Annotated in this window: 50 protein-coding genes, 1 pseudogene and 1 riboswitch (1 of these 52 running past the window's edge); of the genes and pseudogenes, 31 read left to right on the plus strand and 20 right to left on the minus strand. The window is 35.8% G+C overall.

Going from position 1 to position 57,671, the window contains the following annotated elements:
- Window positions 1-81: 81 nt before the first annotated feature.
- From MNO09_RS03400 to MNO09_RS03475, 16 genes and pseudogenes are all read left to right on the plus strand, one after another.
- Window positions 82-1,341, plus strand: coding sequence for a glycosyltransferase family 4 protein (locus tag MNO09_RS03400; RefSeq protein ID WP_064476133.1), 1,260 nt, complete (start codon window positions 82-84; stop codon window positions 1,339-1,341).
- Window positions 1,342-1,356: 15 nt separating this feature from the next.
- Window positions 1,357-2,700, plus strand: a complete 1,344-nt coding sequence (locus tag MNO09_RS03405) for a flippase (protein ID WP_088107494.1) — start codon at window positions 1,357-1,359, stop codon at window positions 2,698-2,700.
- A 28-nt stretch (window positions 2,701-2,728) separates the two neighbouring features.
- Window positions 2,729-3,640 carry a glycosyltransferase gene (locus tag MNO09_RS03410; RefSeq protein ID WP_088107493.1) on the plus strand — a complete coding sequence of 304 codons (912 nt, stop codon included), beginning with the start codon at window positions 2,729-2,731 and terminating at the stop codon, window positions 3,638-3,640.
- A 5-nt stretch (window positions 3,641-3,645) separates the two neighbouring features.
- Window positions 3,646-4,812 carry a nucleotide sugar dehydrogenase gene (locus MNO09_RS03415; protein ID WP_088107492.1) on the plus strand — a complete coding sequence of 389 codons (1,167 nt, stop codon included), beginning with the start codon at window positions 3,646-3,648 and terminating at the stop codon, window positions 4,810-4,812.
- Window positions 4,813-5,117: 305 nt separating this feature from the next.
- Window positions 5,118-6,389 carry an O-antigen ligase family protein gene (locus MNO09_RS03420; RefSeq protein WP_088107491.1) on the plus strand — a complete coding sequence of 424 codons (1,272 nt, stop codon included), beginning with the start codon at window positions 5,118-5,120 and terminating at the stop codon, window positions 6,387-6,389.
- 449 nt (window positions 6,390-6,838) lie between these two features.
- The gene (tagU, locus tag MNO09_RS03425; RefSeq protein ID WP_064476327.1) at window positions 6,839-7,747 is read left to right on the plus strand and encodes a polyisoprenyl-teichoic acid--peptidoglycan teichoic acid transferase TagU; all 909 of its coding nucleotides are present in this window, start codon (window positions 6,839-6,841) and stop codon (window positions 7,745-7,747) included.
- Window positions 7,748-7,845: 98 nt separating this feature from the next.
- Window positions 7,846-8,664 carry an SGNH/GDSL hydrolase family protein gene (locus MNO09_RS03430; RefSeq protein WP_088107490.1) on the plus strand — a complete coding sequence of 273 codons (819 nt, stop codon included), beginning with the start codon at window positions 7,846-7,848 and terminating at the stop codon, window positions 8,662-8,664.
- Window positions 8,665-8,753: 89 nt separating this feature from the next.
- Entirely contained in the window at window positions 8,754-9,746 is a 993-nt protein-coding gene (gene galE / locus MNO09_RS03435) for a UDP-glucose 4-epimerase GalE (protein ID WP_088107489.1), read from the plus strand.
- A gap of 121 nt (window positions 9,747-9,867) precedes the next feature.
- Window positions 9,868-10,539, plus strand: coding sequence for a response regulator transcription factor (locus MNO09_RS03440; protein ID WP_088047769.1), 672 nt, complete (start codon window positions 9,868-9,870; stop codon window positions 10,537-10,539).
- Window positions 10,540-10,550: 11 nt separating this feature from the next.
- Window positions 10,551-11,981, plus strand: coding sequence for a HAMP domain-containing sensor histidine kinase (locus MNO09_RS03445; RefSeq protein ID WP_088107488.1), 1,431 nt, complete (start codon window positions 10,551-10,553; stop codon window positions 11,979-11,981).
- A 66-nt stretch (window positions 11,982-12,047) separates the two neighbouring features.
- A complete protein-coding gene (locus tag MNO09_RS03450) occupies window positions 12,048-12,830 on the plus strand; it encodes a DUF3919 family protein (RefSeq protein ID WP_088107487.1) in 783 nt (260 codons plus the stop codon).
- Entirely contained in the window at window positions 12,827-13,861 is a 1,035-nt protein-coding gene (locus tag MNO09_RS03455; RefSeq protein WP_088107486.1) for an ABC transporter substrate-binding protein, read from the plus strand. The genes MNO09_RS03450 and MNO09_RS03455 overlap by 4 nt, the downstream gene beginning before the upstream one ends.
- 19 nt (window positions 13,862-13,880) lie before the next feature.
- Complete coding sequence (locus tag MNO09_RS03460; protein WP_088107485.1) at window positions 13,881-15,215, plus strand: MFS transporter; 1,335 nt, start codon at window positions 13,881-13,883, stop codon at window positions 15,213-15,215.
- A gap of 136 nt (window positions 15,216-15,351) precedes the next feature.
- Window positions 15,352-15,639 (plus strand): hypothetical protein, encoded by a 288-nt coding sequence (locus MNO09_RS03465; protein WP_088107484.1) that lies wholly within the window; start codon window positions 15,352-15,354, stop codon window positions 15,637-15,639.
- A gap of 1,353 nt (window positions 15,640-16,992) precedes the next feature.
- The gene (locus tag MNO09_RS03470; RefSeq protein ID WP_064476146.1) at window positions 16,993-18,078 is read left to right on the plus strand and encodes an acyltransferase family protein; all 1,086 of its coding nucleotides are present in this window, start codon (window positions 16,993-16,995) and stop codon (window positions 18,076-18,078) included.
- A 159-nt stretch (window positions 18,079-18,237) separates the two neighbouring features.
- A pseudogene (locus MNO09_RS03475) lies at window positions 18,238-18,916 on the plus strand (transposase); the annotation flags it as partial.
- Window positions 18,917-19,043: 127 nt separating this feature from the next.
- On the opposite strand, the gene MNO09_RS03480 reads toward MNO09_RS03475, so the two are convergent.
- Entirely contained in the window at window positions 19,044-19,556 is a 513-nt protein-coding gene (locus tag MNO09_RS03480) for a DUF3278 domain-containing protein (RefSeq protein ID WP_048560327.1), read from the minus strand.
- Window positions 19,557-19,748, minus strand: coding sequence for a helix-turn-helix transcriptional regulator (locus tag MNO09_RS03485; RefSeq protein ID WP_001067016.1), 192 nt, complete (start codon window positions 19,746-19,748; stop codon window positions 19,557-19,559).
- A gap of 375 nt (window positions 19,749-20,123) precedes the next feature.
- On the opposite strand from MNO09_RS03485, the gene MNO09_RS03490 reads away from it, so the two are divergent.
- The 6 genes from MNO09_RS03490 (at window position 20,124) to MNO09_RS03515 (ending at window position 25,406) form a co-directional block, all read left to right on the plus strand.
- Window positions 20,124-21,317: an efflux RND transporter periplasmic adaptor subunit gene (locus tag MNO09_RS03490; RefSeq protein ID WP_000249029.1), complete on the plus strand. Its 1,194-nt coding sequence runs from the start codon at window positions 20,124-20,126 to the stop codon at window positions 21,315-21,317.
- Complete coding sequence (locus MNO09_RS03495; RefSeq protein WP_000631612.1) at window positions 21,314-21,994, plus strand: ABC transporter ATP-binding protein; 681 nt, start codon at window positions 21,314-21,316, stop codon at window positions 21,992-21,994. The genes MNO09_RS03490 and MNO09_RS03495 overlap by 4 nt, the downstream gene beginning before the upstream one ends.
- Complete coding sequence (locus tag MNO09_RS03500) at window positions 21,991-23,193, plus strand: ABC transporter permease (RefSeq protein ID WP_000054368.1); 1,203 nt, start codon at window positions 21,991-21,993, stop codon at window positions 23,191-23,193. Before MNO09_RS03495 ends, MNO09_RS03500 begins: the two co-directional genes overlap by 4 nt.
- Window positions 23,194-23,321: 128 nt before the next feature.
- A complete protein-coding gene (gene yknW, locus MNO09_RS03505) occupies window positions 23,322-24,020 on the plus strand; it encodes a YknW family membrane protein (protein ID WP_000387950.1) in 699 nt (232 codons plus the stop codon).
- Between the two features lie 16 nt (window positions 24,021-24,036).
- On the plus strand, window positions 24,037-24,717 hold the full coding sequence (gene yknW, locus MNO09_RS03510) for a YknW family membrane protein (RefSeq protein ID WP_241950088.1): 681 nt from the start codon (window positions 24,037-24,039) through the stop codon (window positions 24,715-24,717).
- A gap of 218 nt (window positions 24,718-24,935) precedes the next feature.
- Window positions 24,936-25,406, plus strand: a complete 471-nt coding sequence (locus tag MNO09_RS03515; protein WP_070169217.1) for a sigma-70 family RNA polymerase sigma factor — start codon at window positions 24,936-24,938, stop codon at window positions 25,404-25,406.
- A gap of 55 nt (window positions 25,407-25,461) precedes the next feature.
- Here MNO09_RS03515 and MNO09_RS03520 read toward each other — a convergent pair whose 3' ends face one another.
- Window positions 25,462-25,968: a competence protein ComK gene (locus MNO09_RS03520; RefSeq protein WP_001001399.1), complete on the minus strand. Its 507-nt coding sequence runs from the start codon at window positions 25,966-25,968 to the stop codon at window positions 25,462-25,464.
- A gap of 194 nt (window positions 25,969-26,162) precedes the next feature.
- Between MNO09_RS03520 and MNO09_RS03525 the strand changes: the two genes are divergently transcribed.
- A complete protein-coding gene (locus MNO09_RS03525) occupies window positions 26,163-26,561 on the plus strand; it encodes a DUF4359 domain-containing protein (protein ID WP_000731403.1) in 399 nt (132 codons plus the stop codon).
- Window positions 26,562-26,580: 19 nt separating this feature from the next.
- On the opposite strand, the gene MNO09_RS03530 is transcribed toward MNO09_RS03525, so the two are convergent.
- Window positions 26,581-26,796 (minus strand): DUF2922 domain-containing protein, encoded by a 216-nt coding sequence (locus tag MNO09_RS03530; protein ID WP_001197601.1) that lies wholly within the window; start codon window positions 26,794-26,796, stop codon window positions 26,581-26,583.
- A 94-nt stretch (window positions 26,797-26,890) separates the two neighbouring features.
- On the minus strand, window positions 26,891-27,115 hold the full coding sequence (locus MNO09_RS03535) for a DUF1659 domain-containing protein (protein WP_000257711.1): 225 nt from the start codon (window positions 27,113-27,115) through the stop codon (window positions 26,891-26,893).
- 110 nt (window positions 27,116-27,225) lie between these two features.
- Here MNO09_RS03535 and MNO09_RS03540 point away from each other — a divergent pair, with 110 nt between their 5' ends.
- Window positions 27,226-27,711 carry a VanZ family protein gene (locus tag MNO09_RS03540; protein WP_088107482.1) on the plus strand — a complete coding sequence of 162 codons (486 nt, stop codon included), beginning with the start codon at window positions 27,226-27,228 and terminating at the stop codon, window positions 27,709-27,711.
- 24 nt (window positions 27,712-27,735) lie between these two features.
- On the opposite strand, the gene MNO09_RS03545 is transcribed toward MNO09_RS03540, so the two are convergent.
- The 4 genes from MNO09_RS03545 to MNO09_RS03560 form a co-directional block, all read right to left on the minus strand.
- On the minus strand, window positions 27,736-30,492 hold the full coding sequence (locus MNO09_RS03545; protein WP_088107481.1) for a DEAD/DEAH box helicase: 2,757 nt from the start codon (window positions 30,490-30,492) through the stop codon (window positions 27,736-27,738).
- A complete protein-coding gene (locus tag MNO09_RS03550) occupies window positions 30,476-32,095 on the minus strand; it encodes a hypothetical protein (protein ID WP_000939123.1) in 1,620 nt (539 codons plus the stop codon). Before MNO09_RS03550 ends, MNO09_RS03545 begins: the two co-directional genes overlap by 17 nt.
- A gap of 299 nt (window positions 32,096-32,394) precedes the next feature.
- Window positions 32,395-32,697, minus strand: a complete 303-nt coding sequence (locus MNO09_RS03555) for a DUF3910 family protein (RefSeq protein WP_001025274.1) — start codon at window positions 32,695-32,697, stop codon at window positions 32,395-32,397.
- Window positions 32,698-32,777: 80 nt separating this feature from the next.
- The gene (locus MNO09_RS03560; protein WP_000733335.1) at window positions 32,778-33,656 is read right to left on the minus strand and encodes a cell wall-binding protein EntA; all 879 of its coding nucleotides are present in this window, start codon (window positions 33,654-33,656) and stop codon (window positions 32,778-32,780) included.
- Between the two features lie 664 nt (window positions 33,657-34,320).
- Between MNO09_RS03560 and opuD the strand changes: the two genes are divergently transcribed.
- The gene (gene opuD / locus MNO09_RS03565; RefSeq protein ID WP_001229111.1) at window positions 34,321-35,838 is read left to right on the plus strand and encodes a glycine betaine transporter OpuD; all 1,518 of its coding nucleotides are present in this window, start codon (window positions 34,321-34,323) and stop codon (window positions 35,836-35,838) included.
- Window positions 35,839-36,447: 609 nt separating this feature from the next.
- Here the strand turns inward: opuD and MNO09_RS03570 are convergent.
- From MNO09_RS03570 to MNO09_RS03595, 6 genes are all read right to left on the minus strand, one after another.
- Window positions 36,448-37,749 (minus strand): glycosyltransferase family 2 protein, encoded by a 1,302-nt coding sequence (locus MNO09_RS03570; RefSeq protein WP_000988743.1) that lies wholly within the window; start codon window positions 37,747-37,749, stop codon window positions 36,448-36,450.
- A complete protein-coding gene (locus tag MNO09_RS03575) occupies window positions 37,746-38,501 on the minus strand; it encodes a GGDEF domain-containing protein (protein ID WP_088107480.1) in 756 nt (251 codons plus the stop codon). The genes MNO09_RS03570 and MNO09_RS03575 overlap by 4 nt, the downstream gene beginning before the upstream one ends.
- Window positions 38,502-38,761: 260 nt before the next feature.
- Window positions 38,762-39,973 carry a NupC/NupG family nucleoside CNT transporter gene (locus MNO09_RS03580; protein ID WP_001051032.1) on the minus strand — a complete coding sequence of 404 codons (1,212 nt, stop codon included), beginning with the start codon at window positions 39,971-39,973 and terminating at the stop codon, window positions 38,762-38,764.
- A 345-nt stretch (window positions 39,974-40,318) separates the two neighbouring features.
- The gene (locus tag MNO09_RS03585; protein ID WP_000760305.1) at window positions 40,319-42,067 is read right to left on the minus strand and encodes a C40 family peptidase; all 1,749 of its coding nucleotides are present in this window, start codon (window positions 42,065-42,067) and stop codon (window positions 40,319-40,321) included.
- A gap of 210 nt (window positions 42,068-42,277) precedes the next feature.
- Window positions 42,278-43,162, minus strand: a complete 885-nt coding sequence (locus tag MNO09_RS03590) for a D-amino-acid transaminase (protein WP_078183253.1) — start codon at window positions 43,160-43,162, stop codon at window positions 42,278-42,280.
- A 662-nt stretch (window positions 43,163-43,824) separates the two neighbouring features.
- A complete protein-coding gene (locus MNO09_RS03595; protein WP_000665355.1) occupies window positions 43,825-45,753 on the minus strand; it encodes an LTA synthase family protein in 1,929 nt (642 codons plus the stop codon).
- 546 nt (window positions 45,754-46,299) lie between these two features.
- Here MNO09_RS03595 and MNO09_RS03600 point away from each other — a divergent pair.
- Complete coding sequence (locus MNO09_RS03600; protein WP_088107479.1) at window positions 46,300-46,665, plus strand: YkvA family protein; 366 nt, start codon at window positions 46,300-46,302, stop codon at window positions 46,663-46,665.
- A 50-nt stretch (window positions 46,666-46,715) separates the two neighbouring features.
- Window positions 46,716-47,207, plus strand: coding sequence for a metal-binding protein (locus tag MNO09_RS03605; protein ID WP_241950089.1), 492 nt, complete (start codon window positions 46,716-46,718; stop codon window positions 47,205-47,207).
- A 117-nt stretch (window positions 47,208-47,324) separates the two neighbouring features.
- Here MNO09_RS03605 and MNO09_RS03610 read toward each other — a convergent pair whose 3' ends face one another.
- The gene (locus MNO09_RS03610; protein ID WP_001014112.1) at window positions 47,325-47,642 is read right to left on the minus strand and encodes a magnetosome magnetite crystal formation protein family; all 318 of its coding nucleotides are present in this window, start codon (window positions 47,640-47,642) and stop codon (window positions 47,325-47,327) included.
- A gap of 297 nt (window positions 47,643-47,939) precedes the next feature.
- On the opposite strand from MNO09_RS03610, the gene lldP reads away from it, so the two are divergent.
- On the plus strand, window positions 47,940-49,595 hold the full coding sequence (gene lldP, locus MNO09_RS03615) for an L-lactate permease (RefSeq protein WP_001099330.1): 1,656 nt from the start codon (window positions 47,940-47,942) through the stop codon (window positions 49,593-49,595).
- A 71-nt stretch (window positions 49,596-49,666) separates the two neighbouring features.
- Window positions 49,667-49,782: riboswitch (TPP riboswitch) on the plus strand.
- 112 nt (window positions 49,783-49,894) lie between these two features.
- Window positions 49,895-51,655 carry a phosphomethylpyrimidine synthase ThiC gene (gene thiC, locus MNO09_RS03620; protein ID WP_000814489.1) on the plus strand — a complete coding sequence of 587 codons (1,761 nt, stop codon included), beginning with the start codon at window positions 49,895-49,897 and terminating at the stop codon, window positions 51,653-51,655.
- Between the two features lie 101 nt (window positions 51,656-51,756).
- Here the strand turns inward: thiC and MNO09_RS03625 are convergent, their stop codons facing one another.
- From MNO09_RS03625 to cydA, 3 genes are all read right to left on the minus strand, one after another.
- Window positions 51,757-53,115, minus strand: a complete 1,359-nt coding sequence (locus MNO09_RS03625) for an arsenic transporter (protein ID WP_000021148.1) — start codon at window positions 53,113-53,115, stop codon at window positions 51,757-51,759.
- A gap of 352 nt (window positions 53,116-53,467) precedes the next feature.
- Window positions 53,468-54,493 carry a cytochrome d ubiquinol oxidase subunit II gene (locus MNO09_RS03630; RefSeq protein WP_000544166.1) on the minus strand — a complete coding sequence of 342 codons (1,026 nt, stop codon included), beginning with the start codon at window positions 54,491-54,493 and terminating at the stop codon, window positions 53,468-53,470.
- Window positions 54,486-55,841, minus strand: coding sequence for a cytochrome ubiquinol oxidase subunit I (gene cydA, locus MNO09_RS03635; protein ID WP_000381969.1), 1,356 nt, complete (start codon window positions 55,839-55,841; stop codon window positions 54,486-54,488). Before cydA ends, MNO09_RS03630 begins: the two co-directional genes overlap by 8 nt.
- 254 nt (window positions 55,842-56,095) lie before the next feature.
- On the opposite strand from cydA, the gene MNO09_RS03640 reads away from it, so the two are divergent.
- Window positions 56,096-56,245 (plus strand): hypothetical protein, encoded by a 150-nt coding sequence (locus tag MNO09_RS03640; protein WP_000283173.1) that lies wholly within the window; start codon window positions 56,096-56,098, stop codon window positions 56,243-56,245.
- Window positions 56,246-56,336: 91 nt separating this feature from the next.
- The gene (locus MNO09_RS03645; protein WP_001231679.1) at window positions 56,337-57,422 is read left to right on the plus strand and encodes a hypothetical protein; all 1,086 of its coding nucleotides are present in this window, start codon (window positions 56,337-56,339) and stop codon (window positions 57,420-57,422) included.
- 55 nt (window positions 57,423-57,477) lie between these two features.
- Here MNO09_RS03645 and MNO09_RS03650 read toward each other — a convergent pair whose 3' ends face one another.
- A protein-coding gene (locus tag MNO09_RS03650) for a LysR family transcriptional regulator (RefSeq protein WP_000421920.1) crosses the window boundary here: on the minus strand, window positions 57,478-57,671 show its end. Its footprint extends 691 nt past the window's final position; 194 of the gene's 885 nt are visible here — the last part of the coding sequence; its start codon lies off the right edge, out of view; its stop codon occupies window positions 57,478-57,480.

Consider the following 57,671-nt stretch of genomic DNA (forward strand, 5'->3'; position numbering starts at 1 on the left):
GTAATATTTTAATTTTTAGATTCAAACTGTTTAATTTAATCTGTAGTTAATTAGAGTGAAGGGGCAAGGAGAGTTTTATATATGAAAATACTGTGGCTTACAAACATCCCTCTTCCAGAAGTTAGTTTACTTCTGAATGAGGAAGTGCTTCCTTTTGGGGGATGGCTCATTAATGCATCTACAACACTTTCGTCGACTGATGGTGTGTTACTTTCTGTTGCATCTCCAAATAACAGAATTAATGATGTGAAGTTATTACGCGGGGATAAAATTGAATACTATATATTCCCCGCCGTTAATAGTAGTGATGTAAACGAAATCAGGAATAACCAATATCTAGAGAAAGTTATAGAAGAATGTAAGCCTGACATCGTTCATATTTTTGGTACTGAATTTACTCATACGCTTTCGATGATAAATGTTTGTCAAAAGAAAGATATTAAGACGGTGATATCTATCCAAGGTCTAGTATCTATTTATGCCAAACACTATACATTATCTCTACCTGTAAAGGTACAAAATAGGTATACTTTTAGGGATTTATTAAAACGAGATAATATTAAAAAGCAGCAACGAGGATTTATTAAACGTGGGAAATTTGAAATTGAGGCATTGAGGAAAGTAAGACATGTTATGGGTAGAACTACTTGGGATAAAGCATGTTCTACTCAGGTAAACCCCGATGTAATTTATCATCATTGTGATGAGACATTAAGAGAAGAGTTTTATAAACATCGGTGGAACATAGAAAAAATAGAAAGGAATTCTATTTTTTTAAGTCAAGGGTCTTATCCTATAAAGGGTCTTCATTTTATGATTGAAGCAATGCATTTGATATTAAAGAGATTTCCTAATACAAAGTTATATATTGGCGGTATGGATATAACAAAATCCGAAACTTTGAAAGAAAAGATGAAAATTTCATCTTATGGGAAATATATTAAAGAGTTAATTAGAAAATATAATCTGCAAGATAAAATTATTTTTACTGGATTATTAAATGAAAAACAAATGTGCGCAAGATATCTACGGTCAAATGTATTTGTTTGTCCATCATCTATTGAAAATAGTCCGAATTCTTTGGGTGAAGCAATGATATTAGGGGTTCCCTGTGTTGCTTCAGATGTCGGTGGTGTGTCAGATATGTTAAAGCATAAAGAAGAAGGATTTGTATATCAAACCGATGCCCCTTATATGCTAGCGCATTATGTATGTGAAATATTTGAAAATGAAAAATTGGCTTTGGATTTTTCTTACAATTCAAGAGCGCATGCTTTAAAAACACATGATCCTGTAAAAAACGTGAAACGTCTAATAGATATATATGAAGATATTTTATAAAAGAAGGTATAGGCATTGAAAGTTAAAAATATTATTGCACTATCGTATAAACGTATAAAGGGAAACGAAGTTGCTGCAAAGATTATTGGTAATGCAAGCTGGCTAGTTGGCGACAAAGTGTTTAATATGGTTATTGGTGTATTTGTAATGGCATTGGTAGCTAGGTATCTAGGACCTGAAAATTATGGGTTATACAATTATGCTTTGGCCTTTGTTACGTTGTTTACCGCATTATCCACATTAGGTTTAGAAACATTATCCGTAAAATCGATTTTGCACCAAGAAGAAGAAGAGGGAACGATACTTTATACGTCGTTAATTTTGAGAGTACTAGGTGGTATTGTTGTAGTATTTTTGGCTAGTATAAGTGTTCGGATGTTAGCACCAAATGAGCCGCTGATACATTTACTTGTAATGATTATGTCATTTACCATGATAATTAAATCATTAGAGGTTATTGAGTATTGGATACAAGCGTATCAAAAGTCGAAAATATCTTCATTGATTCGTATGGGAGCGTATGTGTTTTCTGCATTACTTAAAATTGCTTTTGTGTTTTTTAATGGGAATTTAATGCACCTAGCTCTCATTTATACATCTGATGCATTGATTGTAGGCATAGCACTAGTTATTGCATATTTTAAAAATCGAACATCTCATACGAAATGGAAATTTAAATTTCAATATGCAAAAAAAGTATTATCAAAAAGTTGGTATTTGATTCTTTCAGGATTGATGGTCACTCTTTATATGCAAATCGACAAGGTTATGTTGGGTTCTATGCTGACGAACAAGAAGGAATTAGGTATGTACTCGGCTGCAACACAAATTGCAAGCATGTGGTATTTTGTACCTTTAGCTGTTATTACATCATTTCAACCTATTATTATGAAGAAAAAGTTGCAGTCTCACAATAGTTATATTAATTCTATGCAAACCTTGTATTCAATTGTGGCATGGATTGGAATAGCATTTGGAATATGTATGATTTTATTTTCGGATCTTATTGTGGCTATTTTATATGGTCACGAATATAAACATGCAGCAAATATAGTTACAATAAGCGTATGGGCAGGTACTTTTGCAACATTAGGATCTGCACGTTCAATTTGGCTATTAGTTGAAAACTTACAGAAGTATACATTACTTTATACTTCTGCAGGGTTGATAATAAATGTAGGACTAAATTATCTATTAATACCTAATTATGGTGGTTTTGGGGCGGCTTTTGCAACCCTTATAGCCCAAGCTTTTGCAAATATCTTTGTGTTAGCATTTTTTAAAAAAACACGAATATCTAGTATCATGATTATAAAGGCATTTTCCCCTAAATATTTATTTAATGTAAGAAAACTATAAATTATATTTAAATAATGGAGGTCACTGAATGTTAGCTCCGGTGATAATTTTTGTTTACAATAGACCTGAACACACAATACAAACAATTGAAGCTTTATCAAAGAATGAATTAGCAAGAGAATCTAATATCTTTATTTTTTCTGATGCAGCTAAAAATGAAGAATCAGTAGAAAAAGTGAAAGTAGTACGAGATTATATAGATAGTATTGAAGAAAAAAAATATTTCAAGTCGTTTACGATTACGAAATCCGAGGCAAATAAGGGATTAGCCAAATCGGTAATTAATGGAGTTAGTGAAATTATTAGTAAGTATGGAAAAATAATTGTTTTAGAAGATGATTTAATAACAGCACCTGATTTTTTAACTTATATGAATGATGCGTTGGATTACTATTGTAATTTAGAAAAGGTATGGTCAATTAGTGGATATAATATACCAATTGCATTTCCAAAGGATTATAAGAGTGAGATTTATTACTCTTATAGAGGATGTAGTTGGGGGTGGGCAACATGGAAGAATAGATGGGATCAAGTGGATTGGGATGTAAAAGATTACGTAGAATTTAAATCGAGCAGACGTTTGAAAAATCGATTTAATCGCGGTGGAAGAGATATGGCGAATATGTTGGATTCCCAAATGGAAGGAATTATAGATTCATGGGCAATCCGTTGGTGCTATACTCAATCAAAAAGGAATCTACTCACTGTATATCCAGTCAAGTCCCGAGTGAAAAATATTGGATTAGATGGTTCTGGAACACATAGTGGAATTACAGCTCATTATAATGTAGAAATCGATAAAAATATTACAAAATGTAGCTTTGATGATCCAGATTTAAACCAGGAAATACTGAAGAATTTTCAAAATCATTATGGTTCCAGTTTACAATATTATTTAATTAAACCAAAACGTTTTATAAAAAAGTTATTGAGGATGTGATTAGGATGAAAATCACAATAGCAGGAACAGGTTATGTAGGCTTATCTAATGCAATCTTATTAGCTCAATATAATGAGGTAATAGCACTTGATATTATTCAAGAAAAAGTAGATATGATTAATAATAGAAAATCTCCAATTATGGATAATGAGATTGAAGAATTTTTAGCAAACAAAGATTTAAATTTAGTTGCCACCACAGATAATTATAAAGCATTTAAGGATGCAGAGTATGTCATCATTGCAACGCCAACAAATTATGATTCGGATAAGAACTATTTTAATACAAGAACCGTCGAAGCTGTGATTGCTAATGTTTTATCTATAAATCCGGAAGCAATAATGATAATTAAATCAACAGTTCCAGTAGGGTATACAGAGAAGGTAAGAGAGAAATTTGAAACGGAGAATATTATTTTTTCACCAGAGTTTTTAAGAGAGGGAAAAGCTTTATACGATAATTTATATCCTTCGCGTATAATTGTTGGTGAACAATCGGAGAGGGCAATGGTATTTGCTGATTTATTAGTTCAAGGAGCTACTAAAGATGATATTCATGTATTATTTACAAATCCAACTGAAGCAGAAGCCATTAAATTATTTGCTAATACGTATTTAGCGATGAGGGTAGCTTTCTTTAATGAACTAGATTCATATGCAGAAGTAAGAGGATTAGATACACAACAAATAATCGATGGGGTTGGACTAGATTCACGAATAGGTAGTCATTATAATAATCCATCTTTTGGTTATGGTGGATATTGCTTACCTAAAGATACAAAACAACTATTGGCAAATTATGCCGATGTTCCTAATAATATAATGACAGCAATTGTTGATGCGAATAGAACAAGAAAAGATCATATTGCAGAAATGATTATACAGAAGAATCCTAAGATTGTAGGTATATATAGACTTACTATGAAAATGGATTCAGATAATTTTAGACAATCAGCTGTTCAAGGGATTATGAAGCGTATTAAAGCAAAAGGGATTGAAGTAGTTGTATATGAACCAACTCTTCATGAAGAGAAATTTTATAATTCTAGAGTAATAAATGACTTCGATGTTTTTAAGAGGGTAAGTGATGTAATTGTAGCTAATAGACTATCTGATGGCTTACGTGAAGTAGTAGATAAAGTGTATACAAGAGATTTATTTAGTAGAGATTAAAAGGTTAAGAAGTTATATAAATGAATTATAATTTTGAAATGTGAATTAAGTAATAAAAAACATATTCACATAAGGTTTACAAATCAAATGTTTAGCTTCTATAGAATAAGAAAGTGACAAGGCAACTCATTTATATAGATTTTTAGCCCTTTTATAATAGATCTTCAATAAAAGCACTGTTATATTCATAAAGTTTTTGGGGGATATCACAGGATAAAGATAATATAAAGGTTTAAAAAATACTCTAGAATTAAATGAATTGTTATGAAATAGTAAAGTTTTTTTTACTTTAGGAGTTGTTATTTTTGGGAATTAATGATGTTTATAAAGGCAGAAAAATACAAATTTTATATTTTTTTGCTCTTGTTCTATATTGTCTAAATTTTAGGGGAGAAGGAATTTTTATACCTTTTTTGCTACTACCATTTTTATTAATTCATCTAATATTTTATCGATTTAATATTAGATATTTTATTATTTTAGGTATAATCATTGCTTTCTCTACCATATTTACCCTCACAATGAATAGTTATGGGTATATATCTTCTAGCTTTAATTTTTATTCTTATTTATTATATCCTGTTTGCTTATTTATGTTAGGTGAACTTGTGGCAAGAAAAGATGGGTTAGATAAAAAAATAGCTTATAATATTATTTTTGGTATTATCTTCTCTTTTGTGTTGTTTTCATTTTTAAGCCTAATGAAAACAATTAATATGTACGGTGATATGGATGTAGCAGTGAAAGCATTAAATGGTCGTTATGTTTTAAACATTTGGAATGACAGTCTTATTAGTGCTACAGGATTTAATACATATTTGTCATTTGGTTTAATAATGCTACCAATTTGTTTTATGAGCTTTAAGGAATTAAGATATGGGAAAATCATGAAAGTTTTGTGTATCTTCGCATTTATGGTTAGTTTGTATGGGGTTATAACTTTAGCAAATAGAACAGGTTTTGTATTGATTTTAGTCTCACTAATATCTGTAAGTTTATTGGTTGGAAAAGTCACATATTTTAAAATTATAAAATGGTTTTTTGGAATATTATTTGTAGGTTTGCTGAATTTTTTATACGAAAATAATATGTCTATTAAATACTTTTTATTACAATATCCCTTATTTTCTCGATTCAATGAAATGAATATGGGAAGCGATCCTCGTTTTGAAACATGGAAGGAAGCATTACGAGGATTATTTATAAATCCAACAGGAGGGAGAAAAACATCATTAAGTTTGAATTATGCACATAATATGTGGTTAGATGTGGGATATGATGTTGGTATATTGTCCTTTTGTTTATTATGTCTAGTAACGTTTTTGGCATTGTTGACTTTGCGAAATTTTGTCAAATCTAGTCAACCAGTATTATTAAAAGCACTAATTGTAGGATTATATACAGCTATGTTTTTAACGTTTATGGTTGAGCCTATATTTCAAGGATGGTTCACATATTTTACTATTTTTTGCTTTGTTTTTGGATTAACTCATGGATTGAATTTTAATTCTAGAGTTAGTAGAGGAAATAATATACATAAAAATAGTGATTCAAATTATAAAATGACAGCCTCTTAGTATTTTTAAATATAGTTCTTTATGATTAGCTTAATGAGTTTTGTGTTATATATTTTTTTCTAATCTCTATAGAGAGAAGCAGGTTATAGATATTCCCTAAGTTTTTTTATATAGGTGTGTTATAAAGTGACATTTGTTTTTCAAGGGTATATAGGAAATAATTAAAGTAGGGGGAGTACTTCAAAGGAACTAACTCTACTTTTATATTTTATCATAGGCCAAAACGGGATATTTTTAATATAGAGCACCCTTTTTATATTATTTTATCTAAGTCGATGTATTCAGTTGGTATATCTCAAATCACTAAAATATACCAAGAAAATAACTAAAGAGTATCATGAGAAATTAGAGATTGAAAAGATAGTGCATAAGTTGTATGAATGAAAATTAAGACGGTTGAAAATAAACCAAATGACAGTAGGTTATTGAAGAAAGAAGGTTATAATGAAATGAAAAAGAAAATCCTAATTTGGATACTAGGTGTCATAGGAATAGTAATTATAGGTGGAGGAATCTATGCTTATAATATATATTCCTCTGTTTCAAAAACATTAGATGAAGTTCATAAGCCTTTAAAACGCGATGAGAATAATAAACAAGAAGAAAAAATTAATAAGTCTGAACCAGTTTCAATTTTACTTTTAGGGGCGGACGAACGCGGTGAAGATAAAGGACGTTCAGATTCTCTAATGGTTATCACGTTAAATCCTAAAAATAATTCAATGAAGACTGTAAGTATTCCTCGTGATACATATACAGAGATTGTTGGAAAAGGAAAAAGTGATAAAATCAATCATGCCTATGCATTTGGTGGTGTAGACATGTCTGTTGCGACAGTAGAAAAGTTTTTAAATGTACCTATTAACTACTATATTGAAGTGAATATGGAAGGTTTTCAAGACATTGTTGATGCAGTTGGTGGTGTAGACGTTAATAATGATCTAGAATTTAAGCAAGACAATCACCATTTTTCTAAAGGTAATATCCACTTAACAGGTGACCAAGCTCTAGCATACACACGTATGCGTAAAGAAGATCCTCGTGGCGACTTCGGACGTCAAATGCGTCAACGTCAAGTAATGCAGGCTGTTATTAAGAAGGGCGCAAGCTTCTCTTCTTTATCGAGCTATGGTGATGTGTTAACAGCGATTCAAAAGAATGTGAAGACAAACTTAACACAAGATCAAATGTTTGATATGCAAAAGAATTATAAAAATTGTTTGCAAAATAGTGAAGATATCCAAATCTCAGGTGACGGCCACAAAGCTGCTGATGGTATTTGGTACTACTATGTTCCAGATGCAGCGAAACAAGATATTACGAATAAGCTAAGAGCGCATCTTGAAGTGACTAAGTAATATGTAATAACCCAACTCCTTTGGTAGGAGTTGGGTTTATTTTTGCATAGATTTATATTAATATTATATATTGTGAGATTAATAGATGAGGTGAATCGATGAATAAGAAAGCAGTACTTGTCCTAGTTATTTTTGTATTGTTTGTCGCTTCGGTTGTGAGCGGTAAATTGTACTGGAATAAGAAGATTGCGAATGCGACAGGACAGACGAGTGAAGTAACGAAAACGAAATCTGAAGTGAAAGATAGCGGAGCGAAGAAAGCAGAGAAAAACCAAGATGCGAAGTCATCTTTTAATGAAGCATATGCGAAGAATTTACCAGATGAAGTGAAAGAGAAGTTAAAGAAAGCTGCTGAGGATAAAAAGGCAGTAAACCTTGTAATTGTTGGTGATGAAGCTTCTTCATCTGAAAAAGATGCTTGGGCAGCTAAGTTAACGGCTAATTTAGAAACTGCTTACGGTAAAGGGTTATGGAATGTGACAGTAAAGGAATATAAGGGTGAAAGTACAGACGAGTTAATCACAAATAAACGTGATAAAGAGATTGCGAAAGAAAATCCAGATGTGATTTTATTCGAGCCACCGTTTATTACTGACAATGGTAAAACTGGTAATGGAAACTCTGTTGCGAGTACACAGAAGTTTGTGCAAGCACTTTCTACTAGTGCAAAGGGTGCTACGATTATGATTCAACCACCAAACCCAGTGTATGGTGCGAAGAATTATCCGAAGGCAATTGAAGCGTTAAAGCAATTTGCGACGCAAAATGGTTATACATATGTGGATCATTGGGGGGTATGGCCTGATGCATCAACGAAGGTTATTCTACCATACTTAACAGAAGAATTCGGTTTCCCAAGTGCTAAAGGGCATGAAGTTTGGGCACAATATGTAACGGATTATTTCGTTGCTAAGTAATAAAGGTACACAAAAGGTATACGAGCAATCGTATACCTTTTATAATAAGTAAGTGAATAAGAAATCCTAATATATGTAGGAGGAAGACAATGAATTCAATCTTAATCTGCGGCGGAGCTGGTTATATCGGTTCTCACGCTGTGAAAAAATTAGTAGACGAAGGTTTATCTGTAGTAGTAGTAGATAACTTACAAACGGGTCATGAGGATGCAATTACGGAAGGTGCGAAGTTTTATAATGGCGACCTTCGTGATAAAGCATTTTTAAGAGATGTTTTTACACAAGAAAATATTGAGGCTGTTATGCATTTCGCAGCTGATTCTTTAGTTGGAGTTAGTATGGAGAAGCCTCTTCAATATTATAATAACAATGTGTACGGTGCACTTTGCTTATTAGAGGTAATGGATGAGTTTAAGGTAGATAAGTTTATTTTCTCTTCTACTGCGGCGACGTATGGCGAGGTAGATGTAGACCTTATTACTGAGGAAACGATGACAAATCCAACGAATACGTATGGAGAAACGAAGTTAGCAATCGAGAAGATGCTTCATTGGTATAGCCAAGCTTCTAATTTACGTTATAAGATTTTCAGATACTTTAACGTGGCTGGTGCAACTCCAAATGGTATTATTGGAGAAGATCACCGTCCAGAGACGCATTTAATTCCTCTTGTATTGCAAGTGGCGTTAGGTCAACGTGAGAAGATTATGATGTTTGGTGATGATTATAATACACCAGATGGTACTTGTATCCGTGATTATATTCATGTTGAAGATTTAGTAGCAGCTCACTTCTTAGGACTTAAAGACCTACAGAACGGCGGAGAGAGTGATTTCTATAACTTAGGAAATGGTAATGGTTTCAGTGTAAAAGAAATCGTTGATGCAGTTCGTGAAGTTACAAATCATGAAATTCCAGCTGAAGTAGCGCCACGTCGTGCGGGAGATCCAGCACGTTTAGTTGCTTCTTCTCAGAAAGCGAAAGAGAAGTTAGGTTGGGATCCTAAGTATGTAAATGTGAAGACAATCATTGAGCATGCTTGGAATTGGCATCAGAAGCAACCTAATGGGTATGCTAAATAAATATAATAAGTGATAGAGAGGGTATTGTCGTTCAACATATGTTCGACAATACCCTCTCTTTTTTTATAAGATTTTTGCTATACTAAACTGTACTATAATACGGGATGAAAGGAGGAGAATAATGAAAATACTTGTAGTTGATGATGAATCGAGTATTCGTAATTTGATTCGGATGCAGTTGGAGATGGAAGGGTATGAAGTGCTCACGGCGGCTGATGGAAGAGAAGCTTTAGAGAAATGGAATGAAGGGCCGGATGTATTGATTTTGGATGTTATGCTACCAGATACAGATGGGTATGAGTTGCTTCGCTTGTTCCGTGAGAAGAATAGGGATATTCCAGTGCTCATGTTAACTGCAAAGAGTCAGATGAATGATAAATTGCTTGGTCTGCAGCTTGGTGCGGATGATTATGTGACGAAGCCATTTAATTATGCTGAGCTTATTCTTCGGGTCAAGAATATGACGCGGCGTGTGAAGAAGGCAGAGGTAACGGTAAGTCATGAAGTAATTGGGGCAGGAGAGATAACGATTTGTCCTAAGGAAAGAAAAGTGCATGTTAGTGGACAAGAAATTCAGTTAACGTACCGAGAGTTTAATTTATGTCAGTTGTTTGCTTCAAATCCGCAGCGTGTATTTATGAGAGATGAGTTACTTGAGAAAGTATGGGGGTTTGAGTATATCGGAAATACGAGAGCGGTTGATATTATGGTGCAAAGACTGCGGAAGAAGCTAGGGAATAGCGGGGAATATATTAAGACAATTTATGGCGTTGGCTATAAACTGGATTGTTAAGTGGTGATGGTATGTCTTTAAAAAGAAATATGGTGTTTGGAATAGTGGGACTGTTAATCCCGATTTTTGTTCTTTTGTACGCAGTTGTTTATATTACGTTAGAAAAGAATATGTATCATAACGCGGCAAATTCTTTAGAGAAATTAAGTGTAGAAGCACAAATTTATACAATGAATTATTTAGAGAAGGAAGCAGAGGTAGAGACGCTCGGTCCGAATTCACTTTTAATTGCTTCGTATTTAGCGAAGCGTATGGATGTCCGTGTACAGATGATTGGAAAGAATGGAGATGTTGTTGCGGATACGCAAAAAGGAGCACTTCTTCATCGGAACATTGATATTGGGAGCTCTTTGAAGGGGAAGAAGTCTTATGTTTTTGAAGAGGGAGACCCAGCTCCAATTCTTTTGTTTTCAAGCCCAGTTTATTATGGAAACGATGTCATCGGAAGTGTTCGTTTTATAAATGAGTTAACGGGTGAGAAGGAAGTTTTAACAAATGTTGGCTGGACGTTTTTAATGACGTCTCTTTGTCTAGTAGCTGCGGGTATTTTCTTTGCAATTCGTTTGGCAAAGTCTCTTCATAAGCCAATCGATCAGTTAAGACAAATGGCAAAGCGGCTTGCGAATGGGGATTATAAAAGCAAGATTGAGCTAAATGAATATGTGGAAATTGCTCAGCTTTCAGCATCTTTTAATGCGATGGCGGATGGAATTGAACTACATATTAAGCAATTGAAAGAGGAGAAAGAGAAGCAGAAAGATTTCTTAGACCGTATTACACATGAGTTGAAAACACCGCTAACGGCGATTATTGGCTATGTGGATTTAATTCCAAAGTTGAAGGCAAAGGAAGATGTACAGGAGAGCCTGCGTTATGTGGCTGTAGAAAGTGAGCGTTTATTATCACTTGTAGAGGAATTACTTAAGTCTTCAAAGTACGGGACGAGTACGTTTGAAGTGTCACCTACAGTTGTGAATATAAAGGAATTAGCAGAAGAAGCAGTTTCAATTGTGAAACCTCGCCTGCAGAAATTTGAGATTGAAGTGATAAATGAGTTAACAGATGTACATGTTGTTGCGGATTTCGATAAGACGAAACAGATTTTCTTAAACGTGCTTGATAATGCGATAAAATATAGCGATGCTACGCAAATTCGTATGAATGTAATTGTAAATGAACGTGAGGCAAAGGTTTTTGTTCATGATGATGGCATTGGTATAGATGAAGGTGTGCTTGCAGAGTGGAATGAATCGCCAGAAGGGAAGGTACTGCCTTCTAGTTACGGGAATGGTTACGGTTTGTATATTTGTCAGGAGATTATGAATAAGCAGGGCGGAAGTATGCGAATTGAGAGTAGTGAAGAAATAGGCACTACAATATTTATTACATTCTTGCTTCCGAGACGAATGGAAGACATAAAAAACTTGAAAGCGGTTAAATGATACATTTATGAAACAATTATGCGGTATTTTCGAAACAACGTTTTTTTATCTTGGAGGTAGGCAGAAATGAAAAGGCTATCATTTCAAATTCTTATGTTTGTCCTTTGTATAATTGTTTCTCTTATTTTGTTTTATGTGATGGAGAAGCAAATATACAATCGAATCACAATAGTGAATGACAAACAAACTGTTTTACAAAGGGTGAATGAATCCCTGCCTACTGAAATGAAGGTTAGGCATGAAAAGTGGGGAGAAATTGTTATTACGGATGAAGTTCGTTTGCATACGATTGTTTCATTCTTTGACCGAATTCAAATAGAACCGAGAGAAGCTAAGAATCAAGAACAAGTATTTACTGGAGAAGTAACGTACTTGAATGGACATAAACGTACTTTTGCAGTAGGTGACTTGTTCCAGTACGGGGCTGATATGTACGGAAAGAAAGGTACGGACCCAATGATTTCAGCATTTCAAACGTATTTGTTAAGCCTGTATTACACACCAGAACGTATTAGTGATTTTTTTGCGTCAGCACAGGATGTCATAGTACGCCAAGGTGATGTAGAACGTGCGATGAATCTTACGCACATACTTGATTCGATTCGGTACGCAAAGCAAATTACAGATTACGGAGAAATACAGAAATTATTACAATCACAGAATGAACCGATTGCTTATATTACCGCTTATAAAACAGGGAAGCGTATAAAGAATGAGCGAGAAGACATTCTTACTATTTCTGTGTATCCATCGTACTTTGTTGTGCAATATCTCGGCGATAATAACGGGAATGTTATGTATATGAAAAGCTCCCTTGCAAATTTATTTGTAAAGGAGAATGTGTCATGAGAAAGATAGCCTTTTTCTTCTTTTTGCTAGTAATTGGAGGAGCGATGTCTAGTTGTTCTCGAGATACAACCTCTATTAAATATAATAAAAGTGGTCTCCCTATTTTGGATGATCGTCATCTTGTTGCGTATGTAGCAGCTCGTGAGGAAGTTGGTGAAGCTTTGCTGTCATCATTTTGTAAACCACGCGGCTGTACGTATGAATTTATTCGTCTTTCGACAGAAGAGCTTCTTCGGAGGGTAGAAGAGGAAGCTGGAAATCCGAAAGCAGATATTATTATTGGCGGTACGGTAGACGCGCATCAAATGATGAAGCAAAAAAATCTATCTATTCCTGTTACGAGTCAGCATGCGAAACGTATTTCAAAAACTGTTAAAGATAAAGACGGTTATTGGTACGGTTATGAAGTGGAGAAGCTGGCAATTGCGATCAATAAAGAGCGGTGGAATAAAGAAATAGCACCGCTCGGACTTCCTTATCCATCAAGGTGGCAAGATTTATTAAATCCAGTATATAAGGGAAAGATTGTTATGCCAGATCCAAATGTCTCAGGAACAGCATATACGTTTTTTCAATCACTTATTGATACTTTAGGTAAAGGAAAAGCGAAGGAATATGTTAAGAACTTGGCAGGACAAGTTGGAGAAGTAACAGTGAATGGTTACATACCGGCAGAACTTGTTGCAAGCGGTGAATATATGATAGGCATCAATTTCATGGGAGATCAGAGAATGCTTCAAAAACGAGGCTTTCCTATTTTAAGTAACGAACCTGAGCAAACAGGATTATCTGTTAATGCGATTTCGAAACTAAAACGTGCACCGAATGGTATTATTTCGGATTTATTTATTGATTATTGTTTATCAGAAGAAGCGGGTCACATTTTAGAAAAGGTTTCGTTTGGCGTACCAACAATGTTTGCGAAGAATGAGCAAGAAATAGAAGGACAGCCGGTTAGAAGAACAAACAAAAATATATCAAATAGCGGAATAATCGAGATATGGAATAGACAGCGTCTCTCTCAGAAGTGAGAAAAGGAGACGAAAATATATGTTTAAATGGCTTAAGCCAGCACCTGCAATTGAGAGATTGCCAGCGGATATGATTAATCGAGTATACAAATTATTACGTATTCGTGTATTGATGGGAATTTCAGTTGGGTATGCTGCTTATTATTTAGTTCGTAGTAACTTTACGTTATCAAGTACGTATTTAGTACAAGAATATGGATTTAGTACAGCTGAAATTGGACTACTAGGTTCAATCATGGCAATTGTTTATGGATTTAGTAAGTTCTTTATGGGGAATTTGTCAGATAAAGCTTTCGCCCAGCGCTTTATCGCAGTCGGTTTATTTTTATCAGGGCTTGTAAATATTTGTTTCGGTTTTGCATCGTCATTTGGAATGATTGTTACACTACTTGTTCTAAACGGTATTGTACAAGGTATGGGAGCACCCCCTTGTAGTATCGTTATGACGAAATGGTTCTCGAAGAAAGAACGCGGTACGAAAACAGGTATTTGGAATATTTCACATAACGTTGGTGGAATGCTCGTACCACCACTTGTCGGAATTGGTGTAGCTATTTTTGGTGAAAATCATTGGCAAGGCGGTGTGTTTATTTTCCCTGCGATTATCGCAATGGTAATTTCAGTTCTTGTTTGGATTAATGCGAAGGATACACCAGAATCAGAAGGTCTTCCTCCAATTGATGAGTATCGTAATGACTATGAAAATCTTGAAAAAGCAGATAATGCTAACAAGATGTCACCAAAAGAAATTTTAATGAAGTATGTAGTGAAAAATAAATTTGTATGGTTCTTATGTATTGCAAATGCATTTGTGTATTTAATTCGTTTCGGCGTTATTAACTGGGTTCCACTTTATTTAACGACAGTTAAAGGCTTCTCAAAAAATGAAGCACACGCGGCGTACGCAATCTTTGAAGGTATGGCAATTCCAAGTTCATTAATCGTTGGTCTTTTAAGTGATAAATTATTTAAAGGAAAACGTATGCCATTATGTATCATTAGTATGGTCGGAGTTGTTATTGGTACGTTTGTATATTGGCAAGCAACTAGCATACTTGTTGTAAGTATTGCAGTTTCTATCATCGGTTGTTTAATTTATGTACCACAGTTCTTAATCGGTTTAAGTGCGATGGAATTAGTACCGAAATTTGCAGTAGGTACGACAGTTGGTATGTGTGGTCTGTTCGGTTATGTGGGCGGAAGTCTTGTAGCTAATGCAGCGATTGGTATTATTGTTGATCGTTCTGGCTGGGACGGTTGCTTCATCTTACTATTAACAGGTGCAATTTTATCAACAATCTTCTTGTTCATCGTTCAACGTGGACATGAGAGAAATGCTCCTAAAGCGGCATAATATTTTGTTCGAAAAGCTATCCAATTATTATTTTGGATAGCTTTTCAGGTTGTTTGGAAATACCAAATGGTACAACGTTTGAAAAAGCAGATGGAGTAGTGCTGAAAATGAAAGATGGACCAATAGAGAATTGATAGTGACTAGAAGACATATAACAGATATTCGCGATAAGAATGTTAGATTAATTGGCGGAGTATTCGATTTAAATAAAACAGGTAATCCACAAGCGAATAGTAATTACGATGTTAATCCTCAATTATGGCCAGGTATTGGTATAGTGTTTAAAGGTGTTGAAAATCTTACTATAGAGAAAATTAAAGACATCGGAAATGAGTGGAAATATTGTTTTTTAATTACTGATGTAAATAATTTTAAAGGTAACAATATTAATATGAATAACGGAAGTAATGCTCTACACTTCTAACCACCACTTAAAAATGTAAATTTAGAAAATATATCCAGTAACGTAGATGATGATTTATTATCATTTATCATGGGTGATTACACAAATTATATAGTAGGAACTACAGGTGATATTGAGAATGTTTACATTAGAAATGTACATGTAAATGATACTGACTAAGTTCTTAAATTAGTGGGTAGTGGGATTGTGGGTAAGTCTAAATTTAAAAATATTAATTTGGAAAACGTCACAATAATAACGAAATTCGGACTGTTATCGATAGTAAAAGAATATTTAGCGGACGGAAATAATTACTTAAAAGATATAAAATTAAAGAATATTAATTTTAGTAATATAAAAGTCGAATTCACACAGGTTAATATTTTGATCTTGGTACTATAGAAGGAGATATAACAATATCCAAAGTGAATGTGAATTCTCAAAATACGCTTTGAGTACTAAATATTTTAAAGGGAAGGTTGACTATACATTTGGAGATAATATATTAATCGATTTTGACGGAACAAGCATATATGGGGTTTACGCTAATGATAACTCATTTAAAAACATGTATTTAATTAATATTCAATATAGAGTAAATAACTCTAATAACACCATTTTCGAATTCGATGGTGTATCCAGTGTGAAATCGAATATAAATATTTCTAATTCTAAGTTAAAAGGTGGAATACTAATGTATTCCATAACTTTTCTGGAGATGAACTTATGAACTACTAATGTCGATATACTTATTAATAAGCTAGTAAGTATGATAACTACAGTGGACATGAAAATTAATGCCAAAAATACATTTTCAGTTAACCTAGTAACAGCCAATTGGACGGCGAACGGAAGAAAGTTACGTATAAACTCTAAGATATTGGATTATAACGGGATATTACAAGATACCAATCCCAAATGATATAAGTCTTCTAGTGTAATTGGGAGAGATTACACTAGAAGACTTATACTGTGCCAGTAGATGGTTTCGAAGGATATACTCAAGATCTTGGGTTTTGTAAAAATTCAGTGAATAATATATACAGCATATCTTTAAATGCAGATGAAATTAAAGCAGTAACAGTTTTCAATTTAAAGAAAATATTTTGAATGAGGAGATTATAAATGCTAAGGTTTGTACTGATAAAAAAGTAGCGGTTTTAAATGCTTAGCCTAATACTTCGGACCGAACAAAAGTATTTCTTGTTTTAGAAAATAAGGAATCCAGTTTGACAACAATAGGTACAACCAAGGTAATAGTATTGCGATTTAGATTTACACATTCGTAAAAATATTACATTTTATGATTATATAGAAAATTAATTGTAATGAATGTATAATTTTCTTTGTCTAAGAAAATGGAGGGGATACTTATTGAAAGAAAGCATTAGGAGACAAAGGGGAATTTTATCGACAATTCATTACTTTAGAGGAATAGCTGCAGTATTAGTAATACTTCACCATATAACGGGAATTATGTATTTGCAATTCAACTACGAGTATTTAAATGGTTATTTTAATCCAGGGTGGTCTGGAGTTGATTTCTTTTTTGTTTTAAGTGGATTTATTATAGCTTACATCCACTATGGAGAACTTGGTCAAAATAACAGATTAAAGCCATTTATAACTAAAAGATTAGTTCGAGTGTACCCTATTTATTGGGTTGTGACATTACTATATTTACCGATATTTCTCAAATACGGAAACGGTGATGTTTCAATAATAAAATCATTTCTATTACTTCCACAAGATAATCACCCTATCTTAGAAGTAGGATGGACCCTATGTTTTGAAATATTTTTCTATTTGTTATTTAGCCTTACATTTGTATTGAAACCTAGAGTTTCAGTTATGTTAGCAAGTGTCTGGTTTGTGATTGTTTTGTTTAATTTACCAAACATTTCAAACGAAGAAAGTGTTTCGTATTTTAATTTTATTTTTAGTCACTACAATTTTGAATTTTTATTAGGGTGTGTAGTCGCTTATAGTGTTAAAAAATTTAATATAAAGTTTGCTGAACCAATATTAATGTTAGGAGTAATTTCTTTCTTAGGTTCTTGGATATTTATCAACTTAGGGATATTTGATAAATTCTCTGTTCTTAGAATTCTCTGTTTTGGTTTTTCTTCCGCGTTAATTATTTTAGGCGCAGCTTCAATAGATTTAAAAAGAGATTATAGTTTCACAATGAAACCACTCGCTATTTTAGGGGACGCTTCTTACTCATTGTATCTGACTCATATACCGATCTATACAGTGATTAACAAGGTATTCTTAGTTTGTAATTTGTATAGTATATTAGGTTTATGGATAACAACTACTTTATTAGTTATTTCGACTACAATCTTAGGTTGTGTATTTCATAAATTAGTAGAAAAACCACTTTTACTAGCGTTAAAAAACAATTCAAGTTTGAACTTATTAAAGGGTTTTAAAACAACACCCAAAAAAGCATCCTAAGAACAAAAGCTTACTACTGATAATGTCTATAGTAAGCTTTTGTTATAAAATACGGCTTTTACAACAAACTAAAGCGTGCTTATAGCATGTTTTTTTATTTTTAGAAAAGGAGTGAAAAAATGAATCGTATTGATGTATCAATGAAAACATGTATAGCTACCTTTTGTTTTATTTAAGATGATGTTTCTTGGATGTTTTTATGGCATTCGCTCGGAATAGCAGTTAGAAAAAGAAATTAAAACAAATATCGCCTACCGTTGGTTTTTAGGGTTTTCTCTATCAGATACGATCCCTGATCATTCTATAATCAGTTGGAATCAACGTACTCGTTTCATCCATACAAATATTTTGAAGAAATCTTTGATGAGATTGTGAGTCAAGCTACGGAGCACCGTATGGTGGGAGGATATGCATAGATGATAGATTCTACACACATTAAGGCTAATGCCAATAAAAATAAAATTGTACATAAATATAAAAAGAAAAGCCCAAATTTTATATAGGTGAACTAGAAGGTGCGATTATCGAAGATCATGAGGTACATGAAAAAAGAATTGAAACCAAGAAAGGAAAGTAATACCCCTACTAAAAAACCTCGTATAAGTACAAATGATCCAGATAGTGGATTTTTGATGAGGGATGGAAAACCGAACAGTTTACATTTCTTAGATCGTCGCACCACTGATGCGAAGTAAAATATGATTACAGATACCTATATGATGGCTGGAAATATGGCATATTCCGAGAGCCAAATTTAGCACGCCTACAAGCTCAAATTGATAAATTTGGATTCAAAGTTGAAGCTGTAGCTCTTGATGCAGGTTATTTTCCTAATTTCTATGATTTTTATTGTTTTCATTCAATACTCTGAAAAGCTATCCAATTGTTATATTGGATAGCTTTTATATTAGCAAAAAGAAAAAGTATGTAAAATTGCAGTTTTATGTGTAAGTGATTTTTGTTAATTAGTATAATTTTTTTAGGTTTAATAAACCAATCATGTACATAGTTACACCGAAAAATATACCGCCGCAACTCCAAAGCCCAACATCAAATAAAGAAATAGAGATTTCTTCTGAACCTACATAGGGAAGGATATAATTCATAAAAACAAACATTTGAAAGCCCCAAAGTACACCTGCTTTTAAGCCCGCTTTTCTTAATTTTTTCTTATGTTGCAAATACTCTTCTTTTGTTGCACATTCAGTCTCATTTAAACCTTTTTTCTTAAGCTTAAATGTTAAATAATTAGCATAAATCATATTAGATAGAAAAACTAATATAGTTCCTATAGATATTGTGTGGTTCATAGTATCAACAAGTAACATAATAAGCATTACCAACATATTTAACCACCATAAACCAATTCCAGCTACAGATAATTCTTTATTGATTTCTTGTTTTTGATATTCATCTCTCTCACTCATTGTTCCAACAAAATTATTATAAACTCTTTCTTTCCATTCAATTTTCATCATTTAATCTCCCTCCCAAAATAGACTGTTTAAATCTGTTTTTAGTGCTTTTGCTAATTCGATACATAAGGCTAAAGAGGGGTTATATTTATTGTTTTCAATTAAGTTTATTGTCTGTCTCGCTACATTAACTTTTTTAGCTAATTCTAGCTGCGATAGACCTTCAGATTTTCGATATTGTTTAACGTTATTCAAATATAAACCTCCTATTAATAATTGTAGACCTCGTGCATTAGAAATGTCATTTATATATGACATTTTATAATTGAATAAATGAAATGTCAAATATATGTGACAAAAATGATAATGGTGCAATTAGGAAAATGATTTTAATAATTTATCTTGGTAAGGAGTTTATTAATAAGGAATGGCTTTTCTTATATTAATATAACCTTTCCTTAAATCTATCTTAAAAGACAAGATGTCATATTTCTAATCATTGGAATTTTTGTTACAATATAAATGGATGTGTAAAACTTTGTAAAAAGAATGTAATAATATGTAATTTGTTTTCAGAAAGTTTTATACAATTTTTATATTAAACTATTAAGTTATAAAGGGAGAGAGAATATGGTACCAAATACGGTTCGTACTCCAAACAAGAAGAAGAAATGGATTATTATCGGGGTTATTGCACTAATTGTTATTGTAGCAGCAGTTAATATTTTTATTATGCAAGGCAAGAAGAAGGGGGCATCAACATCTGCTGATGCTGTGAGCTTTGAGAAGGTAACGGAGCGAAAGCTTAATAATACGAAATTAATTTCTGGCCAGGTGAAACCAGGGAATATTGAAAGTTTCTATGCGGATCCGACTAAAGGGAAAGTGAAAGATATTGCAGTGAAAGAAGGACAAGAGGTAGAGAAAGGTACGAAGTTATTCTCTTATGATAATGAAGAGATTAACTTGCAAATGAAGCAAGCTGAGCTTGATCAGAAGATGGCGGATATGCGTTATGATCAAGGGAAGAAGAAGATTGATTCGTTGAAGAAAGAAATTAAGAAGGCAAAGGATAGCGGAGCTGGGAAAGAAGTAACGGATCCGATGGACGAGCAAGTAAGTGAGTTAGAGATGGCACAAAAGACAACTGATCTTGAGAAAGAAAAAGGGAAGTTGCAGAAAGAAGAGTTAAGTAAAAAGCAGAAAGAGCTTACGATTTATAGTAATTTTACTGGTGTCGTTCAAAAGTTAGATAAAGATGCGGCGCAAAGTTCATCTCAAGCGTTAGGTGGTCAAGGGAAAGCATTTTTACAAGTGGCGTCTAAAGATCCATTCCAAGTGCAAGGGACGTTAACTGAGCTTCAGAAGTCACAAATTCAACCAGATCAAACATTTACTGTCACTGCAAAAGCGAATAATAAGAAGAAGTGGACAGGTAAAATTACAGAGGTAAGTGAATTCCCAACGAGTGCAGAGATGGCTCAAGCTGGTGGTATGGGTGAAGCGACTCAAAATATGTCCCAATATACATATAAAGCAAGTCTTGATAGTCAAGATGGTTTATCTCCGGGTTATCACGTTTCTCTGCAAGTAAGTTTAGAGAATAAGACGATGATTGCAGTTCCGACTAAGAGTATTGTAGAAAAAGATGGTGATGCATTTGTTTATGTTGAGGATAAAGGAAAGCTTCGTAAACAAAATGTGAAAAAAGGTTCTACTGATGGAGACTGGACAGAGATTGTTGAAGGCGCAAAAGTGGGGCAAAAGGTGGTTAAAAATCCTTCCGACGACGTGTATGACGGAATGGAAGTGAAAGAGAAATGATTACGTTAAATAATATTGCTAAAACGTATTATCAAGGAAAATTGGCAGTGCCAATCTTACATGATATTAGTGTAACGATTCAAAGCGGTGAGTTCGTTTCGATTATGGGACCGTCTGGTTCTGGTAAATCAACGCTTATGAATATTATCGGTTGTTTAGATCGCCCAACTGAAGGCGAATATATGCTGAATGATGTGAATATCTTAACAGCAGACGAGTCAAAGCTTGCTTTAATTCGTAATGAATATATCGGTTTTGTGTTTCAGCACTTTAATTTGCTTCCACGTCTTTCGGCAGTAGAAAATGTTGAACTTCCGCTCGTATACGGTGGTGTGAAGAAAGCAGAGCGTCGTCAAAGGGCTCTAGAAGCGCTTGGTAAAGTCGGTTTGTCAGATAGGGTTCATCATTTACCGAATGAATTATCAGGTGGACAGAAGCAGCGTGTAGCGATTGCAAGATCGATTGCGAATAATCCAACGTTCATTATGGCCGATGAGCCTACAGGCGCGCTTGATACGAAGTCTGGTGAGCAAGTTATGGATATTTTCACGAAGCTTAATGCAGAAGGTACAACGATTGTTATGGTTACGCATGAAGAGGAAGTAGCAGCGTATTCTTCCCGCCGCATTGTACTGCGAGACGGGAAAATTACAGAAGATAGAAGGTGTGCGGTATGAGTTTACTAGATAGTATAAAAATTGCTCTATCTTCTATTTTAGCTCATAAACTGCGTTCAGCGCTTACGATGCTCGGTATTATTATTGGGGTCGGTTCAATTATTACTGTCGTTGCAATCGGGCAAGGCGGGGAAGCGATGCTGAAGTCGAAATTCGCAGGTTCTGGTGGTAATAACCTTATGCCAATTCAATTTAAACCAGATATGAATGATGAGTTTGCTATAGGCGGATTTGAAATACCGAAGTTAACGGAAGAGGATATTTTAGAAGTAAAACAAGTGAAAGATGTTTCACATGTTATTACGACAAATTCGACGACAGAGATACTAGATGTAAATGATAAAAAAGCAAATCTGAATGTTATTGGTCTTGATAATGAATATTTTGCGGTTAATAAAGTAAAGGTCGTAAAGGGACGTACTTTAAATGAATCAGATATTTCTCATGCAAATAACGTTGTGATGATTAGTACAAAAACAGAAAAGACGTTATTTAAGGACGTAAACCCAGTTGGGCAAATTATTGAGATGAAAGGACAACCGATGCAGATTGTCGGTGTGTATACATCTGATAATGAGTTTATGGGATTTGAAATGGAAGAAGCGTTAATCCCCCTTACATTATGGCCTGTTTTATTCGGAACAGATGATATTCAAAATATCGCAATTCAAGCTAAAAATGTAGACGATTTAGAAGCAGCTGGGAAACAAGCTGTTGATGTATTAAATAGTCGTAAGCCAAGTGAAATTCCAGGTAAATATGAACTAGTGAATTTAAAAGAATTCCAAGAAAATGTTTCTAAAGTAACTGGTATTATGACGATGATTATCGGTGGTATTGCGGGTATTTCATTAGTCGTTGGTGGTATTGGTGTTATGAACATTATGCTCGTATCTGTAACGGAGCGTACGCGTGAAATTGGGATACGTAAAGCGCTTGGGGCAACACGTAGTAAAATTTTATTACAGTTTTTAATTGAAGCAGTTATGTTAACGCTTCTAGGTGGTTTGATCGGAATTGGTCTTGGATATGGCGGGGCATATATCGTTTCCACATTTGCGAAATGGCCACCGCTCGTTTCATGGGAAGTTGTCGTTGGTGGCGTACTATTCTCTATGACACTCGGTATTATTTTCGGATTAATTCCAGCAAATAAAGCTGCGAAATTAGATCCAATTGAAGCATTACGTTATGAATAAGTTAGTAGTGTAATAGAGAGGGAGCTCTCCACTACACATTACCGTTCTAGTGGGCGGTTCGTAGCCTCTATGTTGAGGAAGTGAACCGCCCGTTAGAACGGGTTATATAAATAGAAGGAGGCGTTATAATGGAAGCGAATTTGAATACGCAAAAAGCTGGCGGAGAGAAGCCATCATTGTTCGGAATGATCACTTCTCCTGGTTTACAGTTTGAGAGAATGAAGACGAGCGAGAAAGTTTGGGGTATGTTCTTCCTAATGGCGCTATTACAAGGGTTGTTAAGTGCTTTTACTACATACGTTACGAATACGTCACCTGAGATGGTGAAAATGAAAAAAGAACTAGGTGAATTTGCAGGACAGAGTTCACTGACATCCGATGTTATTTCCAGCATTGTGTCGGGTACTATAGGTGGTATGTTGGTAACATTCGTCGTTGCAGCTATTTATAAAGTGTTTATGATGTTCTATGGGAATGATACCTCTTATAAAAAATTAATAACGATTATTGTATATGCGAACATTGTTGTTATTATTGGTGGATTTATTAATGCTATTATAGCTTTAATTTTAGGTGTCGCACCAACTGCATATACAAGCTTAGGACCACTATTTGAGACAGGTTCAGTTGCTTATGGAATAGGGAGTTCGATTGAAGTATTCTATTTATGGAATATCGTTTTAATTTGGTTAGGACTGCAAATTACAGCGGGAGTAAGTAAAGTGAAAGCAGCTATTCCAATTATCGTCTTATTCATCATTAAAGCGTTATTCTTAGCAGCGATTGTTATGTTAATTACAGCATTTTTACCAAATATGCCAGTATAAATAAGGGGGCGTTATAATGGAAAAGAATATTAATACGCAAGATGTAGATTCGAAAAAGCCGTCATTATTAGGGATGATTACATCTCCAGGTGAACAGTTTGAGCGAATGAAGACGAAAAGTCCGGTTTGGATAGCTTTCCTTTTATTTGTTCTAATTGGGACGGTTACGACAGCTGCGGTATTTTATTTATCAGTGGTTAATACCCCAGAAGTGGCAAAAGAAATGAATGGCCAAGATGGGGAAATGATAAAATGGTTTGCACTTGGTGGCGGAGCACTTTTTGGTTTATTTGGAACACCTATCGGCCTCTTTATTGCAGCAGGTTTCTATAAAGTGATTATGATGTTAATGGGCAATGATACTCCTTACATGAAGATATTATCTATTTACTTATACGCTAATCTTGTTTTCTACATTGGGAGCTTGTTAAATGTAGGATTAGGTTTGATTTTTGAAGGAAATGGAACGGATGCTTATACAAGTTTAGCTCCTTTATTTGAAAAAGGAACAGTTTTAAATGGCATTGCATCTTCAATTGAGATTTTTAATATTTGGAGTTTAATTTTAACAGGATTAGGGTTACATATTGTGGCTGGCTTAAGCAAGAAACAAGCGACAATTTTAATTGTAATTTTCTTTATTTTAACGATAGGACTAGGTTTTCTAAAAGGTTTAGGAAACAGTTTTGGCGCATAATATGATTGGACTAAAAGGTGGCTCTCTCGAGAGTCACCTTTTTTATTTTTACCCTTATTTCAAATACGACTAGCAGAATTTCAAATTCTACTTCGTGTAATTTAAAATTTCGGCGGTAGTATTTAAAATTACTCACAGTGAAATCGCTTCTTTATTTTTATATTGTGGAGGTACCGGCGGAATAACAAAGAGGTATACCTTTTAGAAACAGGTACTGTGTGAAGCCAGCGACGTTTACAGAGACAGTTGTGTTGTATGAAGGAATGATTGTAAATCAAATAAAGAAGTTAGGTATTTATCAAGATCATGAAGAGTATTATCAATGTGGTTTAATTGGTCTTTGGCATGCATATGAAAGGTATGATGCGGAGAAAGGAAGTTTTCCTGCATATGCAGTTATAACTGTGCGTGGTTATATATTAGAAAGATTGAAGAAAGAGTTTGCAGTGCAAGAAAAGTGTGTATGTGTAGGGGAATATGAGGATATCTTCCATTTTGAAGATATTGAAATGAGAGCAAAGGATTTTATGAGTGTATTAGATGAGAAGGAGAAGTATATTATTTTCGAACGTTTTTTTGTAGGGAAGACGATGGGGGAGATCGCTAGCGAGATGGAAATGACCTATTATCAAGTGAGGTGGGTGTATCGGCAAGCACTTGAGAAAATGCGGAATAGCTTAAGAGGATAAATAGGATTATAAGAATGGAAGGCAAAGGATATTGCTTTCCATTCTACTTATTCTGTTAAGGTAGTAAATGTAATAAGAGGTTTTTAAATTGTAGTGAATCTTGCATGTTCATACGTGATAATACGTATCCAGCTTTTAATAATTGCTGTTTTAACTTATGGGGACTGATATGTATTGTTGTAGTAGTGCCATTTGAAAAATGAATGTTAGCTTTTTTACTCTTTTTGAAAAATTCTATGTCATCTATATGGTTATAAAATAGCCATATACAGTTTGGAGAAGAAGGAGATTCTGTCGGGAAAGCACAAATATATTCTCGATGATTAATCGGAATTGGGACATTTTGTTTAAATTTAAAGTTTGTTTGGACTGCATTACGTCTACCTTGATAAGTAGAGTGAACATTGGTTAGACAAGATTGCTTGATGAGTTGGAGAGCAGTTTGACAGGAGTAAAGATGGTTTCCGCTACTTTCGATAATTTTTGTTTGATAATAAGGGTGCTTGTAAGGTTCCAGCATCATTGTAGAATTAGAAATAATAATATCATTTTCTTCATTCATAAATTTGATTCCTCCCTTATAAATGATAGTAATACCAAATATAATTATATACGAATTAAGTGAATTAATTGTTAATATTCCGTTTCATATTGTAAATTTTGGCTATTCGTTTACAATCAATAGATGTTAGTCTTTCTAATTTGCATCGCTTGTACATATATATGAAAATAGAAAAGAGTAGGCGGTGAGATAGTATGAAGAAAAAGTATATTATTATGGCTCTAGTTGTCGTGCTTCTAGTATATTTAGCAAATAGTAATCCGAGTAAAGGTGAATATACGGACTGGGCAGCAAAGCAGTTTATGAAACGTAATGATGTAAGTAAGAAGCTAGACGAAGTTCAAAAGGAAAATGAAGAGGGTCTCCTTGGCGATTTAGCATCGGCTGGTAAGAAGTTGGCGAAAAAATATGTTGAGCCACAAGTTGGATTATTAATCGAGAATTATACAAAGCGAAATGATTATATTTTCTTCTCAACATATACGACTGAGTTTGATATAGGCGGAGAACATTATAAATATGTATGCGTCGGTTTTTCAAAAATCTTTATTCCGATTGAAATGCCGAAGAAAAAAGACGAATCTGCAAAATGATGCAGATTCGTCTTTTTGTTTATAAGGTAATAGGAACTTCAGATACATTCTTTTCTACGAGACGAGCACCTTTTTTTCGGGTATTATCATTAATTGTTGAAAATACAGATGAGGCAAGAATGGTATCCATTACTTGATTTACGACTTGTGCATCGACGGGTGTGATCGGTTTTTCGATAGAAAAAACAACTGTTTTTCCATCTTCTTTCGCAAAAATTAATTCTAGTACTTGCATACTTTATTTCCTCCTTTTTATTTATCGTGTTATATGCGGGTAGGGCGATCGGTGTAATCAGCGGGGGATGCCCCCCACTGAGTAAAGTTTAACCTTATAGGGTAGAAAGATCTGATGTGCTAACAAGTTGTATAGCGTGAAGCGGTGATGCTTGTAAAGAAGCAAGAGCACGTGCTACGTTTTGTACTTGCTCTAAGTTTGCGTTTGTTTTAACACGCTTAAATTGTTTTTGCTTAAAAGCTGTTTTTCCGTTCTTATCTAATCCACTGTTTAAGACAAGACGTAAAGTTAAGTCTGTTACGATTGTTTCGACTGCCATGTTTATCACCCCCTTTCACTTTATAAATAGGGTGCAAATGTCATGTTTTGGCGTGAAATTTATTCTTTTTTTTGGTACTCTTAAAAGATTAAGAGAGGGGCTTCGGAAGAATGAAACGTAGATGGTTATTTTGGATTCCTGTTTTACTATGGATGGGGTTGATTTTCTATTCCTCGGCACAACCATATAAAAAGCAGGATATGCGCTCGGATATTGAACAATATGTAAATGTTGAATTTGTGAAAGAGCATTTTTCGTGGGTATCTATCGATTATGGTGGTGGTACACCTGTTAGCATTGCAAATAAAGGTGTAGGCGGATTTATTGAGTTTTTCCTTCGTAAAGGTGCTCATTTTATGGTGTTCTTTATGCTCGGTTCATTGACGTATTATGCTTTTCATCGATCGGGTTATTCGAGAAAAAGGTGCTTCCTATACGCTCTTCTATTCGTTGCGGGATATGCAACATTTGATGAAATTCATCAATGGGCTACGGGAGATCGTACACCGATGTGGCAAGATTCATTACTGGATACGTGCGGCGGATTAACAGGAATTATAATAAGCAATTGGTTTTGGAATAGAAAAAGGAGCTAATCTTTTGAGATTAGCTCCTTTTGTTTATACACCAAGTAATTCTTTTAGTTCATCTGTAGATAGTTCGGTCATCCAGCTATCGGTTGTAATGACGGCGTTGTTTAATGATTGTTTTCTTTCTAACATTTCATCAATTTTCTCTTCGAGTGTCCCCGTTGTAATAAGTTTATGAACGTGAACGAAGCGTTTTTGACCAATACGATATGCGCGGTCTGTTGCTTGGTTTTCTACAGCTGGATTCCACCAACGGTCGTAGTGAATGACATGGTTGGCAGCGGTTAAGTTTAAGCCAGTTCCACCTGCTTTTAACGATAAGATGAAAATGTCATACGTTCCGTTTTGGAACTGCTCGATCATTTTGTCACGTTCTTTCTTCGGTACACTACCGTTTAAGAAGAGGACGCGCTGACCGAAATGTTCTTCTAACACATTTTTTAGCATGTTCCCCATACCGATGTATTGTGTGAAGATTAAACAACTTTCATTTTGATCTTTTATATTTTCAATTAGTTCCATTAGCGTGCTCGTTTTCATGGAACGTTCAATGATGTCTTTTGGTTCTGTTTCTTTTAAATAAAGAGCGGGATGGTTACAAATTTGTTTAAGTTTGTTCAGCATTAGTAATATAAATCCGCGTCTTTCAATCCCGCTTAATCCTTCTACATTTTGCAATGTATCTTGAACAAGTTGTTCATATAAGGAAGCTTGTTCACCAGTAAGTGGACAGTACGCTTTCTGTTCTTGTTTATCAGGCAAGTTTAATGCGACGGTTTGATCTTTCTTCGTACGACGCAGTAAAAACGGCGAGATAAAACGTTGAACTTGTTGGATTTTTCCTTCATCACGGTCCTTTTCAATCGGTGAGACGAAGCGGCGCTGGAATTGTCCTAAGCTGCCGAGATATCCATGATTAATGAAGTCAAAAATAGACCAAAGCTCGGCAAGTCGGTTTTCCATCGGTGTACCGGTTAAAGCGATTTTGTGATTTGCTGGCAAGTTTCGTACTGCTTTCGACTGTTTCGTATGTGGGTTTTTAATATTTTGTGCTTCATCCAAAATAACAGCATCCCAGCATAACGTACTAAGTTCTTCTTCATCAAGCTGAGCTAATGCATAAGATGTTAATACAACATCTGCTGATTGAAGGAAGTCTTTAAATGATTCGCCTTTCGCTCGGTTACTTCCATAATGTAACTGAACACGTAAATTTGGTGCGAAACGCTCAAATTCTTTTTGCCAATTTCCAAGAACAGATGTCGGTGCCACGATTAAAGCAGGGCCTGTTTGGAGATTGTTCTCTTTAATATATAGTAAGTAAGTGATCGTTTGAATGCTTTTTCCAAGTCCCATATCGTCAGCTAATAATGCTCCGAATCCAAGCGTTCTTAAATATAATAACCACTCAATGCCATGTTGTTGATACGGACGGAGTGTTGCGTTTAGTGCAGAAGGGACAGCTACTTTTGGAATATCTCCAATGTGCAATAGTTTTTGGAATAGCTCTTCATAATATCCATCTAGCTCGATTTCAATATCGGTAAATGGACTATCTTCTTCTACAATTTCTGTTTCAGCAGTGTTTGATAAATGTTGCTGAAGGACATCTTTCATTTCTAGTCCATATTTATCGGCACGGTTCATAAGCTTTCGTACTTCTTCAATAAAGGCTGGATCCAGTCTCATCCATTGACCATTTATATTGAATAACCGTTTGTTTTGTTCAACGAGTTCGAAAAATTCGCTTTCGGATAAATCAATGCCGTTCGTTGAAATGCGCCAATCAAAGTTAACGAGTGTATTCATGCCGAAGAAAGATTGCGTTTGCGTGGCATTTTGCTTCAGCTGCACACGTAATTTTGGTTTTGTCGCTTTTAAATTTTGCCACCAGGATGGCAGTAAAATCGTAATACCTGAAGCGAGTAATTCGTTACTTGCTTCTGTTAAGAAGTTCCACGCTTCTGTTTCAAAGAGCTCACTTCGGAATGTATCGCCTTCTTTTAACCACGGTACGAGCTTACTGAATCCTTCTTGTGTTTCAAGAATACGTTCTTCATAATCGTGCCATCGTTTTGGCAAAGAATCGATACTTTCATATACATATATGCGATGTGCCCCGCGCTTTGGTGTAACAATTGTCTCAAGCTTCCACATTTCAAATTCTTCTTGCGGCTCTTGTAGCCGTAGTCCGATTGTAAAGGGAAGGTCATCTTCAATGTAACCAATTTTTCGAAGCCAATCTTCTTCATGTAGTGCTGCATCCAATTGTCTTTTCGTAAAGTCGTAATGTTCATAAAGTCTCTTGGCATCTTCCCACCCATCGTTTGAACGGTTATCTTGTAATATGCTTTCATTTACCGCGGTCGAGAAAAGAGATACCAATGTGTCATCTTCGATTGGGGTATTTTGCACTTTCCAAGATGGTTGCTGAGACCAACGCTCCATATCAGGTACGAAGCTACCGCTTGTGAAGGCATCCCATAATTCGTTCGCATCTTTCGTAAGTGCTGTAATAGGGCCATTCATTTGAATATGGGCAAAGGAGTTCATCGGTTTATTAGCGATGTATTCAAATGCTTGTGCGTTTGTTAGCATAACACCTTGTTTTCCTTCAAAGGTCACTTCTTTTAGAAACGTGCCGTAGAAGGAAGTGGAGTGCCACGTAAATGCATTTCGTTTCCAACTTGTTACGGATAATGGAGTACCGCTGTCATCTTCTCCCCAAAGGAACCAACCTTGACTAACGTGCTGGAGCCTAATTGTTACTTCAGTTTGATTGATCATCGATTAATTTTCCTTTCCGTAATTCCTCTTGTAGTGCACGCAGACGTGAATGTAAGTTTGCGATGTGAATAATGAAAGCATCCCATTCATCAGTGCGCTTTAATCGTTTATATAATGTACGTAATTTCTTTAAGTAACGAACTGCACGTCTATATGATTTGCGGTTTCGCTCTTCAATGGCCTCGGTAGCAGCAAGGTGATAAAGAGGAAGGGCTGCTTCTGGTGCTTCCTTTTCAATATCTTTCAGTGGCTCTTTCAAAAGTTCAATTGCTTCAAACCCATGTAAGAGCTGAAGTTCTGCCCATGTACGATATTGCTTTTTCGCGAGTACGTATTGCTCATAGTTTGCGAAACTATATGGTAATAGCTCTTGTAAAATCATTTCGAGTCCGGCTTGTTCATTTATATGGGTTGCATACGTTTCATACATGATGACAAATAAGCGAACGATATCTTTTATGAAAATTGTATTTTCGTGCTCATGTATCGTTTTCTTCACTTGTTTATACGTAAAGGAAAGCCAGTTTTTCGCACGATCCCACTGCATTGTATTTAATAGCTCTTCTAACCAATAGAAGTACAGACTTACAACAGAAGCAGGCTGTTTTTTTAGTAAGTCCATCGCTAATAGGTCTTCGTCATTTAAAAAGAGTAGATGAGAAGATGCTAATGCTTTGGAAAGTGGATTGATTTTCGTATCGATTCGCTTTTCTTCTTCTTGCAGTTTCTCTTTATTGTGTAAGAGTTCACTCCATATGTGACGATAAATAAAAAATCTTTCTTGCGTATAGGCGTCAGTGGAGAAGAATACTTCGTGAACGAGACGAGCTGTTTCTTGCAAAATTGCTTCAGACTCTGAAGGAATCGCTTCTGATTGTAGGTCCCGAACGATGGATTCCACTTTATCTACAAATAAGCGAACGACGTTAACAGGCTGGTGATAAGAATACGTTTTATTTGCTTCGAAGTCCTGAATTTCTTCTAATAATTTTTGAAAGCAATAAAGCGCTGCGTGTAGCCTGAACAACTCATGTATCGCAACGATACGCGGAGCTTTCCGCTCGAGTTTCGTATAGAAGTCTGTAAAAATACTCATAAGAAAATACATTTGTTTATAAGTAAGCCGAGCTTGTTCTTTTTTAAATGATTCATATTCGTTGTCAAAATACGATTGCCAACTTTTATAATCCGTTTCTTCAAACGCTGATGATTGCAATACTTGTCTTGCAGTTCGAATAGGAGGAAGGGAAGGTTTCGTATTATTTTTAAATAAAGTTAATACATCTCCTACTTGCCCAAAACTAGATGCTGCAGATAGTAAAATAGCGAGCATATGCTCACATTGCGTTGGTGCAAAGCAATCGCAATAGCTTTCAGCGACGTTACGAATCGGGATATGGACGCTATATACGCTGCCTGCAGCATCTACAGTTCCTGATAGCGTATAACCATCAAAGTCAACGTTGTAGACAACACCACTACGATATAGGTGCCGAGCTGTAGCGACATGTTCCTGATCAGCTGTTTGCTGTGGATCTAGTCCTTGAACGAACTCATTCGCAATCATCATAATTTCATCTTTCGTAATTGAGTGTTGCAGCATAATATTCCTCCGTACACATATTTCTTTCCTTTACCATTATAAACAAAAAATGCTCAAAACAGAAAAAATGAAATTGGGATTATCATATTGTAACTGTGAATGGAGATGGAAAGGTGTTTTTCAATATTTTTGAACGGCATCTTTTTTGTAGTTTACTTCTCTTGTCAATCTTGTTCAGTAAATCGATATTTCGTGTCGAATCGTTGATATATTTTTCTCTGCTCGTGTTTACGAAGGGAAAATAAAAAGGATATCATTTAGCCGAAAAGATCCGACGAGGTGATATCCCTTTTTTACAATTATGAGCGCGTTTCCTTTAAAATCGCGTGCACATATGGATCATGTAATATTTGTTCTACAATTGGTAACATGTTTTGTTCGAATGGAATATCGATAGGAAATGGCTTTTGTGAGCCGGGTTTGATTCCATATTGGACAATTTTGTAATGTGTATTTGCTTCAGAGCTGAGCACAATTAATTTATATCGATTGTCATCGCCAGCGAGTGAAAAGTCAATGGAAGTAGCGTCGTATGTGACTTCATCTTTGTATATATATGGTTTGGGTGTACCGACCCAGTCTACTTTTGCTTGTATATTCATGAGTGTAACCTCCTTTATATGTATTATAAAAAAATAAAAGCCAGCTCTCAATAAAGAGAACTGGCTTTAGCAGTCATTGGTTATTTTAAAATTTTCACTTTAACAGTTTTGCGTCCCCATTTTTGAGCAGCGCTATCTGATCCAAGTAGGATGTCGATACGGTTACCTTTAATTGCACCGCCAGTATCTCCAGCGATAGCTTCTCCGTAACCTTCTACCCATACTTTAGATCCTAATGGAATTACTTTCGGGTCAACAGCGATCATTTTCATGTTTGGGTTCGCTGTTAAGTCATGACCCATTGCAGTTAATACACGGCCGCCGTATGTGCCACCGTTTTCGCTCGGATGAGCTGTATATGCTGTAGCTACAACTGTTAACTCACGACCACCAGAAGGTGTGCTAGTTTCAGCAGCTTTCACAGCAGGCTTAGCAGCTGGTTTTGCTTGTGCTGCAGGTGCTTGCGCTTTAGCTGGTGCTACAGTTTTAGCAGGAGCAGGTTGTTCTTGTTTCTCGATAACAGGTGCTGTACCTGTTAAGAAAGGAACGTGAACATAAGCTGTTTTCCCGTTATATTCAAATTGTAACCACTCATTTTGTACTTGTTTCGTTGTTTCGATCATATCGTCTTTTTTCAACGTTCCAAGAATTTCTGAGTTTGTGTTCGCTTCAGCACGTACGTTTAATACGTTAGCTGTTACGTAGTAGATGCTTTTTGTAAACTCTGTACTTACGAATGCGTCTTTACCATCTAAAGTGATTTTTGACCATCCGTTCTCTGTATTTTGAACATCTATTTTATTCCCGTTTAGTAATTTACCGACAACTTTTGATTCCGTAGTAGGGTTTTCGCGTACATTTAGTACGTCTGTTGTTACAACAGTTTCTGCATTAGCAGATGATGTGAAAATCCCAAGACCAAAAACTGCTGCTGTTGCTATTCCAATTAATTTTTTCATGATAGCCTCCATTGCGTTTGTTTTCGTGTCCTCATTATAGCAACAGATTTTTTCGGATTTCGGGAAAACACACAATTACAAACCATTCGTAATCAGTCGTTAACATCCTGTAATATAACAAAAAATATAAGAAAGCGTTTTTCATTCTATGTGATTAGTAGGTTTCTACTTATATTCAAAATATTTAATACAACATATATTTTTCGGCGTAAATAAAAATATTACAGGAGTGTTACATAATGTTTACTAAACGATTACATTCCTTGAGTATTTTACCGTTTTATGGGTAATATAGTTATATAAACATAAACATTTCGTTTGTGAAACTATAAACACGTGCTATATACTAGCAAAAAAACCGCATAATTGTTACAAAAAGAAAGGGTTGCAAGGAAGAAAAATGCCCTTTTTTACATCTGTAACACATCCTTTTTTGGGAAAATACATTCCCATCCGCATTTTTCTCACACAATTTGACAGCAGTATTTCGATCTTGTAGCTCTTGCAGAGTGAAAAGGTTATACGGAAGGTAAGGCTGTCCATAAGAATTCGAATTGGTGAAGGTGAAAGTAAGAAAATCACCGTAAAATTATAGTTTTCTATCCGATTTTACATATCGGAATTTATGTTATTTACAAAAGTGAAACCTACGAAGGGGGATTTGATGAGGAAACTGACAAAAACATTCATCGTATCATTAACATTATGTATTGCATTTACAATTTGGGGGATTATTCCCGAATCTATTATTGGAAAAGGTAGCTTAGGAAATGTAACAACCGCAATTCAAACTGCATTAGTTAGTAAGTTTGGATGGTTCTATATTATTTCTGTTTCTATTATATTAGGTGTGTCTATCTTTTTAATTGTTTCGAAATACGGTTCTATTCGTTTAGGTAAAGATGATGATGAACCTGATTATAGTTATATGACATGGTTTGCTATGCTATTTAGCGCTGGTATGGGTATTGGTTTAGTTTTCTGGGGCGTTGCCGAACCATTAAACCATTTGTACGCACCTCCGTTTGGAGAAGGTGCAACTGAGGAAAGTGCGCGTCTTGCACTACGTTTTTCATTTTTCCATTGGGGATTACATCCGTGGGGACTATATGCATTTGTAGCGCTGTGTATTGCTTACTTTACTTTTAGAAAAGGAAAAGCAAGTACGATTAGTGCGACAGTAGGTCCGTTATTTAAAGGCGGGGAACATGGACGTATTGCTCATTCATTTGATGTGTTAGCTGTTTTCGCAACTGTGTTTGGTGTTGCAACATCATTAGGTCTTGGTGCGAAACAAATTGCTGGTGGTGTTAGTTATTTAACATCTATCCCGAATTCATTGCCGACACAGTTAGTTATTATTGCAATCGTAACCGTTCTTTTCATGTTATCTGCGCAAACAGGTCTTGATAAAGGAATTAAATATTTAAGTAATGCGAATATTATTTTGGCGTTTGCACTTATGATTATTGTATTATTTGCAGGTCCAACAAACTTTATTATGAATTACTTCACTTCAACAATTGGTTCTTATATTCAGGAATTGCCAAGCATGAGCTTCCGTTTAAGTCCATTAGATGAAGGCGGAAATCAATGGATTCAGTCATGGACAATTTTCTATTGGGCATGGTGGATTGCATGGTCACCATTCGTAGGTACGTTTATTGCACGTGTTTCACGAGGACGTACCATTCGTGAGTTTGTTATCGGTGTGTTACTCGTACCGACCGTAATTGGTGCACTTTGGTTCTCTGTTTTCGGCGGGACTGGTATTCATATGGAACTGTTTGGTGATGCTCATATCTTCGACAAAGTGAAAGAGATGGGAACAGAAGTAGGGTTATTCGCTATGTTCGATCAGATGGGAAGCTTTGGATCAGCTTTATCGGTATTAGGTATTCTACTTATTGCAACATTCTTTATTACATCTGCAGACTCTGCGACATTCGTTTTAGGGATGTTAACGACACATGGTAGTTTAAATCCACCAAACCGCATTAAAATGGTTTGGGGTATCGTTTTAGCATCGATAGCTTCCACCTTATTATATGTTGGTGGATTAGAAGCACTGCAAACGGCAGCTATTATTGCGGCATTCCCATTCGTCTTCGTTATTTTCTTTATGATGGCGGCATTATTTAAAGAGTTACAAAAAGAAGGACATATGAAGCGTCATAAATAATAGAAGGAAAAGGGCTGATTTTGTATCAGCTCTTTTTTATATAGAAGGAATTTGAACTGCAAGTAAGGGAAATAAAATACTTTACTATATAAGTAGTATGCCTTTTACGCAAAGGAGAATCGATATATTTCGACAATATTCGATATCTTGCGGGTTCTATTCGTATTTTTGACAAAAAATTGTCGGAAATGTGTTGTCACGTTTATGTATATGTGCTATATTATTTCCTGTAAGCGATTTCAAATAGTTTTAAAGCGCATTCAAGGGGGACATCAAGAATAATGAAACGTTACGAAAGAAAGTGGAAGCATATTTGTTTGAAACGTGTGGCACATCGTAGTGTCCAAGAAAACACGGAACCTAAGACTGAAACGCGCAACGAACAGCAAGAGAAGCAATTGGTTCTACAAAAATAGCAATCACTTTTTCGTATATAAATGAAGGTCGATCGTTCGTTGGGGGATGGACGTGAAATTACTTTCAGCTAAGGGGTATTGTCTGATATATATAATTTATACGGCAATAAATCAGCACAGAGCATACGGCGCTCTGTGCTGATTTTTATTTTGTAAATAAAAATCAGTGGGAGAACTCCCACTGATTAAAGTTTTACTTTTCTTTTTTGAATCGAACTGTTTTATCCCAGCCAATGACTTGTTTCTTGCTCTTTGCACGTAAGTATAAAATTAAGCTGCGAATGAATAAGTACGTAAAGAGCTGTGCGTACGTAAAGTACATGATAACACTAATAAAAATATTAGTTGGTGTAAAGGTTCGTTCCACACTCTGGGCACTAAATAATTGAGAAACATATGTAATATATGCGACATACCACATAAATAGTAGCGGAATGCTATATTGAATTTGGAATATCCCGAGTAACCCAATTACAAACCAAACGTTCGAAATGATTAAGAATAGCCAAAATACAACATAAACTAAAACTTGTTGTAAGGAATGGACGAGAAGTTTTCCTTTAAAGAAACTTAAGGAAGAAAACATTTTTTCTAAAATGTACAAGTTCCCTTGGAGCCAACGTGTACGCTGCTTAATAAGGATTTTTAAATGCTCAGGTTCTTGTTCCCATGTAATCGATTCTGGAACGATTGGTAAGAGATAGCCTTTTTGTGTAATTCGTAATGTTAATTCAGCGTCTTCTGCAATTGCATACGGATCATAACCGCCAAGCTCTTCTAATGCAGAGCGGCGAAGAAGCATGTTTGTTCCTGTTAGTGAACCTGTTTGGAATAGTAACCAGCGTCCGGATTGCATAAGGAGCTGGAAGATTTGAAATTCTAACGAAATCATTCGTGTTAGCCAGTTTCTTTTTTCATTTACAGTACGAACGTGACCAACAGCTCCAACAGCATCCTCGGTTGTTTCAGCGTGTTCTACAAGCATTCGCAGTGCATGTGGTTCAGGCTGGTTATCTGCATCATACACACAGAAGTATTCACCATCTGAAATACTAAGACCATAGTTTAATACACGCGATTTCCCTTTTGGTTCACCCGCCGGAACACGAATGTGACGAATATGAGCATAAGCTTTGTCAAAATCATCACCAATTTCAGGTGTCTCATCTTGAGAGTTATCGTTTAATAAATAAACAGTTAGTTTGCCTGGATATTCAATCTTCGCCATCGCCTCTAAAGTATCTTTAATAACGACACCTTCATTGTGGGCAGGTATTAAAATATCGACGCTTGGATAATGTTCTAGCGTACGATCTTTTCGTTTACTATTTCGGTGAATTAAGCCTGCGAGTGTTAAGAAAGAATAGTAAACAAGTAAGGCAGAGAATAGAAAGGCTGTAAAGATAAGTATATATTTAATCGAAAATGTGATACTAATCCAAAAAACGAGTACGCAAAACAGAAGGAATAAAAGCAGTATAACGAGTGTCATCATAATAACGTCTTTCCTTTGTTCCCAATTTGCTCGCGTGAAATTTGTATATCTTTGATCGCTTCAGCAGCAAGCCATTGCTCCATTTTTGGCTTTAGACGGTTCATTACAATGTCAGCACCGGCTTCATTTGTGTTTTGTAATAAAATAACGAGCTTATTATTATCGTATTCAGCAGCAAGATCAAATTCATCTCTTATCGTTTCAACTAATAATGAAGCTACACGGTCTATAACACTTTCCTTTGTATATTTACTAAAGGAATTGAAATCAAAGTAAATAATAACGCCTGTTTCATTACGACGATTCATTGCAGTGATTAATAATGCTTGTCGTCTTTCGAATTCTTGTCTTGTTAATAATTTTGATTCTCCAATGTATTGTTCTAACGTTCTCACACGTTCGGTTAATTCTTTATTTTCATGAATAACCTTTTTTAATAAATGAGTTGAGATATATACGATGAAGAAATTTGCTACCATTAGGAAGTGAGTAATAATGTATTCCCATTGTTCTGATGTACTCCACAAGTAAAGCCATGCTTGGTAGAACAGATAGAATACAGAAGTAATGGTTCCTAATATAAAAAGAACAAATGCGGTTTTATCAGTCAATAATAGAAATAGTACATTAACAATTACATATATAATTGTGAAAATGAGAGCATGCTCATATTGCGTTACATGTACAGTTGTAAAATAAAATAAAATTTGTAAAATCCACATAGAGAGGACTTTATAGAAGTTATTTTTCACAAAACTTTCCTCCTTAAAGGTAATTCATGCAAGGATACTTGTAGTATGCGCAATTATTAAGAAATAGACCGGATGACTAGGTTATTTTGGAGAGTAACCACAAGTAGTATCTCTCTTTTGCAAGAAAAAATAAACAGACTTACTAATTATTGTATCATAATGTTCTTATATTTAAGCATAAAGTATTTAATATATACCAAAAAAATATACAACATATAATAAAAAGCCCCCTCTTTAGAAAGAGGAGACTTTGCATCATTTTATAGGAACATCATACCTGCAACTGCTGCATTTAAGAAGTTTGCTAATGTACCAGCGATAACTGCTTTAATCCCTAACTGTGCAATTTGTTTACGGCGAGTAGGAGCTAACGTTCCTGTTACACCTAATTGAATTGCGATAGAAGAGAAGTTTGCGAATCCACAGATTGCGAATGTTAAAATTAAGTTTGTTTTTGCAGAGAACTCTGCCATGTGTGGTCCCAAGTTTGCGTATGCAACGAATTCGTTGATTGCAAGTTTTTGACCGATAAAGCTTGCTGCTTGTACAGCTTCACCAGGAGAAACCCCGATTAAGATTGCAAATGGTGATAGTAAGTAACCGAAGATTAAATCAAGGCTAAGTTTAATATGGAACAGAGAGCCAATTAATCCTAATAGACCATTTAATAAAGCGATTAATGCGATGAAAGCCATTAACATTGCTGCTACATTAATAACAAGTTGCATACCTTCAGATGCACCACGTGCAGCTGCATCAATAACGTTTGCGTCTTCACGTTCTGTAGAAAGCTCAACGTTATTATCTACTTCTTCTGTTTCTGGCATAATTAGTTTTGCAATTAATAAACTTGATGGAGCTGCCATAATTGCTGCTGCTAATAAGTGTTCTAACGGAATTCCCATCGCTGCATAGCCGACAAGAACTGACCCAGCAACAGCCGTCATACCACTTACCATAATAGTGAAGAACTCACTATTTGTTAACCGTGCTAAGTAAGGTTTGATTAAGATTGGTGCCTCAGTTTGTCCTAAAAATACAGTTGTTACTGAGTTTAAACTTTCTGCTTTAGAAGTTCCAAGAAGTTTACTTAATGCACCACCAACGACACTAACAAATTTCTGCATAATACCGAAATGATATAAGATTGCTACTAATGAACTAATAAATACAATTGGAAGTAGTGCTTGAATAAAGAAGACAAATCCCCAAGGGCCTTTTGCGTTGACTAAATCCCCAGCAACGAACTTAATTCCCTCGTAAGAAAAATTGATTAATCCTTGAACACCATCAGCAGCGTATTTTAAACCTGCTTTTCCGGCATCCCATCGTAATACGATAAATGAAAATGACATTTGTAATGCTAGCGCGATTAAAATTGTGCGCCAATTAATAGCTTTGCGGTTGGAAGATAGTAAAAAAGCAATTGCTAATACTCCAATCACGCCGCCAATTCCCCATAAAAGATTCATGCAGTGTATGCTCCTTCCTCATAGTAAAAAAGTGTATAAACCAGTTGTCTATACGTTTGCGAATATAACATCTTAAGTAACTTATCATAATGGACATCGGAGGTCAAACGTCTAACGAAAAGTTTAAATAAAAAGAAAATTCTTCAAAAAAACACATATAAAATGATTAGACATGAAATAGGTTATGTTTTTTATGAGAATATATACATTATGATAACGTTATGGGTTATTTTTGTGGAATATAGTGTATGAAATAGGGAAATAGATACATTATTTTTTCTTGGATATAGGTGACACATACTAAAAAGAGCCTTCTAGTAATCTAGAAGGCTCTAAAAATATAACTTAAGGTGCTTTTGTGTATCCTAAGAAATGGCTCTTCCAATAAGAGTTACTTAATGAAGCGATTGCTACACCTTTATCTCCGGCTTGGATAAATGATCCGCCCCCAAGATAAATACCCATATGAGAAGGACCTGCTTTATAAGTGTCTTTGAAATAAATTAAGTCACCTGGTTGTGGATTTGAAGTTTGTGGTAGGCTACTCCAATATCCTGCAACACTTTGACGACTAATGTTATGACCAAATTTCTTAAATACGTGGTAGATGTAACCACTGCAGTCAACACCAGTAGCAGAAGTACCGCCCCAAACGTACGGTACGCCTTGCATTCCTTTTGCATATGCAAGTATGGAAGAACTGTCACCACTAGTATTGCCTGTATTATTGTTGTTATTGTTTTGATTGTTATTTTGGTTGTTGTTAGGCTTATTATCTACTGCGCCACCAACTGGTGTTTTAGATAGGAAACGTGTTCCGATGTAACCATTTTGACCGTTGTAGTTAATTTTACTCCATCCAGAGTTTTCAGAGATTACTTGAACCTTCTGTCCTTGTGGAAGTGCGCCTATGATTCTATAATTTGTACCTTCGCCGCTACGTACGTTTAGTGCAGAAGCATTAATGTAGTAGTCACCAATTGCACCTTGATTAGGTTGTTCAGGCTGTTTCGGTTGTTCAGGAGTAGAAGTGCCACCTTTAACGAATTTTACAAATTCGCTACTAACGAAGCCTGTTTTCCCTTGATAGTTTACTTTAAACCAACCGTTTTCAGAACCAACTACGTTTAATGTAGTACCATTTAACACGCCACCAATTACACTATGGTAAGCAGCAGGGCCTGTACGAACGCGTAGAGATGTTGCGTTAACAACGTAAGTACCGCCAGTTTGAACAGTTACATTATTATTTTGTTCTTGTTTGTTATCTTGGTTGTTTCCTTGTGTAACGTTGTCGTTAGAACCGCCTTTTGTTACGTAGTCTTTGCTTACGTAAGCAGTTTGTCCTGCATAATTGATTTTGAACCAATCTTGAACTTCGCCAACAACTTGTACAACTTGTCCTTTTGTAACAGAACCTACAGTTGTATGAGAAGTGCTAGGGCCTGTACGAACACGAAGGGAAGATACATTTACTGTATAGTTTCCGCTTGCTGGTTTTACAGTTGTTTCGTTGTTCGTATTTGTATTGTTGTTTGAAGAACCCGTATTGGAAGAAGCGCCAGATACAAATTGGCTACTTACATAACCTACTTGTCCATTATGGTTGATTTTCACCCAACCATTTTCTTGACCAATTACATTTAATGCTTGTCCTTCATATACACGTCCTGAAACAGAACTAGAAGTGTTTGGAGCTGTACGTACACGTAATACATCAGCAGTAACTTTATTGTTTCCACCTGTTGTACTTACATTAGAATTGCTTGCTCCATTTTTTGATACAAATTCGCCACTAACAAATCCTGTTTGTCCATTAATGTTAATTTTGAACCAACCATTTTCTTCGCCAATCACATTTAATGATTGACCGTTATAAACACGCGAGATGATGTCGTGAGAAGTACTTGATCCTGCACGAACATGTAATACGCTAGTGTTTACCGTATAAGATGAGCTGTTTGATGCAGAAGCTTGGACAGTTGTAGCAGCTTTTTGTGTATTTTGTTCAGGGGCAGCTTGAACACTATCAAGTGTAGGTGCTGCTCCTCCTGCTACAGACACTGCCGCAAGACCGGCAAGGTATTTTTTCATAATTTGTCGATTCCTTTCTGTCTGTAATGTAGTGAAGAAATATTTACCAACTGTTAAAAATTCTAAAGAGCATGTCGATTACTGTCAAGACTTATGCGGTAATCTGAATATGACAAAAAGATTACAAAAAAAAATCAAGGCATAAATCTATACCTTGATTTCCATTTAAATACATATATTGAATGTAGAAAGGATAGAAATTATACGTTTTTAAGAAGATGACATATTGGATTGTAACAAGCTTTGAGAAAAGGATCTTTGCAGCATTTTAGTTATAGGACCAACTTGACCATCTTGAATTGCGGTTCCATCAAGGTGAGTCATCGGCAAAATTTCAATCGTTGTTCCTGTGAAGAAGCATTCATCTGCTTGATAAACATCGCGAATACTGAAAAGTTCTTCTCGTACAGGAATACGAAGGGTTTTCGCTAAGGAAAGGACATATTGACGAATGATGCCATTTAAAATAAGGTGATTGGCTGGATGTGTGTAGAGAGTTCCGTTTTTTATGAGAAAGAAATTAGAACAGCTTCCCTCAGTTACAGTACCATTTCGTACGAAAAGAGCCTCTTTGCAACCTTTGCGTTCAGCTTTCGTAGCAGCTAATACATTGGGTAATAAATTTAATGATTTGATATCACAGCGTAGCCAGCGCGTATCTGGTTCTGATATAGCACGTACACCATATTCAATCCATAACGCTGGTCTTTCTTTCTTCGTAATATAGGCATAGATTGTCGGCGGGACGTCATATGAGAATGTGTGGGTACGAGCTTGTACACCACGAGATACTTGTAAATAAATCGTTCCATCTTCGTAGAAATTATTATTTTCAATTAGTTTGTAAAGTAGGATAATCAGTTCTGCTTTTGAGAAAGGGAGTGATAATTCTATTTCTTCCATGGAGCGATATAATCTTGTGATATGCGGATCTAATAAGTGAAAGTTCCCTTTATATAAGCGAATAACTTCGTAGACACCATCTCCAAACTGCAAGCCTCTTTCTTCAAAATCTATGTACGCGTGATGTTTTGTTGTATCAATAACTGCATCATTCCATAGTACAAATTTTTCGTATGCCAATTTCTGTCCCATCCTTTCGTAAGTGCATAAGTAAAGTGAAGCTTTCATTCATTTGGAATAAAAATCACTATAGTAATTTTTATGTGAGTACTTCTTTACATATGACGTATATGTATTTGTAAATGGTAGAGAAGTAGTAGTGATTTACCCCGCTATTTGTGGGCAGTAATACTCCCACTTAAAAATTCAGCTGGGGCAAAGAAGTGAAGCAGGCGAATAACTGCCCGTAAATGCCCGATTGGTGAGGGCTGATAATCAGTAGGGTGAACACCCCCCCACTGATTAAAGTTTCACTTTACAGCATTTTGTATATACAAATTCGAAAATAAGAAATAAGAATCCTGCTTTTGAATAAAAAAAAGCAACATTCTTATGGAATGCTGCACAAGGAGGGTAGCTATCTTTCATAGGGACATCGTCTTATTGAATGTTTTGTGTATGGAAACAAAACATATTGAAAGACAATTATAAGAAAGTAGAAATAAACGATTCACATATTTCTTTAAGGGATCTTAGTAAAGATGAGAGATAAGAAATATATAGAACCTCGTTTACATATTTTATTATAGAGATGTTTCGTTAATTCTATGTGAATATTTGGTAAAGGTTATGTAATGTTAAAGTTAATGAATATAAGTGATTGTATGGAGAAATATAAAAAAAAGAGGCTGAGATTACTCAGCGCTCTTCTTTTCTTCTTTAATAGCCGTCTTTACTTCACCAGTTTTGGTCTTGTTACTTTCAGAGAAGCGAAGTAAGTCACCTTCAATGATTTTGTCAGACATGTTCAATTCATTTTGGGCACGATCAATGAGTGGTTGAGATTCTTCTTTTGGTAATTGTACAACTTCGCCAGTAGTACGGTCGTAGAATGTACTGTTCGTGTACATGTACTTATCTGTAACGAAGCTACCGTCACGAAGAACAACGAATCCTTTATTTTCTGGTGAGAATACATCATGACCGAATTGAACTTGATTCGTAGAATCTACACCAAGTAAGTTTAGAATTGTTGGTTTAATATCAATTTCACCAGTTGGTTTTGAAATTGTTTTACCTTCTTTTTGACCTGGAACGTGAATAAACATCGGCGTTTTTTGTAAGTTCATATGGTCAAATGCAGTGATTTCTTCTTTTCCTAAGAACTGTGCCATTGCACGGTTATGGTTTTCAGAAATACCGTAGTGATCACCGTAGAATACGATAACTGAGTTGTCGTAAATACCTTCTGCTTTTAGACGCTCAATAAAGTGTTTCATTGCTTCATCTAAATAGCGAGCAGTTACCATGTAACGGTCAAATACGCCATCACCAGAATTATATTCATCGATTAATTTCGTGCTGTCATCATAAGTGAATGGGTAATGGTTTGTTAAAGTAAGGAAGCGAGTATAGAACGGTTGCTTCACTTCTTTTAACATATCGATAGATTGATCGAAGTATTCGATATCTTTTAATCCCCAATTTAATTTCGTTTCTGGCGTAATCTTGTAGTCAAGCTCGTTGTAGTAACGATCATAACCAAGTGCCGGATACATAATGTTACGGTTCCAGAATGTTGCGTTGTTCGCATGGAATACTGATGTGTGATATCCTTGCTCACGTAAAATTTCTGGAGTTGCTGTATATTCGTTATTACCGTGTGTGAAGAATACAGCACCACGGTCTAGTGGATACATTGAAGTATCTACTAAGAATTCAGCATCAGATGTTTTTCCTTGCCCAGTTTGATGGAAGAAGTTATCAAAGTAATAACTTTCTTTCGTAAATTGGTTTAAGAATGGTGTAACTTCTTGTCCGTTAACCGTTGCACCAATTAAGAATGTTTGTAATGACTCAAGAGAGACAACAATTACGTTTTTCCCTTTTGCAGTACCAAACATATTTGGATCTGGTTTGCTTTGCGTTGTTTTTACGTAGTTCTCTGTTTCTTGTAATTTACTACCGTCAGCAAAAGCTTTTTGTGAACTTGATTTTGCTTGTAAGCCAAGATCATACACTTGGTGTACATATAAACCTAAGTTTTTAACAAGCATAACGCGGTCGAATGAACGTGTTAATAGTTCAGGACGCTCAGCTTCTGCAAGTCCTAAGTTTGCGAAGAAAATAGCAACTGTTGACACGAAGTATAGGGAACGCATTGGGCGTGCTACACGTTCTGTCGGTGCAAAATTCTTCATCTTCTTCAATAAAATGAAGAATACAATAATATCAGCAAATGCAAGGATAATTTTGTAGTTAAACAATTCTTTCACACTAGAACCTAAACTTCCAAAGTTAGATGTTTGTCCTAGTACTGGTAAAGTAACGAAGTCATTGTAGAATCCGTAGAACATTACGTTACCAACAAGAACGATTGTTAAAACAAAATTAATTCCAAGTGCTATATAGTTACGTTTTTTCCCTTTTGCAAATAATGCAAGACCAACAAGCAGTAATGATGCTGCTAATGGGCTAAGGAATAAAATGAATTCTTGCATGAAAGATTCAAGTTTTAAATCAAAGCTTGTGCGTGTAATAAGGTACGTCTTCAGCCATAAAGCTAAAGCTACGAATACAGTGAAACGCACATTTTGAAATTGTGATTTCAAGGTTTCTTTCATTCATTTCCACCCTTTCTCTATCAGGCTTGGTCGATTTTGGAGCGAAAAATGCTAAAATAAAAAATACATAGTTTTCTTGGCCATAATTAGAGGTTCTATATTCACCCATATACGACTATAACTATGCATACCCTTTTGGTTTCTTGTGTTGCTCATAAGCATAACGTCATTTCTGTATTATACAACAAAATTCATTTCTGAGAAACACTATAACATTTTACATTTTTTGTATAAGATTTGTCACTACCAGAGAAAACTTTAACATTCGTTTATACGTCCGTCAACTAGAAAATATAACAAAGGTAGAGCAGAATGTTAAGTGAAAGTGAAAATTTTCTGTGTTGAGAAATAAGAAATGACAATGGGTAAGCGGCTATCTAGAAACCTATTATATGAAGGGAAGTATGTAAAAATTAACGAACACTTGTTCTTTTTTAGTTTGTTTGTTACAATGAAAGTTCATTGATAGATTATGTGTAATTTTGATGAACTTTTACTGATAACATATTGTAGCTTATTTCTTTAAAAAAATAGGGAGGCTTTTACATGGAACAAAAATTTTCAGTTGAAGCGTTTTGGAAGAAAGCAAAACATGTTGCAAAGCAAGCAGGACAGTCGGTCATTTATGTAAGTTTATTATTGTTTTATGTTTTGCAAAGACCTGATGTTCCAAAGCGAGTGAAAATTATTGTGATTGGAGCACTTGCTTATTTTATTGCACCAATTGATGCCATCCCAGATTTCATTGCTGGAGTTGGTTATACAGATGATTTAGGGGCGTTAATGGCTGCTCTATTACAAGCGTCGTTATACGTCAATGAAGAGGTGAAAGATAAGGCACGAGTGAAGTTGGCAGAATGGTTTGGTTCGGATATAGACACATCCTTTATCGATCAGAAATTAGATCAATAGGTGAGAACTGTCATATGGTGACGGGGCGAACGTAAGCGAGGAAGTGCATTATGCCATCAGGAAGAACGCATACGACAATAAACTTAATATCCCTTCCGGTTGTTTTGTTTATGCTCTTTTCGTATGGATTAACAAACTTGGATTTTTTATTAACTTTTGCAATTGGCTTTTTAGTAGGTACTTCATTTTTAACGCCTGATTTAGATACATATAGTAATGCGTATAATAAATGGGGGTTCCTACGTATATTTTGGTATCCGTATAAGAAGGTCATGCCGCATCGCTCCTTCTTTACACATACAATTATACTTGGTGATGTGATTCGTATTGCATACATGTTAATTGTATTTTCTCCGTTTTTATTCCTATTAAATATAATTGCGTTTGACGGGAATTTAATAGAAATTGCGAAGGAACATGAGGTTGAAATTGTAACGTTCATAATGGGAATTGTTGTGGCAAGCACGCTTCACATTATAGCGGATAAAGTGAATACGCGCCGCAAGAAAATGATGAGAAAAAAGAAGAAGCGCAGAAGATAAAAAAACCGTCCCAAAAGGTATTTTGGGACGGTTTTTTCTTATTAAAAGGTTATCGTATCGCCGATGAAATTTCATTTGCCATTATGCGTGCTGCTTTAATCAAACGTTTGTTTAAAATTAAGCTTTCAGTACCTTAATACCTTTTACGATGTTCCAAATGAAATAGTATAAGCTAATGATGCTGCAAATACATAAAACGATGATGGATCCAATTCCGAATGTTACGTCTGGTTGTTCAGATCCAAGACCCATAATTCCTAAAATCATCACACCAATGAATGTAGCAATACTTGGGATAATATGTGTCCATAGAGCACGTTTTGCATGTGGTTTTGTTTCAGAATCGCCCACAATCCACACGATAATAGGGAATAAGATAGGGGCAAATAATACACTAAAGTATGATAAAGCTGCTAATATTTTGTTTCCGTTCATATATATCACCTCATAAATAATGTTCGTTGTTATACCTTTATTATGCAGGAGATTTAGTGAGCTTCCTATCGATAAACATTACAAGAACATGACGTTTTTGTAAGATTTTTATATTAAATAATAAAATTTTCAAAAAAATCTTTTTTAATAGAAATTGTTATGGTACAGTATAAATGAAAGTTTTGAAAACGTTTTCCTAAACGTTTTTTTTCTTTTTAGACTTAAAGGTATGATGACCTGATAGTCTATTGATGAGGTTATTCTATTTAAAAGGGGATTCTTTAGGGGGAGAGAACAATGAACACATGGACACAAGTTTATGATCCGTTCGGAAACATTTGGATTTCGGCAGCGGTCGCACTTATTCCGATTATCTTTTTTTTCTTAGCTTTAGCAGTTTTCCGCATGAAGGGGTATGTGGCAGGATTTATTACAGTTGTACTTACAATTTTAGTTGCGTTATTCGCTTATAAGATGCCGTTTACGATGGCGATGGCAGTGACGGGATATGGTTTTTTATACGGACTATGGCCAATTGCTTGGATTATCATTATGTCGGTATTTTTATATAAAATATCTGTGAAAACAGGTCAATTCGATGTGATTCGTGCATCTGTATTATCCATTACAAATGACCATCGTTTACTCGTTATTTTAATCGGTTTTTCATTCGGAGCATTTTTGGAAGGGGCAGCAGGATTTGGTGCACCAGTAGCGATTACCGCAGCGCTTCTTGCAGGTCTTGGGTTAAATCCTTTATATGCAGCGGGTCTTTGTTTAATCGCAAATACGGCACCAGTAGCGTTCGGAGCGATGGGAATTCCGATTACAGTTGCTGGACAAGTAACAGGTATTGATCCGCATAAAATTGGACAAATGGCTGGGCATCAATTACCGTTCTTATCATTATTTGTTCCGTTCTTTATCGTATTTTTAATGGATGGATTTAAAGGGGTAAGACAAACATGGCCGGCTCTATTTGTAGCAGGTAGCTCATTTGCAATTACGCAGTTCATTACAGCGACGTTCTTAGGACCAGAACTTCCGGATATTACGTCAGCACTTGTAAGTTTAGTGAGTTTATCGCTATTCTTAAAAGTTTGGCAGCCGAAAGAAATCTATCAGTCTAAAGAAGCAAATAGTGAAGTAGCAGCAACGGCGATATCTATGCCGAAACTAACGGTAGGAAAAGTAGTAAAAGCATGGTCTCCATTCATTATTTTAACTGTGATGGTAGTCATTTGGAGCCAAAGTTTCTTTAAAGCGTTATTTGCTCCAGGCGGTGCTTTGGAAAGCCTTGTGTTTAAGTTTGATGTTCCAGGCTTACACAATTTAGTAATGAAAGCAGAACCAATTGTAAATAAACCGACGCCTTATGAAGCAATCTTGAAATTAGATATTTTATCAGCGACGGGAACAGCAATTTTAATTGCTTGTATCATTTCTATCTTTATTTTGAAAATGAGTGCAAAAGATGCAGTAGTAACATTTAAAGAAACGTTACATGAACTTAAGATGCCAATTCTATCTATCGGATTCGTATTAGGATTCGCGTTTATCGCAAACTATTCTGGTCTATCTTCTACATTAGCATTAGCACTTGCAGGAACTGGCGGACTATTCCCGTTCTTCTCACCATTCCTAGGCTGGATCGGTGTATTTTTAACAGGATCCGATACGTCAGCGAATGCACTGTTCTCGAATTTACAAGCGATTACAGCGCAGCAAGTCGGTGTATCTGAAGTACTTCTCGTTGCAGCAAATACAACGGGCGGTGTAACAGGAAAGATGATTTCTCCGCAATCGATTGCGATTGCTTGTGCGGCAGTTGGACTTGCTGGAAAAGAATCAGATTTATTCCGATTTACAGTGAAGCATAGTTTATTCTTCGTAATTATTGTTGGTATTATGACGTATGTACAGGCATATTATTTAACGTGGATGATTCCATAAATAACAAAAGAAATAAACTTTGCATTTTTCAGATTATCGTGTATGATGAGAAAGTATTGAAAATTAAATCAGTGATAAACTAGGGGTGCCTAACGTATGCGTAGGCTGAGAGAGAAGCGTGTGAACTTCTTAACCCTTTGGACCTGATCTGGCTCGTACCAGCGTAGGGAAGTTAACGGCTTTACATAATGATGTCTTTATGAGCCAGGTCCTTATTTTTTTATGGACCTGGCTCTTTTTATTTTGGCATACGCTGGCCATATCTCGTCCTTGTCACGTACAGGGGGGCAACAAAGGTTATGAAACAGTCTGTTTCAGCTGAGCAAATTGAATTGAAATCGAGTTTACCAGGAAGTAAGAAAGTGTATGTGGATGGACCACGCACGGGTATGAAAGTGCCGATGCGCGAGATTGAACAAAGCGAAACGAACGGTATTCCGAATCCGCCAATTCGTGTATATGATACGAGCGGTCCTTATACAGATCCTGCGTATAAAGTGGAACTGGAAAAGGGGTTGCAGGCGCCGCGCCACTCTTGGATCCTGGAGCGCGGAGATGTAGAAGCATACGAAGGGCGCGAAGTAAAACCAGAGGATGACGGTGTGAAAGTGGCTTCGAAACATACGCCTGTTTTCCCGCAAATGGATCGCCAGCCGCTTAGAGCAAGGCATGGTGCAAATGTTACGCAAATGCATTATGCACGTAATGGTATCATTACGTCTGAGATGGAATATGTTGCGATTCGTGAAGGAGTAGAGCCTGAGTTTGTTCGTAAGGAAATCGCGGAAGGTCGTGCCATTTTACCAGCGAATATTAACCATCCGGAAGCAGAACCGATGATTATCGGCCGTAACTTTCACGTAAAGGTCAATGCAAATATCGGAAACTCTGCTGTATCTTCTTCTATTGCAGAAGAAGTAGAGAAGATGACGTGGGCAACGCGCTGGGGCGCAGATACGATTATGGATTTATCTACAGGTAAAAATATTCATACGACGCGTGAGTGGATTATTCGTAACGCGCCTGTACCAGTTGGGACTGTACCGATCTATCAAGCGCTGGAAAAAGTAAACGGAATTGCAGAAGATTTAACGTGGGAAGTGTATCGTGATACGTTAATTGAGCAAGCTGAGCAAGGTGTTGATTACTTTACGATTCACGCGGGCGTATTACTTCGTTACATTCCGATTACTGCAAAGCGTACGACAGGTATCGTTTCACGTGGTGGTTCAATTATGGCACAGTGGTGTTTATTCCATCATAAAGAAAACTTCTTATACACTCATTTTGAAGAGATATGTGAAATTATGAAGCAGTATGATGTTTCGTTCTCTCTTGGAGATGGATTACGTCCAGGTTCGATTGCAGATGCAAATGACGAAGCACAGTTTTCTGAGCTTGAAACACTTGGTGAATTAACGAAGATTGCTTGGAAACATGATGTGCAAGTGATGATTGAAGGACCTGGGCATGTACCGATGCATTTAATTAAAGAGAATATGGAGAAAGAGCTTGATATTTGTCAGGGCGCGCCGTTCTATACACTTGGGCCGTTAACAACAGATATTGCACCAGGTTATGACCATATTACATCGGCAATTGGAGCGGCGATGATTGGCTGGTTTGGAACGGCGATGCTTTGTTATGTAACGCCGAAAGAACATTTAGGTTTACCGAATAAAGATGATGTTCGCACGGGGGTTATTACGTACAAAATCGCTGCACATGCAGCTGATCTTGCGAAAGGGCACAAAACGGCTCATCAGCGTGATGATGCACTTTCAAAAGCTCGCTTTGAATTCCGTTGGCGCGATCAATTTAATTTATCTTTAGACCCTGAACGTGCGATGGAATATCACGATGAAACACTGCCAGCAGAAGGTGCGAAAACGGCTCATTTCTGTTCAATGTGTGGACCGAAGTTTTGTAGTATGAGAATTTCACATGATATTCGTGAATATGCGAAAGACAATGATTTAGAAACGAAAGAAGCAATTGAAAAAGGGATGAAAGAGAAAGCGAGAGAATTTAAAGACACTGGTAGTCATTTATACCAATAATACGTTACACCTCTTTACTTGATTGATCACACTGTAGTACCTAACTTAAATATAGAAGAAGCCCCCTTTACTAAGACGGTAGCAAAGGGGGCTTCTGTTGTTTATAGGGCGAAGAAGAGGTGTACCCAGTAGTATAAGAGGAATAATGTGACGACTGTTGTGAGAGGAATAACGATAAGGGATACACTTAAATAGTCTTTCCATTTTACTTTAATTTTGTTTTGTTTCAGGATATACATCCAAATGAGGGAAGCTAACGTACCAATTGGTAATAATAGTGAACCGATGTCACTGCCAATAATGTTTGCCAGGTAGATAGTTTTTAATGTGACTGGGTCTAGTCCCATTTCTGTTAATGTGATTGTACCAATCATAAGTGCAGGATGGTTATTGAAGACGTTAGAGAGGAGAGAAACGAGTCCGCCCATTGCAAAGCTGGCATAGAGTAGATGCTGACTTACAACTGGCTCAAGCCAATTTACAAGTGCTGCTGTTAATCCTGCGTTGTGAAGCCCGTAAATAATTACATACATAGAGAAAGCGAAAATTAAAATGTGCCACGGTGTTTTTTTCAAAATATCGACTGGGTTTGTTCGTAAGTAGTACCATCTCCAGATGAGAAGAACGAGTGAACCGAGTACAGCAACAATTTCGATTGGGATGGATAAGAAGGATGCAACGAAAAGTAGACAGCGCATAAGGAAGACGAAGCCTAATACTTTTAGCATGAATTTTGTACGTTTTTGTTTCGTATCAACAGAATTTTTTCCTTTTAACGGATGGAAGTTTTTCGTGAAGAACATTTCTTCGATATCATATGAAGAAACAGGTAATTTCTCTGGTAGTTTTTTCTTTAAAACTGTGTACATAAGCCATGACATAAATAATAATCCTAATGTTGCAGGTACAAACATCATAGCAGTATGCATATAAAGAGTCATATTCACAATATTTAATGCGATTAAGTTTACGATATTACTTACACCAATGGGGGCACTAGAGGCAGTGGCGATTAAAGCACCACTTAATAAATAAGGGATTTGTTGATGAGGTTTTAATTTAAGGTTTCTCAGTAGTAAAATTAGGATTGGAGTTGTAATTAAAATACTACCGTCGTTATTAAATAAAAGAGTCATAAGAAAACATAATAATTGAATATACCAGTATAAACGGCGACCGGAGCCCTTTGCTAAGTTTGCAAGTTTTGCTGCGGACCAGTGGAAGAAGCCGAAGCTTTCTAATATAACCGCCATAACGATGGTCGCTAATATTGTTATGGAGGCACCGCCAATTTTACTAATAATGTCTATGACGTCTGGCTTTGATACAAGTCCAGTAATCAGGATAATGCCAGCACCAATTGCTGCCGGCCACGCCTCATTTAAGCCACGAGGTCGCCAAAAGACAACAATCATTGTTAAGAAGAATACAATAATAGTAATCCATATTTCAATGCTCATATTTTGCCTACCTTTCTATTTTCCTTTGAACAAATGTAGCTTGTCTCAAGTTTGTATTGATAGTATATTCAGCAAAAAATAAGAAGAACTAGACATATAATGGAATAAAGCGAATATGTGTTTTTTAAGCTAAAGGACAAGTGTCACTAATAGTGAAATAACTATTGTGAGAGGAGTCTATAAATTGCTTGAGCAGTAAGATAGTAAATGAAATTTTTATCAGCAATTATTGAAATATATCAACGCAACTCAAAATATATCAACGATTATTGAAATATATCAACTTATCGACAAAACATGAAAAAAGGAGTCCGTTCCAAAATGCCTTTTGGAACAGACTCCCCCGAATATATTATTTTTCCTTCAAAAAAGTTCGATCCTTCAAGAATAAATTCCAGAAGAAAATAAATCCTGGTAGTAAAATTGCGATTCCAATTGCGTATAGGATAAGCAATGCATAGAATGTTTCTGTCGTTGTAAAACTTGTAAATACAGTTACATCAGGATAAATAATATAAGGTAAATGCGCGACACCGTAAGCGTAACTTGCAAATGCATATTGAGCGACGACTGCTAAAACGGCGATGCGAGGGTATCCTAGTGTGCCATACTTCTTGTTTGTCCACCAAAGAGAAGAGTATCCGATAACGAATAAAACGATAGAAACTGTAAACCATGGGAATTGCTTTATTAGTCCTTGCATAAGCCAGTGTGTTTCCGGATCCATTACAACGAGGGCGATAATTGCTGTAACGAGTGTTGCAGGACCAAGGATGATGGCGTTTCTTCTATAAATTCTATACGAATCTTCTGAACCTTGCTCTCTCGCAAAATCAGCAAGAAAGAGAGAGGAGAGAAATAGTTCCGAAGTTAGCCCAAAGAGCATATAGCAGTAGATAACCGGGCTAGAAAGAAGTTTTCCATACAGGAGTACTTCTTTTCCTTCAGACATTGTAATATAAGCCCCCTCTGTAACGGGTAAAACGGTAATTAATAAGGCTGGAATTAAGAGCCCAGTAATACCTGAAATCACCCGAAGGAGGAATTGATACTTTGGCAGAGAGTAAGCAAATACCATGAATGTACTGCGAATTGCAATGAGTATTAAAATTAACATAACTGGCACGAACATCACTGTCGCAAGGGTGAAAGCAGCTTTCGGAAAGAAACCGAGAAAAGCGACAACGACAAAGACGAGAAATGTATTTGTTACTTCCCAAGTTGGTGATAAGTATCGATTGGCAAGCTTGGCAGCGAGCGTTGGATGTTTTGCGTATACCATGCCCCAAAAACCTGCTCCAAAATCGATGGACCCTAATATACTATATACGAAAATAAGAGCCCATAAGATGATGATTGCAATACTTTCCTCATGCACGAGAATCGCCTCCTTCGTGATGTAAATCATTTGTAAGCGGATGTTTCTTAAAGAATGTCCGTAGTACAAAAACTGTTAAAATGCCGAGTCCAATATATAAAATGATGAATAGAATAAATAAAGGACCGACAAAATCAGCGCGTGTAGAAGCGTCGACTGTCCGTTGCATACCATAAATGGTCCACGGTTGACGACCACTACAGCTGAAAATCCACCCGAATTCAATACCGAGCATCATAATTGGTCCACATGCGGCAGCTCCCCAAAGAAGCCACTTCGGTAATTCTGCACCTTTTTTTCGGTAAACAAAGTACCAATATAAGAGGGCGATTGCTGCAACTGCAAAAGTAAAGGCAGCGGTGCCGACCATTAAGTTGAATAGTGTATGTGTGTAAAATGGTGGCCACGTTTCTTGTGGAAATTCCTTTAGTCCTTTTACGACGGTGTTAGGATCGAGTCCCACTAGTAGGCTAAGCATGTTCGGAATTTCTAGTGCATAGTTTAGTTCAAGTGTGTTAGGATCTACAACTCCGCCAATTGATAACGGTGCATGTGATGTCGTTTCAAATAAAGCTTCGGCAGATGCAAGTTTTTCAGGGGAATGCTTATGTAAGGCAATCGCCGATTCGTGTCCCGAAAGCCACATCGTAGCACCTGTAATAAATGTCACGACGAGTCCTAACAGTAGTCCTTTTTTATGATAAGCAATTTCACGTTTACTTAAATTCTTCTTTAATAATTTAAATCCAGCGATAGAGGCAATGACGGCCGCTCCAGTTGTATAGGCTGTAATCACAACGTGGAATGCGCTTGTGCCAAAACTCGGATTAAAGAAAGCTTTCCATGGATCAACGTTAAAAACTGATCCATCTGGCCCCATTGAAAAGCCTGCGGGTGTATTCATCCATGTATTTGCTGATGTAATAAGCACGGCAGATGCCGTGGCACCAATCATGACAAAGAATAGCGAGATTAATCTCATGAATGGAGGTAGTTTGTCAGCTGCATATACATAAATAGACATGAATAACGCCTCTAAAAAGAAGGCGAAAATCTCAATTTGAAAGGGAACAGAAATAACCTGCCCAACAATTTTGGCAAAACCAGGCCAAAGAAGTGAGATTTGCACACCAACAATTGTTCCAGTTGGAATTGCTACACCGAGAAGGATGGCAAAAGCCTTCGTCCATCTTTTCGCCATAATGGCGTAATCGGAATCTTTCTTCCAGTGATAGAGTATTTCACTTATAAAAATCATTAATGAAAGTCCGACACCAAGTGTTGCAAAGATAATGTGGAATGCTAATGAAGAACCAAAAAATGCTCTTGCTAATGTTACCGTATCCATATGTAAACTCCTCTTCTTTTTGCCATTATTTTCTGATTGAATTGGAAGATTTATTCAAAAAAACTACCAAAAATATATATGTATTTAAAAAGTGGATATGGTAATATAATGTTTGAATATTCTAAATAGAAAGAAGTTAATTTTTAATAATATTTTGTTTGTTTTTTAGTAAGGAATATTTTATAATCTTTTATGCGAACATAAGTTCTGCTTTTCGAGGTGAAGAAGTTTATGTGAAATGGAGAGGATGTTTTATGTATCCTGAAGTCATTAAAAAGATGGCATTTTCAAAAGAGCATAGAGATTTATTATTGAAGCTGTATAATAAAGAGATTACGCGTCGTGAATATGATCGACTTGTGGCATCGCTATATAGACCTTCTAAAGAGGCTTGTGAGGGATAGAGGCACGGGAGACAATCTAATAGATTGTCTTTTTTAATTTTACGTATGTTCTGGTAAAATTAAGGCTAGCCTTATTAGGGAGGTGAAAAGATTGCGGAAACGTTTATATATAGGGATTGGAGTTATTCTCTTAATCGCTTTAGGTGGCATTGTATTTTGGTCAGCTATACAAGGAAACCGTACAGAACATTTTATTTTAAGACATATGGTGAATGAAAATGGGGCGCTTGCCACATATCGTTTAGCGGATACAAAGGCAGGTACGGGTGAAGCGAAAGGCCGTGAAGCTTTATCGGAATCAGCAGGACTATGGCTACAATATACATTGGATAAAGACGATCAAGCGTTATTCGATGAACAAGTTAAGGTTATTCAAAATAGCTTTGTACATAAGGATCATATTGTTATATGGAAAATCTCTGAAAAGGGAGAAATGCAGTCAGCTACAAATGCACTTATAGACGATCTTCGTATTATAGAACAATTATATCGTGCTTATGAAATGTATAAGGAAGAGCGTTATAAAAACTTGGCAGATCAATTGAGTGACGCTGTAATTCGTTATAATAAGAAAGATAATTATTACGTTGATTATTATGATGCAGATGCAGGTAAACAAAATAGTTTTGCAACTACATCATACATAAATCCACACGCATTCTCGTATATGAAAAAATACGGCAAAGTTTCTGCTCAGCAATATCAGGAAGTCGTTCAATTTTTAGCGAATTATCCAAGGCATGGTTGGGCATTCCCAAAAGAGTATAAAGAAGATGGTACATTTACGTACGCTAAAGAAGTAAATCTTATTGACCAATCATACGTTGCATATCATCGAAGTTTAGGTGGCCTTTCATCAGATGCTTATTTGGAATTTATCAAGAAGAAGTTCCAGGAGGATGGAAAACTATACGGTCGTTACAATTTAGAAACGGGAAAACAAACTGTGAATTATGAATCGCCAGCCGCGTACGGACTAACGATTTTGTACGTACTACAAACAGGTGATACAAAGTTTGCAAAGGAATTATATGATCATATGGCCACATTCCGAAATGACAATATATTTAGTAGATATTACGGTGGATACGTAACAGGTGAAAATAATAATACGCATATTTTCGATAACGTATTGCCGCTTTTAGCGGAAATGGAATTGGAGAAGAGTAAGAAATAGAAGGTGCCATCCTCTGGAGGTGGTACCTTTTATTTTTTACTAAGTCGATATAATTTTACGTTCTAATATTGGAGAAGTAGTCAATTACGAATTTACGGAATTGCTGAGCGGTTTTTGATAAGTAGCGTTTCTTCGACCAACTTAATCCGATAGTTCGCTCGCAATTGGGTTCAATAATACGTAACTTATTTAATGCTAAAGTAGAGTTTTTTAATAAAGTTAAACTTGGGACAAAGGCGATGCCGAGAC

The organism is Bacillus sp. N5-665 (assembly GCF_022637375.2).
Taxonomy (GTDB): Bacteria; Bacillota; Bacilli; order Bacillales; family Bacillaceae_G; genus Bacillus_A; species Bacillus_A wiedmannii.

What these genes read in the sequence shown, in the direction of transcription:
- MNO09_RS03555 (WP_001025274.1), bottom strand. Translation starts at nt 32,697, where the DNA reads ATGAATATACAAGCAAAAGTAGACTGGGTCGGTACACCCAAACCATAT.
- MNO09_RS03535 (WP_000257711.1), bottom strand. Translation starts at nt 27,115, where the DNA reads ATGGCAGTCGAAACAATCGTAACAGACTTAACTTTACGTCTTGTCTTA.
- MNO09_RS03460 (WP_088107485.1), top strand. Translation starts at nt 13,881, where the DNA reads ATGTTTAAATGGCTTAAGCCAGCACCTGCAATTGAGAGATTGCCAGCG.
- MNO09_RS03545 (WP_088107481.1), bottom strand. Translation starts at nt 30,492, where the DNA reads ATGATCAATCAAACTGAAGTAACAATTAGGCTCCAGCACGTTAGTCAA.
- MNO09_RS03525 (WP_000731403.1), top strand. Translation starts at nt 26,163, where the DNA reads ATGAAGAAAAAGTATATTATTATGGCTCTAGTTGTCGTGCTTCTAGTA.
- yknW (WP_000387950.1), top strand. Translation starts at nt 23,322, where the DNA reads ATGGAAGCGAATTTGAATACGCAAAAAGCTGGCGGAGAGAAGCCATCA.
- MNO09_RS03400 (WP_064476133.1), top strand. Translation starts at nt 82, where the DNA reads ATGAAAATACTGTGGCTTACAAACATCCCTCTTCCAGAAGTTAGTTTA.
- MNO09_RS03455 (WP_088107486.1), top strand. Translation starts at nt 12,827, where the DNA reads ATGAGAAAGATAGCCTTTTTCTTCTTTTTGCTAGTAATTGGAGGAGCG.
- MNO09_RS03605 (WP_241950089.1), top strand. Translation starts at nt 46,716, where the DNA reads ATGCCATCAGGAAGAACGCATACGACAATAAACTTAATATCCCTTCCG.
- MNO09_RS03580 (WP_001051032.1), bottom strand. Translation starts at nt 39,973, where the DNA reads ATGAATCTTTTATGGGGAATTGGCGGCGTGATTGGAGTATTAGCAATT.
- MNO09_RS03500 (WP_000054368.1), top strand. Translation starts at nt 21,991, where the DNA reads ATGAGTTTACTAGATAGTATAAAAATTGCTCTATCTTCTATTTTAGCT.
- opuD (WP_001229111.1), top strand. Translation starts at nt 34,321, where the DNA reads ATGAGGAAACTGACAAAAACATTCATCGTATCATTAACATTATGTATT.
- tagU (WP_064476327.1), top strand. Translation starts at nt 6,839, where the DNA reads ATGAAAAAGAAAATCCTAATTTGGATACTAGGTGTCATAGGAATAGTA.
- MNO09_RS03560 (WP_000733335.1), bottom strand. Translation starts at nt 33,656, where the DNA reads ATGAAAAAATTAATTGGAATAGCAACAGCAGCAGTTTTTGGTCTTGGG.
- MNO09_RS03570 (WP_000988743.1), bottom strand. Translation starts at nt 37,749, where the DNA reads ATGATGACACTCGTTATACTGCTTTTATTCCTTCTGTTTTGCGTACTC.
- MNO09_RS03595 (WP_000665355.1), bottom strand. Translation starts at nt 45,753, where the DNA reads ATGAAAGAAACCTTGAAATCACAATTTCAAAATGTGCGTTTCACTGTA.
- yknW (WP_241950088.1), top strand. Translation starts at nt 24,037, where the DNA reads ATGGAAAAGAATATTAATACGCAAGATGTAGATTCGAAAAAGCCGTCA.
- thiC (WP_000814489.1), top strand. Translation starts at nt 49,895, where the DNA reads ATGAAACAGTCTGTTTCAGCTGAGCAAATTGAATTGAAATCGAGTTTA.
- MNO09_RS03430 (WP_088107490.1), top strand. Translation starts at nt 7,846, where the DNA reads ATGAATAAGAAAGCAGTACTTGTCCTAGTTATTTTTGTATTGTTTGTC.
- MNO09_RS03640 (WP_000283173.1), top strand. Translation starts at nt 56,096, where the DNA reads ATGTATCCTGAAGTCATTAAAAAGATGGCATTTTCAAAAGAGCATAGA.
- MNO09_RS03530 (WP_001197601.1), bottom strand. Translation starts at nt 26,796, where the DNA reads ATGCAAGTACTAGAATTAATTTTTGCGAAAGAAGATGGAAAAACAGTT.
- MNO09_RS03480 (WP_048560327.1), bottom strand. Translation starts at nt 19,556, where the DNA reads ATGATGAAAATTGAATGGAAAGAAAGAGTTTATAATAATTTTGTTGGA.
- MNO09_RS03440 (WP_088047769.1), top strand. Translation starts at nt 9,868, where the DNA reads ATGAAAATACTTGTAGTTGATGATGAATCGAGTATTCGTAATTTGATT.
- MNO09_RS03625 (WP_000021148.1), bottom strand. Translation starts at nt 53,115, where the DNA reads ATGAGCATTGAAATATGGATTACTATTATTGTATTCTTCTTAACAATG.
- lldP (WP_001099330.1), top strand. Translation starts at nt 47,940, where the DNA reads ATGAACACATGGACACAAGTTTATGATCCGTTCGGAAACATTTGGATT.
- MNO09_RS03590 (WP_078183253.1), bottom strand. Translation starts at nt 43,162, where the DNA reads ATGGGACAGAAATTGGCATACGAAAAATTTGTACTATGGAATGATGCA.
- MNO09_RS03550 (WP_000939123.1), bottom strand. Translation starts at nt 32,095, where the DNA reads ATGCTGCAACACTCAATTACGAAAGATGAAATTATGATGATTGCGAAT.
- cydA (WP_000381969.1), bottom strand. Translation starts at nt 55,841, where the DNA reads ATGGATACGGTAACATTAGCAAGAGCATTTTTTGGTTCTTCATTAGCA.
- MNO09_RS03540 (WP_088107482.1), top strand. Translation starts at nt 27,226, where the DNA reads ATGAAACGTAGATGGTTATTTTGGATTCCTGTTTTACTATGGATGGGG.
- MNO09_RS03610 (WP_001014112.1), bottom strand. Translation starts at nt 47,642, where the DNA reads ATGAACGGAAACAAAATATTAGCAGCTTTATCATACTTTAGTGTATTA.
- MNO09_RS03410 (WP_088107493.1), top strand. Translation starts at nt 2,729, where the DNA reads ATGTTAGCTCCGGTGATAATTTTTGTTTACAATAGACCTGAACACACA.
- MNO09_RS03450 (WP_088107487.1), top strand. Translation starts at nt 12,048, where the DNA reads ATGAAAAGGCTATCATTTCAAATTCTTATGTTTGTCCTTTGTATAATT.
- MNO09_RS03520 (WP_001001399.1), bottom strand. Translation starts at nt 25,968, where the DNA reads ATGAATGAAGAAAATGATATTATTATTTCTAATTCTACAATGATGCTG.
- MNO09_RS03495 (WP_000631612.1), top strand. Translation starts at nt 21,314, where the DNA reads ATGATTACGTTAAATAATATTGCTAAAACGTATTATCAAGGAAAATTG.
- MNO09_RS03415 (WP_088107492.1), top strand. Translation starts at nt 3,646, where the DNA reads ATGAAAATCACAATAGCAGGAACAGGTTATGTAGGCTTATCTAATGCA.
- MNO09_RS03585 (WP_000760305.1), bottom strand. Translation starts at nt 42,067, where the DNA reads ATGAAAAAATACCTTGCCGGTCTTGCGGCAGTGTCTGTAGCAGGAGGA.
- MNO09_RS03445 (WP_088107488.1), top strand. Translation starts at nt 10,551, where the DNA reads ATGTCTTTAAAAAGAAATATGGTGTTTGGAATAGTGGGACTGTTAATC.
- MNO09_RS03600 (WP_088107479.1), top strand. Translation starts at nt 46,300, where the DNA reads ATGGAACAAAAATTTTCAGTTGAAGCGTTTTGGAAGAAAGCAAAACAT.
- galE (WP_088107489.1), top strand. Translation starts at nt 8,754, where the DNA reads ATGAATTCAATCTTAATCTGCGGCGGAGCTGGTTATATCGGTTCTCAC.
- MNO09_RS03490 (WP_000249029.1), top strand. Translation starts at nt 20,124, where the DNA reads ATGGTACCAAATACGGTTCGTACTCCAAACAAGAAGAAGAAATGGATT.